General features: G+C 68.7%; 44 protein-coding genes, 2 tRNA genes and 1 pseudogene. 11 read left to right on the plus strand and 36 right to left on the minus strand.

Annotated features, from left to right (window positions below):
- Positions 1 to 416 precede the first annotated feature (416 nt).
- The 4 genes from H5U26_RS13810 to H5U26_RS13825 form a co-directional block, all read right to left on the minus strand.
- Positions 417 to 881, minus strand: coding sequence for a hypothetical protein (locus H5U26_RS13810; RefSeq protein WP_290620696.1), 465 nt, complete (start codon positions 879 to 881; stop codon positions 417 to 419).
- Positions 882 to 1,147: 266 nt separating this feature from the next.
- Positions 1,148 to 2,575, minus strand: coding sequence for a SpoVR family protein (locus tag H5U26_RS13815; protein ID WP_290620698.1), 1,428 nt, complete (start codon positions 2,573 to 2,575; stop codon positions 1,148 to 1,150).
- Positions 2,568 to 3,785 (minus strand): DUF444 family protein, encoded by a 1,218-nt coding sequence (locus tag H5U26_RS13820; RefSeq protein ID WP_290620700.1) that lies wholly within the window; start codon positions 3,783 to 3,785, stop codon positions 2,568 to 2,570. Before H5U26_RS13820 ends, H5U26_RS13815 begins: the two co-directional genes overlap by 8 nt.
- Positions 3,786 to 3,886: 101 nt before the next feature.
- Positions 3,887 to 5,821, minus strand: a complete 1,935-nt coding sequence (locus H5U26_RS13825; protein WP_290620702.1) for a hypothetical protein — start codon at positions 5,819 to 5,821, stop codon at positions 3,887 to 3,889.
- A 423-nt stretch (positions 5,822 to 6,244) separates the two neighbouring features.
- Here H5U26_RS13825 and H5U26_RS13830 point away from each other — a divergent pair, with 423 nt between their 5' ends.
- The 3 genes from H5U26_RS13830 to otsB all read left to right on the plus strand — a co-directional run bounded on the left by H5U26_RS13830 (position 6,245) and on the right by otsB (position 8,892).
- On the plus strand, positions 6,245 to 6,874 hold the full coding sequence (locus tag H5U26_RS13830; protein WP_290620704.1) for an NUDIX domain-containing protein: 630 nt from the start codon (positions 6,245 to 6,247) through the stop codon (positions 6,872 to 6,874).
- 6 nt (positions 6,875 to 6,880) lie between these two features.
- Positions 6,881 to 7,648, plus strand: a complete 768-nt coding sequence (locus H5U26_RS13835) for a phosphoglycolate phosphatase (protein WP_290620706.1) — start codon at positions 6,881 to 6,883, stop codon at positions 7,646 to 7,648.
- Between the two features lie 95 nt (positions 7,649 to 7,743).
- Positions 7,744 to 8,892: a trehalose-phosphatase gene (gene otsB, locus H5U26_RS13840; protein WP_290620708.1), complete on the plus strand. Its 1,149-nt coding sequence runs from the start codon at positions 7,744 to 7,746 to the stop codon at positions 8,890 to 8,892.
- Positions 8,893 to 8,895: 3 nt separating this feature from the next.
- Here the strand turns inward: otsB and H5U26_RS13845 are convergent, their stop codons facing one another.
- The 13 genes from H5U26_RS13845 to H5U26_RS13905 form a co-directional block, all read right to left on the minus strand.
- A complete protein-coding gene (locus H5U26_RS13845) occupies positions 8,896 to 9,327 on the minus strand; it encodes an FxsA family protein (RefSeq protein WP_290620710.1) in 432 nt (143 codons plus the stop codon).
- 229 nt (positions 9,328 to 9,556) lie between these two features.
- Positions 9,557 to 9,886 carry a glycine zipper domain-containing protein gene (locus H5U26_RS13850; protein WP_290620712.1) on the minus strand — a complete coding sequence of 110 codons (330 nt, stop codon included), beginning with the start codon at positions 9,884 to 9,886 and terminating at the stop codon, positions 9,557 to 9,559.
- A gap of 145 nt (positions 9,887 to 10,031) precedes the next feature.
- On the minus strand, positions 10,032 to 10,748 hold the full coding sequence (locus H5U26_RS13855) for a glutathione S-transferase family protein (protein WP_290620714.1): 717 nt from the start codon (positions 10,746 to 10,748) through the stop codon (positions 10,032 to 10,034).
- Positions 10,745 to 11,869 (minus strand): CaiB/BaiF CoA-transferase family protein, encoded by a 1,125-nt coding sequence (locus H5U26_RS13860; RefSeq protein WP_290620716.1) that lies wholly within the window; start codon positions 11,867 to 11,869, stop codon positions 10,745 to 10,747. The genes H5U26_RS13855 and H5U26_RS13860 overlap by 4 nt, the downstream gene beginning before the upstream one ends.
- Positions 11,870 to 11,885: 16 nt before the next feature.
- Entirely contained in the window at positions 11,886 to 13,052 is a 1,167-nt protein-coding gene (locus H5U26_RS13865; protein WP_290620718.1) for an acyl-CoA dehydrogenase family protein, read from the minus strand.
- Positions 13,053 to 13,076: 24 nt separating this feature from the next.
- Positions 13,077 to 13,730: a DUF4126 domain-containing protein gene (locus tag H5U26_RS13870; RefSeq protein ID WP_290620720.1), complete on the minus strand. Its 654-nt coding sequence runs from the start codon at positions 13,728 to 13,730 to the stop codon at positions 13,077 to 13,079.
- A gap of 116 nt (positions 13,731 to 13,846) precedes the next feature.
- Entirely contained in the window at positions 13,847 to 14,347 is a 501-nt protein-coding gene (locus tag H5U26_RS13875; protein WP_290620722.1) for a TPM domain-containing protein, read from the minus strand.
- Positions 14,348 to 14,349: 2 nt separating this feature from the next.
- Positions 14,350 to 15,192 carry a YgcG family protein gene (locus tag H5U26_RS13880; protein ID WP_366055973.1) on the minus strand — a complete coding sequence of 281 codons (843 nt, stop codon included), beginning with the start codon at positions 15,190 to 15,192 and terminating at the stop codon, positions 14,350 to 14,352.
- Between the two features lie 25 nt (positions 15,193 to 15,217).
- Positions 15,218 to 15,823 carry a LemA family protein gene (locus H5U26_RS13885; RefSeq protein ID WP_290620726.1) on the minus strand — a complete coding sequence of 202 codons (606 nt, stop codon included), beginning with the start codon at positions 15,821 to 15,823 and terminating at the stop codon, positions 15,218 to 15,220.
- A 38-nt stretch (positions 15,824 to 15,861) separates the two neighbouring features.
- Positions 15,862 to 16,449, minus strand: a complete 588-nt coding sequence (locus H5U26_RS13890) for a DUF3501 family protein (protein ID WP_290620728.1) — start codon at positions 16,447 to 16,449, stop codon at positions 15,862 to 15,864.
- A gap of 3 nt (positions 16,450 to 16,452) precedes the next feature.
- Positions 16,453 to 17,811 carry a heterodisulfide reductase-related iron-sulfur binding cluster gene (locus H5U26_RS13895; protein ID WP_290620730.1) on the minus strand — a complete coding sequence of 453 codons (1,359 nt, stop codon included), beginning with the start codon at positions 17,809 to 17,811 and terminating at the stop codon, positions 16,453 to 16,455.
- Between the two features lie 155 nt (positions 17,812 to 17,966).
- A complete protein-coding gene (locus H5U26_RS13900; RefSeq protein ID WP_290620732.1) occupies positions 17,967 to 18,389 on the minus strand; it encodes a rubrerythrin family protein in 423 nt (140 codons plus the stop codon).
- Between the two features lie 157 nt (positions 18,390 to 18,546).
- The gene (locus tag H5U26_RS13905) at positions 18,547 to 19,464 is read right to left on the minus strand and encodes a hydrogen peroxide-inducible genes activator (protein WP_290620734.1); all 918 of its coding nucleotides are present in this window, start codon (positions 19,462 to 19,464) and stop codon (positions 18,547 to 18,549) included.
- An 83-nt stretch (positions 19,465 to 19,547) separates the two neighbouring features.
- On the opposite strand from H5U26_RS13905, the gene H5U26_RS13910 reads away from it, so the two are divergent.
- On the plus strand, positions 19,548 to 20,348 hold the full coding sequence (locus tag H5U26_RS13910; protein ID WP_290620736.1) for an enoyl-CoA hydratase: 801 nt from the start codon (positions 19,548 to 19,550) through the stop codon (positions 20,346 to 20,348).
- A 100-nt stretch (positions 20,349 to 20,448) separates the two neighbouring features.
- Here H5U26_RS13910 and H5U26_RS13915 read toward each other — a convergent pair whose 3' ends face one another.
- The gene (locus H5U26_RS13915; RefSeq protein ID WP_290620738.1) at positions 20,449 to 20,904 is read right to left on the minus strand and encodes a transposase; all 456 of its coding nucleotides are present in this window, start codon (positions 20,902 to 20,904) and stop codon (positions 20,449 to 20,451) included.
- Positions 20,905 to 21,222: 318 nt separating this feature from the next.
- Here H5U26_RS13915 and H5U26_RS13920 point away from each other — a divergent pair, with 318 nt between their 5' ends.
- On the plus strand, positions 21,223 to 22,134 hold the full coding sequence (locus H5U26_RS13920) for a sulfotransferase domain-containing protein (RefSeq protein ID WP_290620740.1): 912 nt from the start codon (positions 21,223 to 21,225) through the stop codon (positions 22,132 to 22,134).
- 273 nt (positions 22,135 to 22,407) lie between these two features.
- Here H5U26_RS13920 and H5U26_RS13925 read toward each other — a convergent pair.
- From H5U26_RS13925 to H5U26_RS13950, 6 genes are all read right to left on the minus strand, one after another.
- Positions 22,408 to 22,481 (minus strand) — tRNA-Cys (locus H5U26_RS13925).
- A 48-nt stretch (positions 22,482 to 22,529) separates the two neighbouring features.
- A tRNA-Gly gene (locus H5U26_RS13930) sits at positions 22,530 to 22,605 on the minus strand.
- A gap of 42 nt (positions 22,606 to 22,647) precedes the next feature.
- Positions 22,648 to 23,214 carry a CDP-diacylglycerol--glycerol-3-phosphate 3-phosphatidyltransferase gene (gene pgsA / locus H5U26_RS13935; protein WP_366055972.1) on the minus strand — a complete coding sequence of 189 codons (567 nt, stop codon included), beginning with the start codon at positions 23,212 to 23,214 and terminating at the stop codon, positions 22,648 to 22,650.
- Positions 23,214 to 25,037 carry an excinuclease ABC subunit UvrC gene (gene uvrC / locus H5U26_RS13940; RefSeq protein ID WP_290620742.1) on the minus strand — a complete coding sequence of 608 codons (1,824 nt, stop codon included), beginning with the start codon at positions 25,035 to 25,037 and terminating at the stop codon, positions 23,214 to 23,216. The genes pgsA and uvrC overlap by 1 nt, the downstream gene beginning before the upstream one ends.
- The gene (locus H5U26_RS13945; protein ID WP_290620744.1) at positions 25,034 to 25,681 is read right to left on the minus strand and encodes a uracil-DNA glycosylase; all 648 of its coding nucleotides are present in this window, start codon (positions 25,679 to 25,681) and stop codon (positions 25,034 to 25,036) included. The genes uvrC and H5U26_RS13945 overlap by 4 nt, the downstream gene beginning before the upstream one ends.
- Positions 25,682 to 25,757: 76 nt before the next feature.
- Positions 25,758 to 26,627 carry a YicC/YloC family endoribonuclease gene (locus H5U26_RS13950; RefSeq protein WP_290620746.1) on the minus strand — a complete coding sequence of 290 codons (870 nt, stop codon included), beginning with the start codon at positions 26,625 to 26,627 and terminating at the stop codon, positions 25,758 to 25,760.
- 181 nt (positions 26,628 to 26,808) lie between these two features.
- On the opposite strand from H5U26_RS13950, the gene rph reads away from it, so the two are divergent.
- Positions 26,809 to 27,525, plus strand: a complete 717-nt coding sequence (gene rph / locus H5U26_RS13955) for a ribonuclease PH (protein WP_290620748.1) — start codon at positions 26,809 to 26,811, stop codon at positions 27,523 to 27,525.
- Positions 27,525 to 28,121 carry an RdgB/HAM1 family non-canonical purine NTP pyrophosphatase gene (gene rdgB / locus H5U26_RS13960; RefSeq protein WP_290620750.1) on the plus strand — a complete coding sequence of 199 codons (597 nt, stop codon included), beginning with the start codon at positions 27,525 to 27,527 and terminating at the stop codon, positions 28,119 to 28,121. Before rph ends, rdgB begins: the two co-directional genes overlap by 1 nt.
- A gap of 19 nt (positions 28,122 to 28,140) precedes the next feature.
- Here the strand turns inward: rdgB and ccsA are convergent, their stop codons facing one another.
- Together ccsA and H5U26_RS13970 are read right to left on the minus strand one after the other, a co-directional pair.
- Positions 28,141 to 28,941: a cytochrome c biogenesis protein CcsA gene (gene ccsA / locus H5U26_RS13965; protein WP_290620752.1), complete on the minus strand. Its 801-nt coding sequence runs from the start codon at positions 28,939 to 28,941 to the stop codon at positions 28,141 to 28,143.
- Between the two features lie 135 nt (positions 28,942 to 29,076).
- Entirely contained in the window at positions 29,077 to 29,796 is a 720-nt protein-coding gene (locus tag H5U26_RS13970) for a hypothetical protein (protein WP_290620754.1), read from the minus strand.
- Positions 29,797 to 29,888: 92 nt separating this feature from the next.
- On the opposite strand from H5U26_RS13970, the gene H5U26_RS13975 reads away from it, so the two are divergent.
- Positions 29,889 to 30,464 carry a Maf family protein gene (locus tag H5U26_RS13975; RefSeq protein WP_290620756.1) on the plus strand — a complete coding sequence of 192 codons (576 nt, stop codon included), beginning with the start codon at positions 29,889 to 29,891 and terminating at the stop codon, positions 30,462 to 30,464.
- Positions 30,465 to 30,506: 42 nt separating this feature from the next.
- On the opposite strand, the gene H5U26_RS13980 is transcribed toward H5U26_RS13975, so the two are convergent.
- The 4 genes from H5U26_RS13980 to H5U26_RS13995 all read right to left on the minus strand — a co-directional run bounded on the left by H5U26_RS13980 (position 30,507) and on the right by H5U26_RS13995 (position 33,162).
- Positions 30,507 to 31,169 (minus strand): OmpA family protein, encoded by a 663-nt coding sequence (locus H5U26_RS13980; protein WP_290620758.1) that lies wholly within the window; start codon positions 31,167 to 31,169, stop codon positions 30,507 to 30,509.
- Positions 31,170 to 31,262: 93 nt separating this feature from the next.
- The gene (locus H5U26_RS13985) at positions 31,263 to 31,757 is read right to left on the minus strand and encodes a hypothetical protein (RefSeq protein ID WP_290620760.1); all 495 of its coding nucleotides are present in this window, start codon (positions 31,755 to 31,757) and stop codon (positions 31,263 to 31,265) included.
- Positions 31,754 to 32,617: an FAD:protein FMN transferase gene (locus H5U26_RS13990; RefSeq protein ID WP_290620762.1), complete on the minus strand. Its 864-nt coding sequence runs from the start codon at positions 32,615 to 32,617 to the stop codon at positions 31,754 to 31,756. The genes H5U26_RS13985 and H5U26_RS13990 overlap by 4 nt, the downstream gene beginning before the upstream one ends.
- Positions 32,614 to 33,162 (minus strand): FMN-binding protein, encoded by a 549-nt coding sequence (locus tag H5U26_RS13995; protein WP_290620764.1) that lies wholly within the window; start codon positions 33,160 to 33,162, stop codon positions 32,614 to 32,616. The genes H5U26_RS13990 and H5U26_RS13995 overlap by 4 nt, the downstream gene beginning before the upstream one ends.
- Positions 33,163 to 33,340: 178 nt before the next feature.
- On the opposite strand from H5U26_RS13995, the gene H5U26_RS14000 reads away from it, so the two are divergent.
- Genes H5U26_RS14000 through ccmI form a run of 3 tightly spaced genes read left to right on the plus strand, consistent with a single transcriptional unit; the run spans position 33,341 to position 35,300 of the window.
- Positions 33,341 to 33,865 (plus strand): DsbE family thiol:disulfide interchange protein, encoded by a 525-nt coding sequence (locus H5U26_RS14000; RefSeq protein WP_290620766.1) that lies wholly within the window; start codon positions 33,341 to 33,343, stop codon positions 33,863 to 33,865.
- Complete coding sequence (locus H5U26_RS14005) at positions 33,865 to 34,251, plus strand: cytochrome c-type biogenesis protein (RefSeq protein ID WP_290620768.1); 387 nt, start codon at positions 33,865 to 33,867, stop codon at positions 34,249 to 34,251. Before H5U26_RS14000 ends, H5U26_RS14005 begins: the two co-directional genes overlap by 1 nt.
- Positions 34,248 to 35,300 (plus strand): c-type cytochrome biogenesis protein CcmI, encoded by a 1,053-nt coding sequence (gene ccmI, locus H5U26_RS14010; RefSeq protein ID WP_290620770.1) that lies wholly within the window; start codon positions 34,248 to 34,250, stop codon positions 35,298 to 35,300. The genes H5U26_RS14005 and ccmI overlap by 4 nt, the downstream gene beginning before the upstream one ends.
- A gap of 6 nt (positions 35,301 to 35,306) precedes the next feature.
- On the opposite strand, the gene H5U26_RS14015 is transcribed toward ccmI, so the two are convergent.
- The 6 genes and pseudogenes from H5U26_RS14015 to H5U26_RS14040 form a co-directional block, all read right to left on the minus strand.
- Complete coding sequence (locus tag H5U26_RS14015; RefSeq protein WP_290620772.1) at positions 35,307 to 36,719, minus strand: AcvB/VirJ family lysyl-phosphatidylglycerol hydrolase; 1,413 nt, start codon at positions 36,717 to 36,719, stop codon at positions 35,307 to 35,309.
- 9 nt (positions 36,720 to 36,728) lie between these two features.
- Complete coding sequence (gene mprF / locus H5U26_RS14020) at positions 36,729 to 39,386, minus strand: bifunctional lysylphosphatidylglycerol flippase/synthetase MprF (protein ID WP_290620774.1); 2,658 nt, start codon at positions 39,384 to 39,386, stop codon at positions 36,729 to 36,731.
- Positions 39,387 to 39,435: 49 nt separating this feature from the next.
- Positions 39,436 to 39,663, minus strand: a complete 228-nt coding sequence (locus tag H5U26_RS14025) for a hypothetical protein (RefSeq protein WP_290620776.1) — start codon at positions 39,661 to 39,663, stop codon at positions 39,436 to 39,438.
- Positions 39,664 to 39,665: 2 nt separating this feature from the next.
- Positions 39,666 to 40,490, minus strand: a complete 825-nt coding sequence (locus H5U26_RS14030) for a hypothetical protein (protein ID WP_290620778.1) — start codon at positions 40,488 to 40,490, stop codon at positions 39,666 to 39,668.
- A 125-nt stretch (positions 40,491 to 40,615) separates the two neighbouring features.
- On the minus strand, positions 40,616 to 42,592 hold the full coding sequence (locus tag H5U26_RS14035) for an LTA synthase family protein (protein ID WP_290620780.1): 1,977 nt from the start codon (positions 42,590 to 42,592) through the stop codon (positions 40,616 to 40,618).
- Positions 42,593 to 43,101: 509 nt separating this feature from the next.
- Positions 43,102 to 43,268: pseudogene (locus H5U26_RS14040) on the minus strand (IS110 family transposase); the annotation flags it as partial.
- Positions 43,269 to 43,547 lie beyond the last annotated feature (279 nt).

Below are 43,547 nucleotides of genomic sequence, written 5' to 3' on the forward strand. Positions count from 1 at the left end.
ACTGCGGCCTCGCCGCCGTTCGATCATGATCACTGCGCGCTCTTCGCTGCTCAAATGGCTGTACGTCGTTCCCATCGCAATACCTTACCTGCAGCAGGGTGTTGCACTTGGAACTTGAGTCTAAGGGGCCCCCGTATGCTGAATGAGCGTGACAGGATTTTCGGTAGGCGGAAACTTTGAAAAACACCTTGAGCGATGGGGCTCACTCGATGAAATGAGTTCATAGAAGAGCGCGTCTGTCATCAGTACGTTGTGGGACAGGCAAGGCTCGCGGATACGATTGGAGCTCGATCCCTGAAGGAAGCACTTGTCGATTACTATTGTCGGTCGCTGCATATGATGGTTAACGTGCTGGCTCAGGGGTGCGAAGCCGGACAGCCGGCGTAGCGTCCCTCTGGAGCGGCGGAAAAAAAATATCAGTAACCACAGTCATGTTTGGTCAACTCGAAGCGAACAATTTCAACTCCATCATTCCCTCTGTAGGAATAGACGTAGGTTCCTCCGTATTGAAGCGAAGGTTTCATTTCCGTGCTTCCACAAACGCTCTTTCTGACCGCTGGTTGCAGCTTTGCGAGAAGCCAGTCACGTTCGATGTCACGCGAAGAATATTGTTGAAATGAATAGAAGTATGTCAGTCGTGCGCCAGGTCCGGCGACGGATTTATCCCACCGCGTGTCTTGATCTACCATGACTGGCCCTCGTGCGTTTGCTTGTTCGGCGGCTTTGGTAAAACCTTCCGACAGCTTTGCTTCGATTTGCTGCTGTGTCGGCTTTGACGATGAAAAAGCAGCTTTGCCAACTCCTTTGCCAATCTGGCCCCCTATACTTGCCGCGATAAGCACAACAATGAAGCCAAAAACTGTCAGTACCTTCTTCCGCATACTTCCCCCCTAATGTTGGAAATGAGCGGCGACTGTAGGCGCGCGAAGCACGCCGGAAAGCGTCCACTCGGTTGACGGATTGGGCGTCACTGTGGTGCACCCGCAAGGGTTCATGCCACAAGCGCACAGGATGGGTGATGCGCAGCGAAACCCATCAATCCGCAAACAGGCACAGGCAGCCGGATTGCCCCGGGGCGGGTCGGTCGTATGCCCGGAGCCGGATGATGGGTTACGGATCGGCAGTTTCCACCTGTCCTGAGGCGCCCTCAGGCAGCCACTTTCGGCTCGAAACCGTCCTCGTCATAAATCAGCTGCGCCGGCTTGTCCTGCAGCGTGGTTTCGATGATTACGCCGCGGCCCCACAGGCGGTGCAGGTAGGCCAGCGTCTTCTCGGCCTGGCCCAGTTCCAGTTCCCGCCCGTCGTAGGCGTGTGTCAGGTGCAGCTTGCGGGCGCCGTCGTAGTCGGCATCGTCGATGCGGATGACCGGGAAGGCTGCCATGCCGACCGTGCCGATCAGCGTGTCGCGAATCTGCCGCCAGCTGTCCTCGTCGGCCACGCGCTGCACGACGTATTCGTCGTCCTCCGGACCGAACTCGTACATGTCCATCTCGCGCATCAGTCGGCCGCTCAGGAATTGGCGCAGGAACGAGGCGTCGCGGTCTGCCTCGCGGATGCGCATCAGCGTGGCCATGCCGTCGGTGGGCCCGCCGTAGCGCTCGCGCTCCTCGGGCGTCGGGTTCTCGCAGCGGCGCAGGATGTCGTGCCACAGCTTGAAGCCCAGGTAATACGGGTTGATGCTGCCCGGGTGCGGGCGCACCACCTGCGAGTGGTGGACCATGAATTCCATCTGCAGGTCGGCCGGCAGGTCCAGGCTGCTGACGATGCGGTGGTGCCAGAAGCTGGCCCAGCCCTCGTTCATGATCTTGGTCTCGATCTGCGGGATGAAGTACTGCGCTTCCTCGTGGACGATGGTCAGCAGGTCCCGCTCCCAGTTGGCGAGGTAGGGATTGTGGTCGCGGATGAACAGCAGGATGTCCTCTTCCGGCTCCAGCGGCACGCGTCGCAGGTCCGGCTCGGGCAGCTCCGGCGCGCGGTGGATGTCGGGGTGCGGGTCGTGCGGGCCGTGCGTGGCCTCGATGGCCCGCTCGCGCTGTTCGGCGTGACCCAGCTTGCGCACGCCAAGGTTGCGCCGGCAGTTGAAGGACAGCGCATGGGCGGCATCCAGCACCGCCTCCACCTTGTCGATGCCGATGGCCGGGTCTTCCGCATAGCGGCGCACGCGATCGGCGCGCGCCTTGAAACGCGATTGCGTCAGCTCCGGGTGCGTGCCCTGGAAGGTGAAGTTGTTCTTGAAGAAATCGTTGTGGCCATAGACGTGGGCGATGGTCAGGATCTGCAGGCACAGCGAGTTGTTGCGCATCAGGTACGCAATCGACTCGTTCGAGTTGATGACCATCTCGTAGGGCAGGCCGCTGACGCCGTGGTCGTAGGTGGTCTTGAGCTTCTCGAACGACTTGCCGTAGGACCAGTGCGGGTAGTGCGAGGGCATGCCGTGGTAGGCCATGTAGCCGAGCATCTGTTCCTCGTCGCAGATTTCGAACACCTGCGGGAAGCAGTCCAGGCCGAATTCGGCCACCTTTTCGCGGATGCGCTCGTCCCAGCCGATCAGGTCATCGACGTCCCAGCTACGCATGTTCACCTCCGGTGGCCTGTGCGGCCCGGTCCTTCTGCAGAAAGGCTTTCAGGCCGGGCCAGATGTCTTCCTTGCCGTGGATGGTCAGGGCGTGGAAGCAGTCGGACTTGATGCGCGAGAAGGTCTCCAGCATCGAGCTCTCGAAGATGCCGCGGCCGGGCGGCTTGATCTCGCCGTAGCCGAACAGGTTGGCCATCTCGCAGATGGCCTCGGCCGCCTGCACGGTCTTGTCGTTGTCGCCGGGGAAGTTGTCGCCGTCCGAGCAGTGGAAGGCGTAGATGTTCCACAGGCTCGGGTGGTAGCGCTCGCCCAGGATTTCGAGCCCCTTCTGGTAGGCGGACGAAATCACCGTGCCGCCGGACTCGCCCTTGTGGAAGAACTCCTCCTCGGTCACCTCGGCGGCGGTGGCGTGGTGGGCCACGAACACCAGCTCGACTTCCGCATAGCGGCTGCGCACGAACTGATACAGCAGGAAAAAGAACGACCGCGCCAGGTATTTCTTGGTGCTGTCCATCGACCCTGAGGTGTCCATCATGCACAGCACCACGGCGTTCGACTGCGGCCGGGTATCCGGCAGCAGGCGGCGGTAGATCATGTCCTCCTTGTGGAAGGGGAAGCGCTGCTCGACATCGCCGGCCACGGCTTCGCCGGTCGGCACGTCCGGCGCACCTGCACGCTGGGCGATCTGGCGCCGGATGCGCTGCATGGCGGTGCGTTTCTTGTCCAGGTGCACGCGGATGCCGGAATGCCGGAAGCCCTTGCGCTGAAAGGCGTGCTCGGACGGCAACTGGCGCAGCTTCTTGCGCTCCAGGTCCGGCAGGGACAGGTCCTCGAACATGATGTCGATCAGCTCTTCCAGGCTGATCTCGGTCTCGTAGTAGTCCTGACCGGCCTCGTTGCCGCCCTGGCCCTTGCCGGCGCCGGACTGGTCGCCCTGGCCGACGCTCTGGCCGACTTCGGTGCCGCCCTCGCCGGTGCCGACGCCGGGCTGGTTCTGGCCATACACGAAGCGGTACTCGCGGATGCCGCGGATCGGCACCTTGACCATGCGGTCGCCGCTGCGGCCGATGATGGCCTCTTCGGCCACGATGTCGCCGATGTTGTCGCGGATCGCCTGGCGCACCTTCTGGCGGTGCCGGGCGCGATCGCCGGCGCTGCGGTCCGAGCGCAGCGCGTCGGCCGGGAATGATCGGAACTGGGAGCGCGTCATAGCCCCTCCTGCTGTGCATCGCCGCGTGGCACGGTGCGGCGCCGTTGCGACGGGCTGGCGGCGGCCGGGGCCGCCAGCCCGTTCTCAAGCCTGCCTCGCGGTCAGTCCTTCCACAGGTTGTTGGCCGCGTACTTGAGCACCACCTCGGCCGAGTGCTCGTTGTAGCCCAACTCGATCATGCGCTGGATCAGGGTGTCGTACTTGTCCTTCTGCTCCTCGTCGCGGGTGCGCGACTTGGTGACGATGCGGCTCATGTCGCGCACCGAATGCAGCAGCTTCTTCTCCAGCGCGTCGCGCAGCGGCTCGTAGGCGCGGTAGCTGACCTTCTCGCCGCGCCGCGTGGCCGCCCACAGGTAGGACATGACTTCCTGCCGGAAGCCTTCGGCCGCCGAGCCGACGATGCCGATCTGCTCCTCGACCGACTTCAGGAAGCTCTCGTCCGGGCGCAGCTCCTCGCCGGTGTTGCGGTCCTTGACCTTGGACTTGTTCACGTAGGCCTCGGCGTGGTCCAGATAGTTCTGGAACAGGTCCTCGGCCTGCTGCTCGAACGAGAACACGAAGGCGCGTGTGACTTCCTTCTCCAGGATGTCCAGGTAGGCCTTGTGCAGGGTGTCCTGCAGGAATTCCAGGTACAGCTTCTTGGTGTCTTCGGCCAGGTCGGCGCGCTTGACCATGTCCACCAGCGCCTCGCGCACGCTGATCGGGTTGATGCCGACTTCGGGGTTGTCGGCGAGCGCATTGTCGAGCGCCTTCATGATGAAGCGGGTCGAGATGCCGAACAGGCCCTCGCGGTGGGTGTCTTCCTGCAGGGACTTGGCCGACAGCTTCAGCGTGGTGCCTTTCTTGACCACTTCCTCGCCGTCGTACAGGCGCAGCTTGGTCATCAGGTCACACTTGGAGGTGGGCTCCAGGCGCGACAGGATGGCGAACATGCTGGCGATTTCCAGCGTGTGCGGCGCGATGTGGGCGCGGAACTGCGACTCGCGCAGCATCTTTTCGTAGATCTTGATCTCTTCCGACAGGCGCAGGTTGTACGGCACCTTCACCACCACGATGCGGTCCATGATCGCCTCGTTGGTGTGGTCGGCCTTGAACTTCTGCCACTCGGCCTCGTTCGAGTGGGCGATGATGGCGCAGTCCACGTACACCGTGCCGTGGCGGCCGGGCGCCGGCACGAACTTCTCCTGCGTGGCGGTGATCATGGTGTGCAGGTATTCGGGCTCGTTTTTGAACACCTCGATGAACTCGACGATGCCGCGGTTGCCGACGTTGAAGGCGCCCGACAGGTCCAGCACCCGCGGGTCGGACTCCGAGTAACGGTCGAGCTTTGAGATGTCCACCGAGCCGATCAGGACCGATGTGTCCTGGTTGTTCGGGTCCACCGGCGGCACCACGCCGATGCCGCGCCGCCGGTGCCGGGAAAATGCCACCCGGGCCACAGGCACATCCTCGTAGCGGCCGCCGAATTCGGTTTCCAGGCGGTGCCGGCACAGCGGGCACAGCTCGCCCTCGATCGGCACGCCGAGCACGTCCGAGAAGCTGCGGCGCAGGTGTACCGGTATCAGGTGCAGGGGCTCCTCGGCGATCGGGCAGCCGTCGATGGCGTAGACCGGTTCGGTTTCCTCCAGCGCCCGTTGCAGCTTGGCGACCAGCGAGCTCTTGCCGGCGCCCACCGGGCCCATCAGGTACAGCACCTGCCGGCTTTCCTCGCCGCGCAGGGCCGCCGAGTGCAGGTAGCGGACGATCTGCGCGATCGACCGCTCGATACCAAAGAATTCCTTCTCGAAGTAGTGGTAGCGCTTGATGCGCTCGTCGCCGAACAGGTGGTTCAGGTGCGGATCGTCGGTCTCGCCAAGGTCCGCGGAGCCGGCCGCCGTGACCGCCTCGTACAGACGGGCATGGGCGAGTTTCGGGATGGTCGGGTCTTGGCGTACCAGTTCCAGGTAATCCAGGAAATTGCCCTGCCAGCTGTGCTCCTGGCGTGCCTTGCGGTCTTCGTCGATCAGGTCAGCGAAGGATCCAGTACTCGTACCCATGTAACGACCTCCGTCGTGTGTCAATCCTGTTGCGTGCGTGCGGTTCCCTGTTCTTTGATTGCTTGTGTTATCGACCATCCGATGCCTGTCGGGCATTCCCAGACCCCGCCCGCGCAGCGGTCCGATGCGGCCGCAGGGGCAGGAACGATGTCAGGGTGGATGGCGCCTCCCGAAGTGACTGTTATCAAGACCCGTGCCAAGTGCCCCGGCCAGTTTCGTCGCCCACGCCATGGGCGGGTTCCGCGCCGTGGATCACTGTGGTTCTTTGACCCGAAACGGCGCAACAAGTTGACGGCCGGTCGCACTGCGCTGGTGCATGGACTCTTGTAACCTCATTCGGCTGCGCCGGCAAACCCCTGCCCCGCTGCTACCATGACAGACTCACCCCTGCCCAGTGTCCGATGCAAAGCAGCGCGCGTCCCGATGAGCCCGATTGAATTCGACCGCCAGCGCGATGTGGAAGTGCTGCAGCGGGAAACGGTTTTTCAGGGTTACTTTCGCGTCGACCGTTATCGCTTGCGGCACCGCCTGTTCGGCGGCGGCTGGAGCCGGCCGTTCCAGCGCGAGCTGTTCGAGCGCGGCCACGCCGCCGCCGTGCTGCCCTACGACCCGCAGCGCGACAGCGTGTTGCTGATCGAACAGTTCCGCATCGGGCCCTACGCCCACGGTGGATCCCCGTGGCAGATCGAAATCGTCGCCGGCATCATCCACGAGGGCGAAACCCCGGCCGAGGTGGCGCGGCGCGAGGCAGTCGAGGAGGCCGGTTGCCAGCTCGGTCCCGACTTGCTGCCGATTGCCGCCTACTACATGAGCCCCGGTGCGGTCAGCGAGCATCTGACGCTGTACTGCGCGCTGACGGACCTGACAGGCGCCGGCGGTATCCACGGCGTGGTCGACGAGGACGAGGACATCCGCGTGCATGTGGTGTCGTTCGCGCAGGCCCTGGATTGGCTGGCGGCCGGCCGCATCCAGAACAGCCCGGCGATCATCGCCCTGCAGTGGCTGGCCCTGAATCGGGCCCGTCTGCAAGCCACTGCGCCGCAAGCGGGCTGAGCCGGCATGACGCGCGCCTGCGATGCCGCACGGGTGGTGGCGGCAAGGACGCCATCAGGCTGCGCCGTTGCACCATTTCAGGGCGCACTTTCGCTGGCGCCGCAGGCGATCCTGTTCGATCTGGACGGCACCCTGGTCGACAGCGTGCCCGATCTGGCGCGTTGCGTGAACGCCGCGCTGGCCAGTGTCGGACACGCCGCGGCCGACCAGGACCGCGTGCGCGGCTGGGTCGGCGAGGGCGCGGCGCGTCTGCTGCACCGCGCGCTGACCGGCTCCCCCGAGGGCATTGCGCCGGCGGCACTGCACGGCCAGGCAATGGCCGTTTTCAACGCTCACTATGCCGCCGAACCCTGCCGCGACAGTCGGCTCTATCCGGGTGTCGCCACCACCCTGGCGGCACTGGCTGGCGCCGGCATCCGGCTCGGCTGCGTCACCAACAAGCCACATCGGTTCGTGCAGCCGCTGCTGGCGGCGCTTGGGCTTGGCGAGCGTTTTGCCAGCATCATCGGCGGCGACAGCACGGCCCGCCTCAAGCCTGACCCCTTGCCGGTCCTGGCGGCACTGTCCGGGTTGGGCGTGGCGGCCGACCGCTGCCTGCTGGTCGGGGACTCGCGCATCGACATGGCGGCGGGCCGGGCGGCTGGCGTTGCCACGGTGGCCGTGACCTACGGGTACGACCGCAGCTGCGATTTTGCGGCGGCCGGCGCGGTGGCCGTTCTCGACCGCCTGACCGACCTGCCTACGGTGTGGGGGCAGCCGGCCATCACCGGCTGAGCCGCCGCGATGCCGATGCGCTTGCCGGCGGGCTGAGTTAGTCTGCCGGCGCCGGCGCGGCCCCTTGCCGCAGCGTTTTCCTCCGGACTGCCGCCATGCCCAAGCTCGCATCCGAAACGCCTTCCGATTCGCTTAAACCAAGCGCCGTTCTGGTCGTCAGCCAGCGCCCGCGGCCGGGCCTGGGGCGTATCCTGCCGTCCCTGGAAGCGCTGGGCCTGCCGGCGGTGGCGATGCTGGCCAGCCAGCTCGGCGATGCGCTGCCGCCGCCGTTTCAGGCCGCGCCGCAGCAGGTGGTCGTCCTCGCCGTCGATGCCGAATCGGTCCGCGCCGCCTGGCGTGCCGGGGCCGGTCTGGTGGCCGGGCTGGGCAGTGGCAAGCACGGTGCGTCGCAGCTTGCTGCGGGCGCGGAATTGCTGCTCGAGGCACCATCCGAGATCGGCAGCGGCAGCCTGCTGAGCGCGTACGCCGACAAATTCCGCGCGCTGCCGGATGCCACTGCGATGCTCGCCGCGTTGGCCGGCCGGCCGCTGGCGTTGCTGTTCGATTTCGACGGTACGCTGGCGCCGGTGCCCGACCATCCGGCCGATGGCTGCCTGCCGCCTGCCATGCGTGAGCTGCTTGCACGCCTCGTGGCGCGCCATCCATTGGCCGTGGTCAGCGGGCGGGCGCTCGCTGATCTGGCCCCGCGCGTGGCCCTGCCGTCGGCCTACCTGGCCGGCAATCACGGTCTCGAACTGCGCGGTGCCGACTACGACCCGCAGACGCTGCATCTGGCGGCCGACTGGCGGCCGCTTCTGGATGCCGTGCACGATCGCCTGTCGCCTCTGCTGGCGGGGTATCCGGGCGGCGTCATCGAGCACAAGGGCGTGACTATCTCGGTGCATTACCGAGCGATTGCGCCGGGTGCTGCGGTGGGGCTGCGCCGCGACGTGGTGAGCGCGGTTGCGGCCTTCGACGGGCTCGTTCTCGAAGGCGGCCGGCAGGTGCTGGAAATTCGCCCCGCCATCGATCGCGACAAGGGCACGGCCGTCGAGTGGCTGCACGGGCGCATGCAGCGCCTGGTCGGACACTGCATGCCGATTTTCTTCGGTGACGATCTGGCCGATGAAGCCGCCTTTCGCGCCGCGCGCCGCGCCGGCGGCTACGGGGTGCTGATCGCCCGCAGCGGACGGCCGACGGCAGCAAGCTGCCGCCTGGACTCGCCCGAGGCCCTGCTGGCCGCCCTGGCGCCGCTGCTGGCCTGAGCCTCAGTCCTCGTCGCGGCTGCGAAACTCGCCCTCGATGATGCGTACCTCGGTGCTGGAGGCGGCGCCGACCGGACCGGCCATGCGTGCCGCCAGCCTGCGCCGCAGCGGTGCGATCAGCAGGCACACACCGACCGCGTCGGTGATGAAGCCGGGCACTACCAGCAGCAGGCCGGCGAGCTGCGCCAGCACGCCTTCCAGCATCGGTCCGGCCGGTGATTGCCCGCCGGCCAGAGCCGACCGCAGCCGGGCCACGCTGGCGATGCCGTGGTAGCGCATGACCGCGCTGCCGGCGACGACGCCAAGGATCAGCAACAGCAGCGTCGTGAGCGCGCCCAATCGCGCCGCCGCCAGCAGCACCAGGTAAAGCTCGGCCAGGGGGAGGCCGACGAAGATTGCGAAAAATGCAAAACGGCGCATTGCAGGCATCAGCATGATTGAAAAAACCGGCGGCTATGATGCCCGCTGCCGGTGGGTTCATGCTGCGGAAACCCTGGTACGACGCGATTGACCTCCAGGGCGGCTACGTGCTGGCGCCGATGGCGGACGTCACGCAGGAACGGCGCGAGTGGCTGGCGGCAAGCTGCGGGAGCTGGGCATCGCCTGAAGACGAACGACCGACAACGGGTTTGCGCCCATTGTCGGTCGATTCCGTGCCGGCCGCTCAGCAGTTGCCCTTCTTGGCCTGGCCCGGCGGGCAGAAGTGGCCGCGGTGGTGGTGGCCGTCGTCGCGGTACGGGTACTCGACGTAATGGCGACGGCCGTCGTAGTCATGGTCGCGGTCATTGTCGGTGGTGATGGCGGTGCCGGCTGCCGCGCCCACGGCGCCGCCGATGATGGCGCCGCTGCGGCCACCCACTTCGTTACCGACTGCTGCGCCCGCGGCGCCGCCCAGGCCACCGCCGATGGCGGCATCCAGCGTGTCACCGGCATGGACCGGGGCCGCCAGGGCCAGGGCGAACAGGGCGATGTAAGGGAACGGTTTTTTATTCATGACGGTATGCTCCGGTTGGGTGTGGCAGTCGGACAAGCTTCTCGACCGCCGGTTCCCTTGGCTTCAGTACACGCCGTCCAGGGTGCGGCGCGGATGACAGTTTCGCCCTTGCAGCCTGAACCCAGGCTGAACGGCTCGTTGGCCTTCAGCGCGCCGCGGCCAGCGACGGATAGAAGCGCTGGTTCATGCGCTGGTAGTAGGCCATCAGGTTGGCGGTGCGCTGGATGCGCTCGCGCATCGGATTGTCGATGGGCGGCCCGACCAGGCTCATGATGAAGGCCTGCGCGGTGGCGTCCACGCTGGTCGGCGTGTCGCCCAGCAGGAAGGCCTTCTCGCCCAGCAGCACCGACAGGGCGTCCAGATCCGCAAAGCCGAAGCGGAAAATCTCGTCCCGGCTGTGCCGGCCAAGGCCCTGGCCGGTCAGGTTGCGGCGCAGGCTGCGGCGGACCAAAGGCGGGATCAGAACCCGCAGCGGCCACGGCAGGCCGCCGAACAGCGCCTGGCGCATGGCCTGATAGCCGTTGTCCTCCATCCAGCGGCAGTGCAGCAGCACCCAGTAGGTGCTGTCGTGCAGCATGCGGTTGATGGCGTGGGCGCGGGCGCGCTGTTCGGCCGTCAGGCTGGCGTCGACGCGGTCGCCGTACTTGTCCTTCAGGTACTCGATGATCAGTTCCGAGTCGCCGATGGTCTGGCCGTCGTCGCGGATGAACGGAATCTTGCCCTTGGGGCCCTTGCGGGCGTCGTTCTGGGTGATGGTCTCGAACGGCAGACCGGTCATTTTCAGATACAGCTCGAGCTTGATGCAGAACGGACTCGGGTTGGGCAGGCCCCAGGCGGGGGCGAACTCGTACAGCTCGATCATGAAGGCTCCGTCGTGGGCAGGATCAGCACGCCAGCCGCGGCCAGCGCCGCGACGGCGGCGGCATCGTAGCCGATAGCGGCCAGCACGGATGCGGTGTCGGCGCCGAGTGCCGGTGCCGGCTGCGCCGGTGCCGGCAACGCCGCGCCGTCGATGCGCACCGGAAAGGCGGGAGCCGGCGCGGTCGGGCCCTGCTCGGCCAGCGCCTCGGCCACGCTGCGCACGCGCAGCATCGGCAGCCGGTGCGCGTTGGCGAGCGCCTCCCATTGGTCGGCGTCGCGGCTGGCGAACAGCGTTTTCAGTTCCGCCTGCAGCGCGTCGCCGTGCCGCTGGCGGCTGGCGAGGTCGGCGTACTGCGGTGCGCGCAGCGCGGCCCCGGCCGCGCCCAGCGCCGCTACGAAGCCGTCGAAGAAATGATCCTCCAGCAGGCCGGCGGCAATGAGCGCGCCGTCGCGGCAGGTGAAAAGATCGTTCGCCGGGTGCAGATGGGTCCGCGACTGGGCCGGCGCCAGCCCGCGGCAGGCCGCCAGACTCAGCGCCGCATCCGTCAGCGAGGCGTCGAGGTACGCGCCTTCGCCGGTGGCCGCCCGGCGCAGCAGGGCAGACACCACCGCCAGTGCCGCAAACAAGCCCCCGGCGGTGTCGGCCACCGGCACGCCGGGCCGTTGCGGCGGTCCCTGCCAGTGCCCGGGCCGGGCCAGCGCGCCACCGGCGGCCAGATAGGTCAGGTCGTGGCCGGGCAGGGCGGCGCGCGGGCCGGTCTGGCCAAAGCCGGACAGGGAGCAGTAGATCAGGTCCGGCCGGGGCTGTTTCAGCGTGTCGTAATCGACGCCCAGCCGCGCCGCCACGCCGGGGCGAAAGCCCTCCAGCACCACGTCGAAGCCGGCCACCAGGCGCTGCACGAAGGCCCCTGCGCCGGGCGCCTTCAGGTCCACGCAGACGCTTTTCTTGCCACGGTTGTTCATGGCGAACAGCTCGTCCGGCAAATGGCGGCCCGGATCGCCGCCCGGCGGTTCGAGCTTGACCACCTCGGCGCCCAGCGCCAGCAACTGCGCGCCGGCGAACGGCCCCGGCAGGAAGGGCGCCAGTTCCAGCACCCGCACGCCGACCAGCGGCGCGAACATCAAATTGCCTCGGCCATCAGTAGGACTTGGGCAGGCCCAGCACCCGCTCGGCCAGATAGCACAGCACCAGCTGCGGGCTGACCGGCGCCAGGCGGGTGATCATCACCTCGCGCAGGTAGCGCTCGACGTGGTACTCCTTGGCATAGCCGAAGCCGCCGTGGGTCATCACCGCCTGCGTGCAGGTCTTGAAGCCGGCCTCGGCGGCCAGGTACTTGGCGGCGTTGGCATGCGCGCCGCAGTCGGCGCCGCGGTCGTACTGGCTGGCGGCGTTCAGCATCACCAGGTTGGCGGCTTCGAGCTCGGCCCAGCATTCGGCCAGCGGATGCTGGATGGCCTGGTTCTGGCCGATCGGGCGCCCGAACACGACCCGCTCCCTGGCGTACTCGGTGGCCTTGCGCAGCGCCACGCGGCCGATGCCGATGGCCTCGGCGGCGATCAGGATGCGCTCCGGATTCAGGCCGTGCAGCAGGTAACGAAAGCCCTGGCCTTCCTCGCCGATGCGGTCCTGCACGGGGATTTCCAGGCCGTCGATGAACACCTGGTTCGAGTCCACGCACTTGCGGCCCATTTTCTCGATCTCGCGCACCTCCACCCGGGCGCGGTCCAGGTCGCAGTAGAACAGCGTCAGGCCGTCGATCGGCCGGGCGGTTTCCTCCAGCGGCGTGGTGCGGGCGATCAGCAGCATCTTGTGCGCGTGCTGGGCGTTGCTGGTCCACACCTTCTGGCCGTGCACGACGTAGCAGTCGCCGTCGCGGCGGGCGAAGGTTTTAAGGTGCGTGGTGTCCAGGCCCGTGTTGGGCTCGGTCACGGCAAAGCAGGCGCGCTGCTCGCCGCGGATCAGCGGCGGCAAGAAGCGCTCGCGCTGCTCGGGCGTGCCGAATTTGACGATCACGTTCGGCCCGAACAGGTTCAGGTGAATGGCCGAGGCGCCCGACAGGCAGGCGCCCGACGCGGCGACGGTCTGCATCATCAGCGCCGCTTCGGTAATGCCAAGCCCCGCGCCGCCATAGGCCTCCGGCATGGCGATGCCCAGCCACCCGCCAGAGGCCATGGCGTTCACGAAATCCACCGGAAATTCGCCGTCGTGGTCCCGTTCGAACCAGTAGCGGTCATCGAAGGGCTCACACAGGCGCTCGATCTGCTCGCAGATGGCCTGCTGGTCGGCGGTCAGCTCGAAATCCACGTCACTCCTCCGGACTGAATTCTTTTATTGACGTTCGAGACTGGCCGGCGGGTCGGCAGCGGGCGCGCGCGGTCGCCGGCCGAACAGGCGCAGGATGCCGCCGCCGATCTTGCGCAAGGCCCGAAAAATCTTGGGCAACAACCAGGCGACCAGTACCAGGAAGGCCACCAGCAGGCTGATGAACAGCCAGGGTTGATTCAGCGCCGCCCACAGGCCGCCGAATACGGCGACATCCTCCGCCACCGACGCGGTCCAGTTCGAGAACGGCTCCGGTGAGGTATTGATCAGCAGGCGCGTACCGGCCTTGGTGACGTGACTCGTTGCGGCCATGCCACCGCCCAGGATGCCGGCGGCGATTTCGAGCGCCGGCGTGACCTCGCCCACGGCGCCGGCCGCCAGCAGCGCCCCGGCCGGGATGCGAATGAAGGTGTGCAGCGCGTCCCAGCCGCTGTCGACGCCCGGCGTCTTGTCGGCGAAGAATTCCACCCCGTACATCAGGCCGGCGGCGCCGATCACCAGCGGACTGGCCAGCACCTGCAGGTCGGGCGGCAGGGCCAGGTCGCCGGTGGCCCCGGCGATGCCCAGCACCAGCAGGGCGGCGTACAGGTTGATGCCGCTGGCCCAGCCGACGCCCAGCGTCAGCGCGATGGTGCGTACAAGTTCGTGATAGCTGTCCAAGGCGGCCTCACCGGCAGGCTGCGACGGGGCCGGCAGTATCGCATGGCGGCCCCTGGCCGCCTGGCGCCGGGAACGGGTCGTGACCGGAATGTCGCAGCCGGTCCGTGCCGATCAGCTCACAACATCAACGGGGTGTCGGGCAATTCGTTCTCGCCCGCGCGGCCGGTGGCAGGGAAGTGCCGCGTCAGATGCCTGCTGACCGCGTCGATGCCCTGGATCGCGCCTGCCGCGTAATCGCCCCGCCTGAAGGCGCTTTCCATCATGCGGCAGACGGCTTCCCACTGTTCGGTTCCCACCCGCGCGTGAATGCCGCGGTCGGCGATGATCTCCACATCCCGGTCGGCCAGCAGCAGGTAGATCAGGACGCCGTTGTTGTGCTGCGTGTCCCAGATGCGCAGGTGGGAGAACAGTTCGAGCGCACGTTCCCTGGCAGACTGGCCGCGAAACAGCGGTCCGGTGTCCAGGGCTGCCTCGACCACAAAGCGCAGCTGCCCTGCGTGCCGCTTTTCGCTGGCCTCGATCGCCTGTTCGATGGCCGCCAGCGCCGCTTTTGGAAAGGTCCGCGCAAGCTGCCGACGGGTCGTGAGCAGGTGCCTGACGATGCGTTTCAAGTCCATGCCTACCACCGCCCCGAGGCGCCGCCGCCACCGAAGCTGCCGCCGCCGCCGCCAAAGCCGCCACCTCCAAACCCGCCGCGACCGCCCAGCCCCCCCGGATACCCGCCAAAACCGCCGCGTCCGCCGCCGCCGAGCAAGGTAAACAAAAAGGCCACAACCCCGGCGATCAGGGCCACGATGAGGGTCCCGATCAGCAGCCATGCGACGACCGCGATGATGGCACCGCCGACCGCTGCGCCCGGGAGCCGTCCGAGCACCGCCCGAAGCACGCCGCCAACGGCGACGACCAGAAACAGGATGATTGGCAGCTGGCTAAACAACGCGTCGCTGGAGCCTGCCGGCCGCGCCGTCGGGGGTGGCAGGGCTTCGCCGTCGATGACGCGAATCATCCGGTCGACGCCGGCACGGATGCCGCCGTAAAAATCGCCTTGCCGGAAATAGGGCGTGATGACTTCGCTGACGATGCGTTTGCTGGTGGCGTCGTTCAAGGCGCCTTCCAGGCCGTAACCGACTTCGATGCGCAGCGTGCGGTCTTCCTTGGCCACAATCAGCAGGGCGCCGTCATCAACCTTCTGGCGTCCGAGCTTCCATTGTTCGACCACGCGCAGGGAATACTGCTCGATCGTTTCCGGCGCTGTGGTGGGCACCATCAGGACGGCGATCTGGCTGCCCTTGAGCGCCTCGAAGGCGCGTAATGTTTGTTCGAGCGCGGATTTCTGCTCGGGTGTCAGGGTCCCCGTCTGGTCGGTGACGCGCGCCGTCAGCGGCGGGACGGCCACCTCGGCGTGGCCCGCCCACGGGCTGCACAGCGCCCAGGCCAGGATCAGGATTCGGGATGCCGTCAGCACCGGGCGTCGCGGCGGCGGGCAGTCAGGGCCTGGCCGGTGCCGGGCTGAAGTCGACCTTCGGTGGCGCCGAAATCTCCTGCTCGTTCTGGACCGTGAAATTGGGCTTCACGCGGTAGCCGAACAGCATCGCCGTCAGGTTGGACGGGAACGAGCGCACCGTGACGTTGTAGTCCTGCACGGCCTTGATGTAGCGGTTGCGGGCCACGGTGATGCGGTTTTCGGTGCCTTCCAGCTGCGCCTGCAGATCGCGGAAATTGGCGTCGGATTTCAGCTGCGGGTAGTTCTCGGACACCACCAGCAGGCGCGACAGGGCACTGCTCAGTTGCCCCTGCGCGGCCTGGAATTTCGCGAAAGCTTCCGGGTCGTTGAGCAGTTCCGGCGTGGCCTGAATCGAGCCGACCGAGGCGCGGGCCTGCGTCACCTGCGTCAGGACCTCCTTCTCCTGCGCGGCGAAGCCTTTGACCGTGTTGACCAGATTGGGCACCAGATCGGCGCGGCGCTGGTACTGGTTCAGCACCTCCGACCAGGCCGCCTTGACCTGCTCGTCAGCGGTCTGGAACTTGTTGTAGCCGCAGCCGCTCAGGGCCAGAGCCAGCAGTGTGGCCAGCAGCAGTCTTGCCTGTCGCATCTACGGTGTCCTTGCGATGGGTGCGTGTGGTTGGCCGCTCAGCCGACCAGATCCGCCGCCAGCGCCGCGCGCGTGGCGGCCGGTAACGGGTCGATGCTGACCGTCATGTTCGGGTGATCGATGCCGGCGGCCAGGTCCGCGCCCGCATGCAGCGCCCCGATCATGGCCGGCGTGAACTCGAAGCGCACGAAGTGCACGGCGGAGGTCTTGTCGTCGTTCTCGCGCTCCATGTCCTCGTCGGCGATGGCGTACACCGGTTCGTGGCCGGCCACGCGCAGCCAGACGCGGTCCTCGACGCCGATCAGGCGGGCCAGGGCGACGCGCCGCTCGGCCTCGTCGTCGTACTCGATCATGAAGGTGGCCTTCAGGTTGTGGCCGTCCGGGATCAGCGGGTTGTAGGCGTCCAGCTCGTCCTGGATGCCGCGCGCCTCGAACACGCGCTCGATGCGCAGCATTTCCTGGATCTGGTACTGGACGGTCAGGCGATCCTCGAAGGCCAGCGTGGCGTGCGGGCCGAGCTGGATCTGGCGGTTTTTCTTGTGCTCCAGCACGCGGGCACGCATCGCCGGGCGTTGCTCGGCGTACTGCTCCAGCGACAGCAGGTCGGCGCGGGTGAGTTTTTGCATGGCTCAGACTCCGTAGGCCAGGCGCAGCAACTGCAGCGGGTGCTCGGACGGCTTGCCGTTGCCGACGCCGTGCTCGATGTGCTTGCAGGCGATCGGGCAGTCGCTGGCGTAGTGGATGGGGTCGATCTCGCGCACGCGGTCGAACACCGGCGTGCCGATCTTCATCGACAGCGGATGGGTTTCCACCTTCACGCCGTAGGTGCCGTCGTGCCCGGCGCAGCGCTCGATGGCCACCACCTCGGTGTCCGGGATCAGCTGGAACACCTCGCGTGTTTTCAGACCGATGTTCTGCACCCGCAGGTGGCAGGGTGGGTGGTAGGCGATCTTGCCCAGCGACTGCTTGAAGTCGGTCTTGAGCAGGCCGTCCTTGTGGCGGGCGATCAGGTACTCGAACGGATCGAAAATGCGCGCCGCGACCTTCTGCACGTCGGCATCGTCCGGGAACATCAGGCGCAGCTCCTGCTTGAACATCAGCACGCAGGACGGCACCGGCGCCACGATGTCGTAGCCCTGGTCCACGTAGGCGGCCAGCGCCGGCAGGTTGTGTTTTTTCAGCTCGTTGACCGAGTCCATGTCGCCCAGTTCCAGCTTGGGCATGCCGCAGCAGCGGCTGTTGTCGGCCAGTGTCACCGGCAGGCCGTTGTGGCGGTAGATGGCCGCCAGATCGTCGCCCAGCTCCGGCATCTGGTTATGGCCGTAGCAGGTGCCGAACAGCAGCACCTTGCCGGTGGTGTTGGCGCCGGCCTGCGGCGTCAGCGGCGCGTTGACCGCCGCCTGATCCTTGAAGTGACGCTTCAGCGGCTTGCTCGCGAACGGCGGCAGCACGGCATCGGCGTGGATGCCCATGACCTTTTCCATCACCTGGCGGGCCGGCTTGTTGCGGTTCACGGCATTGACGGTTTCGGTGACCACCGGAATGCCGGCCAGCTTGCCGGTCAGGTCGGTGGAGGTCAGGAAGCGGTCGCGAAACGACGCGCCCTTGGTTTTGAACTTCACCGCCTTGGCGCGCAGCATCAGGTGCGGGAAGTCCACGTTCCACTCGTGCGGCGGCACGTACGGGCACTTGGTCATGTAGCACAGGTCGCACAGGTAACACTGGTCGACCACCTTGATGTAGTCATCCTTGGCCACGCCGTCCACTTCCATGGTGGAGGACTCGTCCACCAGATCGAACAGGGTCGGGAAGGCCTGGCACAGGCTCACGCAGCGGCGGCAGCCGTGGCAGATGTCGAACACACGCTCCAGCTCCTTCTCCAGCGCCTGTGCGTCGTAGTACTCGGCGGTCTGCCATTCAATGGCGTGCCGGGTCGGGGCTTCCAGGCTGCCTTCGCGGGGCGGCGTACGGGACGGGGAATCAGCCATGATCGGGGCTCCTGCGTGAACGGACCGGCGTTGAGACACTGATTACGGCGATGGCTCGGCACCTGGGCCGGCCAGCAACGGGGCCTTGCGCCCCGCGACAAACGTTCCGAAAAGCGAGGCGGGGACCGTCGCCGGCCCCCGCCACCGCCGGGGCATCAGCTGCCCAGGGTGTCCAGGGCCTTCTGGAAGCGGTTGGCGTGCGAACGCTCCGCCTTGGCCAGGGTCTCGAACCAGTCGGCGATCTCGGAGAAGCCTTCCTCGCGCGCTGCCTTGGCCATGCCCGGGTACATGTCGCTGTACTCGTGGGTCTCGCCGGCGATGGCCGCCTTCAGGTTCTCGGCGGTAGCGCCGATCGGCAGGCCGGTGGCCGGGTCGCCGACGGCTTCCAGGTACTCCAGGTGGCCGTGGGCGTGACCGGTCTCACCTTCGGCGGTGGAGCGGAACACTGCCGAGACGTCGTTGTAGCCTTCCACGTCGGCCTTGTTGGCGAAATACAGATAACGCCGGTTGGCCTGCGATTCGCCGGCAAATGCGGCCTTGAGGTTGCCCTCGGTCTTGCTGCCTTTCAAAGTAGCCATGTCATGACCTCCTGCAGTTGATTGACACCGTTCGGTTGCCGCCGGAGTGGCGGAACTTCACGGCTACGCATGGTAGTCGGGCAAGGTGGGGGATGGAAGTTGATTTTTCCAATGCCGCCGATAGCCAATGTCTATCGGTGCCCGGCCCGCAGCGATTCTAGCCGAAAGCCGATGACGAACCGGTGGCGGACGGGGCGCAGTCGCTGATGGCCTGCGCCAGGATCTCGATTGCCCGTGGGCGAAAGAAGCCGGTCCGCGAGGCCAGCGCCACCTGCCGGTACGGCGCCGTGCCGCGAAACGGCCGCACCGCCAGCAGCGCCCGTTCGCGCGGCGACTCGCCGAGCGCCCCCACCGGCAGCACGCTGATGCCGGCGCCGCTGGCCACCATGTAGCGGATGGTTTCCAGCGAGCTGCCCTCCAGGCGCTGGCCACCCTTGTGCATCAGCGCCGGGCACAGGGCCAGCACCTGGTCGCGAAAGCAGTGCCGCGGTCCGAGCAGCAGCACGTTCTCGTCCCCCAGCTGGGCCGGCCCGATGCTGGCCTGGCTGGTCCAAGGGTGGCCGGGCGGCATCGCCACCACGAACTCCTCGCGGTAGCAGGGCAGCACCTCGATGTCAGGCGCCCGGTACGGCAGCGACAGCACCACGGCGTCCAGCTCGCCGCGCTGCAGGCGGGTGCCCAGATCGTCCGTGTAGTTCTCCTCGATCACCAGCGGCATGCGCGGCGCCAGGCGCCCGAGCAGCGGAATCAGCCGCGGCAGCAGATACGGACCGATCGAGAAGATCACCCCCAGCCGGAACGGCCCGGCCAGCGGATCCGTGGCAGTGGCGGCCAGGGCGCGAATGGTCTCGACATCGGCCAGCACGCGCCGCGCCTGGTCGGCAATCTGCTGGCCGATGGGCGTCGGCTGGATGTGTCCGGGCAGGCGCTCGAACAGCGGCACGCCGAGTTCTTCTTCCAGCTTCCTGATGGCGATGGACAGGCTCGGCTGGCTCACGAAACAGTGTGCCGCGGCGCGGCCGAAATGCCGCTCGCGGGCCACCGCCACCAGATAGCGCAGTTCGTTCAGGGTCATGGCCGACTCGGCTTGGGTGGGCAGGTGCGGATGCGGTATTGTGCCGGCCCGCGCCGTTTGCCGATCCAGCGAGGTCCGCCGCCATGAACCACCCCGATCCGGCCACCGGCCCGGTGCTGCTCGCCGATCGCGATCCCGGCGGCGTGGTGCGCCTGACCCTGAACCGCCCGGCGCAGCGCAACGCCCTGTCCGCGGACCTGCTGCGGGCACTCAAGTCCGCGCTGACGGAACTGGCAGCCGACCCCGCCGTGCGCGTACTGCTGCTGACCGGCGCCGGTCCGGCCTTCTGCGCCGGGCACGATCTGAAGGAACTGCGCGCCCTGCCCGACGAGGCGGCGGCCGGCGCCCTGTTTGGCCTGTGTGGCGAGGTGATGCTGGCGCTGCGGCGCTTTCCGCATCCGGTGATCGCACAGGTGCATGGCGTGGCCACGGCTGCCGGCTGCCAGCTGGTGGCCAGCTGCGACCTGGCCATTGCCTCGGACCACGCCCGCTTTGCCACGCCGGGCGTCAACATCGGTCTTTTCTGCAGCACCCCGGCCGTGGCGCTGACCCGCACCGTGGCCTACAAGCACGCCATGGAGATGCTGTTCACCGGCGACCTGATCGATGCCGCCACCGCCCAGCGCATCGGGCTGGTCAACCGGGTGGTGCCGACCGGCGAGCTGGACGCCGCAACCGGCGCCCTGGCGGCGCAGATCGCCAGCCGCCCGCCGGCCGTGCTGAGCCTGGGCAAGGCCGCCGTGCAGGCGCAAATCGGCCTCAACGAGGCGGCGGCCTACGCCGACATGAGCGCCACCATGGCCAAAAACCTGCTGATGGCAGAAGCCGCCGAAGGTATCGACGCATTCCTCGCCAAGCGGCCACCGAACTGGCCTGCCGCCTGATCGCACGCCGCGGCGCTGGCCACGCCGGCCGATCCCCGTTGTAGGAGCCCGGCTCTGCCGGGCGATCGCGCAGCGCAGCTGCTCACCCACAGAACGATCATCACCTACAACCACACGGCATCCCAATGAAGATATTCCCCGATATCCCGCACCAGCCCCGCGCGCAGCGGATTGGCCACGATATAGCGGGCGACCGCACGCACGTCATCCTGCCGGCGCAAGGCCCGATCATGAAAGCGCGCTGCCACGCGCCGCCGCCCAGCGCCACCGACACGGTCACCTTGTACAGGCGAACTGCTTCCGAAACCGTGCCGCCGTGATTCAGCTGCGCCTGCCAGTGCACGTGATCAGGCATGACCACGAAGGCCAGGGTCGTCACATGGGCAGCGACCTGCGGCGAGTGGAAGGCGCGGACCGCCTGACGGGCGACCGTCCATTCGGCAAACCGGGGCGCCCTGTACACCGTAACCACCGTGAGGAGGTACACCTGTCCCGATAACGACCAGCGGCCTTTGCGCAGATCCCGGCCGTGTGGAGACGTGCTGATGCGGTCCATGCCTGATCTGGGCGCCAGCGCAGCGAGCGATGCAGAAAAGCCGCGCGGCATTTTTATCTGCGGTGGGCGATCATCGCCGCATTCTTAGCTGCCGGAAACGAATTGTCGCGCGCGGCGGATGGCGAGACGACAAGCAATATCATCCCCCTGTAGAGCCAGGCTCCGCCGGGCGATCAATCGCCATGTAGGAACCCGGCTCCGCCGGGCGATCGCGCAGCGAAGCTGCGCTCCTACACAACAATCGCCGCGCCGAAGGAGGCCGACCACCCCGCTTCCTGCTGGCCCCCGATTCCGCGCCCGACCCAAGGACTTCACCGAATGAGCACCACCCCACCCCTGACGCGCCCGCGTTCGGTCCCGCAAATGCTCGAGCGCGTGCAGCACATGATCACGCCGCAGAGCATGAGCCGCGCACTGGCCTTCCAGCCGCGGCCCAGCGACGTGTTCATCGCCACCTTTCCCAAGAGCGGCACCACCTGGCTGCAGCAGATCGTGCACGGCCTGCGCACCGGCGGCGACATGGACTTCGACGAGATCACGCAGGTCGTGCCGTGGCTGGAGACCGCGCTCGATCTGGGCCTCGACATCGACGGCCCGCAGCGCGCCCAGCCGCGGGCCTACAAGAGCCACCTGCCGTGGCCGATGATTCCCAAGGGTGGCCGGTACCTGGTCGCCGTGCGCGATCCGGGCGACGTGCTGGTGTCGCAGTTCCACTTCTGGAACGGCTGGTTCTTCGAGGCCGGCAGCGTCACCGTCGAGGACATCGCCCGCGACCTGTTCCTGAACCAGACCCTGCCGTTCAACTACTACCGCCACCTGCAATCCTGGTGGCCGCAACGGCGGGAACCGCACACCCTGATGCTGTGCTACGAGTCCATGCTGGCCGATCCGCAGGCCGCCGTGCGGCGCATCGCGGACTTCATCGGCGTGCCGCTGGACGCGGCGCTGCTGCAGCGGGTGCTGGACCAGTCGAGCGTCGAGTTCATGCGCGCCCACGCCCGCCAGTTCGACGACCACCTGCTGCGCGAGGCCCGCGACGCGGCCTGCGGCCTGCCGCCGGGAGACACCGGCGGCAGCAAGGTTCGCGCCGGTCGCGCCGGCGCCAACGTGACTGAACTGGGCGACGCCGTGCGGGCCGCACTGGACGCCGCCTGGCAGCAGCACATTGCCGGCCCGCTGGGCATTGCCGATTACGCCGCGCTGCGACGGACCCTGGAGGCGGGCGCCTGAATCGCCGATGCGCTCCTGATCGGGGCGCGCCCCGCCGATGGGCGCCTATTTCCAGCAGCAAGCGTAGCCTGGATGCAGCACAGCGAAATCCGGGATTCTTGGTCTCGTAGCCCGCCGTAGGAGGGGTTAGCCCATCGTGGGAGCGGCGCCCCCGCCGCGAAGCCTGCGCTGCCGCGTTCGGCCCGGGGGCGGGCCTCCTACAAGCAGGATTCGCTGGACGGGTGAGGCCCATGGGAGCGGCGCCTTCACCGAGAAGCCGGCGGACAAGGCGATTGGAGGCTAGGGCCGGAATCGAACCGACGTACGCGGCTTTGCAGGCCGCTGCATGACCACTCTGCCACCTAGCCGGGGCCAGAAACGACTGGCCGCGCACGGGGCGCGGCCAGGAAAAGACTTGGAGCGGGAAACGAGACTCGAACTCGCGACCTCAACCTTGGCAAGGTTGCGCTCTACCAACTGAGCTATTCCCGCCCGAATGGGAACGCGGATTGTCGGCGCCCGGGCGGCGCGCTGTCAAGCCTTTCGGAGGCTGGGCCAGGCGGCTTTCAGGTACATGACCATGGACCACAGCGTCAGCGCTGCCGCGACATAGAAGCACACCACGCCCAGCTCGTAGACGGGCAGTCCGTATAGTTTGTGTTCGTACAGCAGCAGGCTGATGGCGATCATCTGCAGGGTGGTCTTGGTCTTGCCGATGCTGGACACGGCGACCTGGGCCCGCTCGCCGATCTCGGCCATCCATTCGCGCAGCGCCGAGACGGTAATCTCGCGTCCGACGATGACGATGGCCGGCACGGCCATGTAGCTGTGCGGGTGGCCCTGCACCAGCAGCACCAGCGCCGCGGCGACGATCAGCTTGTCGGCCACCGGGTCCAGGAACCGCCCGAACGGCGAGGTCTGGCCCAGACGCCGGGCGAGGTAGCCGTCCAGCCAGTCGGTCAGCGAGCTGACCAGGAACAGCCCTGCGGCGGCCGGCCGGCCCCAGGCAGTCGGCAGGTTGTAGCAGACCACCACCAGCGGGATGGCTCCGATGCGCGCCAGGGTGAGCACATTGGGCAGGTTCAGCAGGCGCCGGCTCATCAGGCGAGTTCTCCGTGCAGGGCGTCGTAGACGGTTTGCGCCAGGCTGTGGCTGATGCCGGGCACCTGCGCCAGGTCGTCCACGCCGGCGCGGCGCAGTTCCTGCAGGCCGCCGAAGCGCGTCAGCAGCAGGCGCCGGCGCTTGGGGCCGAGCTGCGGGATGTCCTCCAGCGGCGAGTGATTGCGCGCCCGCTGGCGGCGCCCGCGGTGGCCGGCGATGGCGAAGCGGTGCGCCTCGTCGCGGATGTGCTGGATCAGGTGCAGGGCCGGCGAGTCCGGCGGCAGGAAGATCGGCTGCTCGCGCCCCAGCAGCAGCAGCGTCTCGGCGCCTGGCCGGCGGGTCTCGCCCTTGGCCACGCCCAGCACCGCCAGGCCGCTGACCTGCAGCTCGTCCAGCACCGCCTTGACGCGCTGCAGCTGCCCGGCGCCGCCGTCGATCAGCAGCAGGTCCGGGAACTTGCCCTCGCCCTTTTGCAGGCGCGTGTAGCGTCGCTCGATGGCCTGCGCCATGGCGCCGTAGTCGTCGCCGCCGGTCACGCCCTCGATGTTGAAGCGCCGGTACTCGGACTTGGCCGGGCCGTCGGCGTCGAACACCACGCAGGAGGCCACCGGCGCCTCGCCCATGGTGTGGCTGATGTCGAAACATTCCAGGCGCTGCGGCAGGCTGTCCAGGCCCAGCGCCTCCTGCAGGGCCTCGTAGCGCTCGCGCAGGCTGGCGCTGCTGGCCAGGCGCCGGCCCAGCACCAGCGCGGCGTTGGTGCGCGCCAGGCGCAGCCATTTGGCGCGATCGCCGCGTACCGCGGCGGCCAGGCGCACCTTGTGGCCGCTGACCTGGGCGAGCGCGGTTTCGAGCAGTTCCTGATCCGGCACTGCGTGACTGATCACGATTTCGGCCGGCACCTCGCCGTCCAGGTAGTGCTGCGGCAGGAAGGCCGCCAGCACGCTGTCCGGCTCGGCGTCGTCCACCAGGCGCGGAAAGAACGAGCGGGTGCCCACGCTGCGCCCGCCGCGGATGAACAGCACCTCCACGCAGGCCACGCCCTGCCGGCTGGCGCAGGCGATGACGTCGACGTCCGCGTCCACGCCCTCGATGCCCTGCTGTTCCTGCACCCGCCGCAGGGCGCCGATCTGGTCGCGCAGGCGCGCCGCCTGCTCGAAGTCCAGCAGCGCGGCAGCCTGCGACATCCGCGCCGCCAGCTCGCCGATCACCAGTTCGTTCTTGCCTTCCAGGAACAGCTCGGCGTGGCGCACGTCCACCGCGTAGTCGTCCGGTCCGATCAGCCCCACGCAGGGCCCGGTGCAGCGCTTGATCTGGTACTGCAGGCACGGCCGCGTGCGGGCGCGAAACACCGTGTCCTCGCACTGGCGCAGGGGAAAGATGCGCTGCATCAGGGCCAGGCTGTCGCGCACCGCGCCGGCGCTGGGGTAGGGGCCGAAATAGCGCCCGGGTGCCTTGCGCGCGCCGCGGTGAAAGGCCAGGCGCGGGAAGGCCTCGCCCTTCGACAGGTAGATGTACGGGTAGCTCTTGTCGTCCCGCAACATGATGTTGTAGCGGGGCCGCAGGGACTTGATGAGGCTGTTTTCGAGGATCAGCGCCTCGCTCTCGGAGGCGGTGACGGTGACCTCGATGTCGGCGACCTGCGCCACCATGCGCGCCACCTTGGGCGAGTCGTGACGCTTGCTGAAGTAGCTGCCAACGCGCCGGCGCAGGCTGCTGGCCTTGCCGACGTAGATCACCTGACCGCTGGCATCGAGCATGCGGTACACGCCCGGCCGGTTCGGCAGGCGGGCGGCGATGGCTTTCGGTTCCGGGCGCTCGGTCATGTTGTTGGGTCGATCAGGTCGCGGGCGCTGGCCAGCGCGGCGGTGAACATCGCCTCGTCGATGCGGCCGGTCTGCACGTTGTAGCGGCTGGTGTGGTAGCTGTCGACCAGCCAGCGGCCGTCCGGCAGCGGATGGCGGGTGTTGTGGGCAAACCTGAACCGGCTGGGCTTTTCACCGAGTGCCCGCAGCACCGCCTGGTGGGCGATATGGCCCAGCGCCAGCACCACGCCGCCCGGCGGCACCCGCGCCAGCTCGGCGCGCAAGAAGGCGTTGCAGGTGCTGATTTCTTCCGGCAGCGGCTTGTTGGCCGGCGGCAGGCATTTGACGGCATTGGCGATGCGGCAGTCGAACAGCTGCAGGCCGTCGCCCGCGGCCAGCGATTCCGGCGCGCTGGCGAAGCCGAGTGCATGCAGGCCGCGGTACAGCAGCAGGCCGGCGTAATCGCCGGTGAACGGCCGCCCGGTGCGGTTGGCGCCGTGCATGCCAGGGGCCAGGCCGACGATCAGCAGCCGCCCGCCGGGCGGACCGAAACCCGGCACCGGCGCGGCGAAGTAGTCGGCCCGCTCGGTGCGCACGCCGTCCAGGAATTCGGCCAGACGCGGACAGCGCCGACAGGCGGGATCGTGCAGCGCGGTGGCGGTCATTGGGTTCGACGGGCTGGCCGGTGTGCGGACAGTTTGCCAGACGCCACGGATGGGCGGATTTGCGCCCGTGCCGGCCTTATTCGATGTTCTGAATCTGCTCGCGCATCTGCTCGATCAGCACTTTCAGGCCGACAGCCGCCTGGGTGATCTCCATGTCGATGGCCTTGGAGCCGACGGTATTGGCCTCGCGGCCGAGTTCCTGCATCAGAAAGTCCAGCCGCCGGCCGACGGCGCCGCCTTTTTGCAGGCAGCTGCGGATTTCCTTGACGTGAATACCGATGCGGTCCAGTTCCTCGGCGATGTCGCCTTTCTGGGCCGCCAGCACCAGTTCCTGTTCCAGGCGGGACGGTTCAACGGGTACGCCCAGTGCGGCGATGCGCTCGCGCAGCTTGTCGCGCCAGGCCTCGCGGATGGCGGGGATGCGCTCGCCGATTTTCGTGGCCAGTTCCAGCACGCCGGCGGCGCGTTCCTCGATCAGCTCGGCCAGGCGCTCGCCTTCGCGGCGGCGGGTGGCCTTCAGTTCGCCAAAGGCGGCTTGCAGGGCGTGCATGGCTTCGTTTTCCAGCGTTTCCTGGTCGGCGCCGTCGGCGGACTTGACCACTCCCGGCCAGCGCAGCAGGTCGAGCGGGTTCAGCGATTCAGTGTGCGCACCCAGGTGATCGCGCACCCGCATGGCGGCGCTGATCACGGCCTGCAGCGCCGGTTCGTTCAGCTCCAGGCTGGCGGCCTCGACGGGCGGCACGTAGCGCAGGCCGATGTCCACCTTGCCGCGGTTCAGTTCCCGATTGGCCAGGTCACGCACGCGCGCTTCCAGGCCGCGCAGGCTGTCCGGCAGGCGCAGCGACAGCTCCAGGTAACGGTGGTTAACGCTGCGCAGTTCCCAGGTGAATTCGCCCAGCGGCCCGCTGCGGCTGCTGCGGGCAAAGGCGGTCATGCTGGAAATCATGGGCGGTTCCGGGTTCGGGCGGGGCGGCCAAGTGTAGCGGACGGGCCGCATGGCTCTGCGGCTGGCCCGCGGGCTGCCGGGCTACAATGGCCGCCCTTTTGGCCGTCCATGCCGCAAGCCGCGGCGCTCGCCGGCGGTCAGTCGATCTTGTGCCTTTCCATCTCTTTTTCAAGGACACGCCATGCGCCCGAGCGGCCGTCGGCCGGACCAGTTGCGTCCGGTCACCATCACCCGTCAGTTCAGCAAGTACGCCGAAGGTTCGGTGCTGGTCAGTTTCGGCGACACGCGGGTGATCTGCACCGCCAGCGTCGACGAGCGCGTGCCGGGCTTCAAGCGCGGCAGCGGCAGCGGCTGGGTGACGGCCGAGTACGGCATGCTGCCGCGCGCCACCCATTCGCGTAATCAGCGCGAGGCCGCCAATGGTCGCCAGGGCGGCCGCACGCTGGAGATCCAGCGCCTGATCGGCCGCGCCCTGCGTGCGGTGGTGGACCTGTCGGCGCTGGGTGAGCGCACCATCACGCTGGATTGCGACGTGATCCAGGCCGACGGCGGCACGCGCACGGCGGCCATCACCGGCGCCTACGTGGCGCTGGTGGATGCGGTGGCCAGCCTGCGCAAGCGCCGGGCCATCACGCGCGATCCGATTCACGGCGCGGTGGCGGCGGTGTCGGTGGGCATCTTCGCCGGGCAGACGGTTCTGGACCTGGACTACGCCGAGGATTCCACCGCCGAGACCGACATGAACCTGGTCATCAACGACGCCGGCGCCTTCGTGGAAATCCAGGGCACGGCCGAGGGCCACGCCTTCCGCGCCGACGAGCTGGCGCAGCTGATCGCGCTCGGTCAGCAGGGCGTGGCCGAGCTGATCGCCCTGCAGCGGGCGGCCTTGGCCGGCTGATGCGCCTGGTGCTGGCCAGCGGCAACCGCGGCAAGCTCGCCGAGCTGCGCGGGTTGCTCGGCGACCTGCCGCTCGACCTGCAGGCACTGGGCGATTTCACCGCCGATGCGGCCGAGGAAACGGCGCCCAGCTTCGTCGAGAACGCCATCCTGAAGGCCCGCCTTGCCGCCGCCGCGTGCGGCCTGCCGGCGCTGGCCGACGATTCCGGGCTGGAGGTGGACGCGCTGGCCGGCGCACCGGGCGTGCACTCGGCCCGCTACGCCGGGCCGGCGGCGGACGATGCGGCCAATCGGGCCAGGCTGTTGCAGCAGCTCGCCGATGTACCGGCGGATCGGCGCACGGCGCGTTTTCGCTGCGTGCTGGTCTACCTGCGCCACGCGCAGGACCCATGGCCGCAGATTTTCAGCGGCACCTGGGAAGGCCGGATCGCGCTGACCGAGGCCGGCCAGCACGGTTTCGGTTACGACCCGCTGTTCTGGCTGCCCGAGCACGGCTGCACGGCGGCGCAGCTGGACCCGGCCGACAAGGCGCGCCTGAGCCACCGCGCCCAGGCGGCGCAGGCGCTGCGGGCGTTCCTGCAGGCGCAGCTGGCCTGAGGTCGGTCGGCGCTGCGCTTCAGCCGCGCTGCACGAATTCCAGTGCGAACTTGCTGCCCAGGTACGCCAGCGCCAGCAGGGCAAAGCCGGCCAGGGTCCAGCGCACGGCGGTGCGGCCGCGCCAGCCGGCGCGGCGCCGGCCGATCAGCAGGGTGCCGATCACCAGCCAGGCGCCGATCGAAAGCGCCGTTTTTTCAAGCAGATGCGGCGCAAAGATGTCGCCCAGGAACAGCACCCCGGACAGCAGCGCCAGCGTCAGCGCGGCAAATCCGAGTCCCAACAACTGGAACAGCAGCCGTTCCATGTCGCCCAGCGGCGGCAGTGCGCGCAGCACGCCGCCGGGCGCGTGCTGGCGCAGACGCGAATCCTGGTACGCCATGACCAGCGCCTGCAGGGCCGCCAGCGCCAACAGGGCATAGGCGCTCAGCGACAGCGTGACGTGCAGCGCCAGCGGCAGCATGTCGACCGCCGGCAGCGGCGTCGAATGGTCCGGCAGCAGCATCAGCAGCACCGACAGTCCCGCCAGCGGCGCCAGCACGACGCCCAGGTTGTCCACCGAACGCAGGATGGAGATGCCCACGAACAGCAGCATCACCGCCGCCGCCAGCAAGGACACCGCATTGCCGAAACCCAGCGCCAGCGCTGGCCCGTCGGCGATCGTCGTGCGCAGCAGCCCCAAGTGCAGCAGGCCCAGCAGCGCTGCCGCGGCCCGCAACGCGAGGCGCGTGCCACTGGCCGGCCGGCGCAGCTGCAGGACGTAGCCGGCGCCAAGGCCCAGGTAGGCCGCGGCGAGCAGGATGGACAGGGCGTTGAATGACATGCGACGCGGCTGGCAACGGTGGGCGAGCCATTCTACTGGAGGCCCGGCCGGGCCTCGTGGCGATGATCGCCCGGCATAACCGGGCCTCTACAGCCAGCGATTCTGGCAGCGCGTCCCGGCCCTCCGGTTGCCGCCTCAGGCGGCGTGGGTCAACCGATGTTCCCGGCGCGGCGTGCCGGACAGGTGCAGCAGGTCGGCGCTGTGCAGCAGCAGCCTGTCGTCGCCGAGGTCGGCGGCGGCCAGACTGGCCAGCACCGCCGGGTTGCTGTCGATCATGGCGATGACGCGTTCGCCACGCTGCTCGGCCTGCGCGATCGCCGACAGCTTGCTCGCGCCGACATCGTCCCGCCAGCCGTGCGGCGTGAACCAGGCCAGTTCGTCGACGAACCGCAGGCGGCTGTCCGATGCCAGGTCGTTCAGGCAGCGCAGCGTGTCCTGGCGCAGAAACTCCGGACGCGCGGAGTTGATGCCGACCACCGTGCGCGGCTGCTCGTTCAGCCAGGCGGCCAGGCCCAGCAGGCCGCGGTAGGGCGCATGGGCGAGGCGGGCAATCTCGCCGCAGCGGCGCTTGTGCTGGAACCAGGCGAGCACTTGCGGCTGTTCGTCGGCCGGCACCTGGCAGTGTTCCAGGATGGCTTCGATGCCGCGTCCGAACGGATCGAGCGTGCCCGGATCAAGAGCACTGAAGTGGGAGCTGGCATGGTTGGCGTCGTAGGCACGCAGCAGGCCGGCGAGCGCCAGGCGCATGTCCAGGAACGTGTCGTCGACGTCGAACAGCACCAGCAGGCGTTGGTTTGGAAAGCGCTGCAGGCTGCGCTCGTGGTGGCTCAGCAGCGCGCGGGTCCAGTCGCGCATGGTCGGTATCCTCGTTCGGCTTGGGGTGTGGGCGCATGCTGGAGGGCGCCGGTTAAACTTTGATGACCCCAACCGATTTGGCAGCAACCTTCATGCCGCAGCTGGTACTTGCCTCGACCTCACCCCGCCGCCGTGAACTGCTGGCCCAGCTTGGCGTGAATTTCGAGGTGCTGGCCGTGGCGGTCGACGAGCAGCCCTTGCCAGGAGAACTGGCAACCGACCATGTGTGCCGACTGGCGCTGGCCAAGGCGCGCGCGGCTGCAGCGCAGCTTGGCCCGCAGGTCTGCGTGCTGGGCGCCGACACGGTGGTGGTGCTGGACGGGGAGATTTTCGGCAAGCCGGTGGATCGGGGCGATGCGGCCGCCATGCTGCGCCGCCTGTCCGGGCGCACGCATACGGTGCTCAGCGCCGTGGCGCGCGTGCAGGGCGGTGCCCACGTCGTGCGCCTGAGCGAGAGCGAAGTGACGTTTCGCACCCTGTCGCCGGCCGAGATTGCGGCTTACTGCGACACCGGCGAGCCGCTCGACAAGGCTGGCGCCTACGCCATCCAGGGCCGGGCGGCGGCGTTCATCCGGCATCTTGAGGGCAGCTATTCGGGCGTCATGGGGCTGCCGCTGTTCGAGACCGCCGATCTGCTGGCCGGCGCCGGGGTGCTGGTCGGGGACTGAGGGCGCCGTGCGTCGATGCCATGCCGGATCACCCGGCTGCCATCAGCCGCCGGTGGGGCTCAGGATGATCTCCACGCGGCGGTTCTGCTGGCGACCGTCGGCGGTTTCATTGGACGCGATGGGTTGGGTTTCGCCATAACCAAGGGTGGTCATGCGGCTGCTGGCCACGCCGCGGCTGGCCAGATAGCTGGCGACGGCCTGGGCACGGCGCTCGGAAAGCTGCTGGTTGTAGCTGTCCGAGCCGGTGCTGTCGGTATGGCCGTTGATCTGCACCCGGGTGTCCTGGTATTCGGCGATGGTGGCGGCCACCTGATCCAGGGTGCTGTGGAAGGCGGGCGTGATCTGGGCGCTGTCGGTGGCGAAGGTGACGTGCCCCGGCATGTTCAGGATCACGTTATCGCCCTGGCGTGACACCTCCACGCCCGTGCCGGCCGTTTGCTGGCGCAGTTTTTCTTCCTGGTTCTGCATGTACTTGCCGACCCCGGCGCCGATGGCGGCACCCGCTGCCGCGCCGATACCGGCACGCTGGCCGCGGTCACCGCCGCTCACGCCGCCGAGCACCGCACCCGCGGCCGCGCCGATGGCGGCGCCCTTGCCGGTCTTGGTCATCTCGCGCTGGCCGGTTTCGGGGTTGGTGGCGCAGCCGGCGACCAGCAGGGCGACCAGCCCCGCGGCGGCCGGACCATGAAAGCGTGTCCTGAACATGAATATCTCCGCGGTAGCGAGTCACCATTGACCGAGCAGTTGGACCGCGGCCGATCGCGCTTGTTGTTGTGTGCCGGCCGTGTGGCCGCGAGTTCACGGGCCGGGCCGATGCTGACCCGCGCGTTCCTCGACAAGCCGCCCGCGGCGTGCACCGATGATGTGGGCCAGCACCAGCACTGGCAGCGCCAGTCCAAGAACCCAGTGGCTGACCGACACCCACGGGCGCGCCGTTTCGTCGGCCACGTAGTACAGCGCCCAGCCGCCAAGAGCCAGCACTGCGCAGGCGGCGAGCAGCACGAGCCCGCTGGGCCGCCGACGGCGAGGTCGCCAGGCAGGCCACACGTGCATCGGCAGCAGGGCGCCAAGACCCAACAGCGCCGGCAGGGCCAGCAGGCCGTGCAGGCGCATCAGCCAGGCTTCCAGCGGATGGTGTTCGGGGCCGAACGGACCCTCCACGCGCAGCCAGGTGTGCAGCACCAGCCAGGCGGCGCCGGTGAGCAGCAGCAGCAGGCAAAGGCCGTACACCGCGCGCCGGCCGAGCGGCCCGAGGCGCGGACCCAGCAGCGTGTAGCGTGGGCCGGGTTTCATGCGGCGGGCAGCAGCAGGGCCTGCGCCTGCAGGCGGCGCAGGACGGGTTCGCAGGCGGCCGGATCGATGGCCACCGGCTTGGTCAGCGCGTCGGCGCGCAGGCAGGAACGGGCCAGCACGGTCACGCTGCCGGTCGCCGCCCAGGCGCGCCCGCGGCGCGGGTCGACCAGCGGCGAGCGCCAGGCCTGTCCGTGCCGGCGGCGGGTGTCCGCCACGCAGCTGGTCGCCACGGCGCCCTGCAACAGCGGCGGCAGCAGCCGCAGCCGGGCCGGATCGGCCGGATCGCGCACGCCGATCCGGCGCGGCTCGTGGCCATAAAAACGCAGGTCACCGCCAGCGTTGACACAGGCCTGCGGCACGCCGGCCCGGCGCAGGCTGGCGATGGCCTGATCCACCGCATAGCCCTTGGCGATGCCGCCCAGATCGATCAGCAGCGGGCGGGCGAAGCGCACCGTGCCGTCGGTGCCAAGGCGGATGTCGCGCCAGTCGCCGGTCGTTTCCGGGCTGTTCGACAATCCGGGCAGATACCCCCAGCGCACCAGTGTCGGCGCGATGGTCACGTCGAAGCGGCCATTCGTGAGCGCGCTCAGCCGGCAGGCTGCGCGCAGCACACGCCGCAGGTGCCCGCTCACCGGCACCGGGCCGGCATGCGCCGCGCGGTTCAGGCGCGACAGCTCGCTGTCCGGTTCGTGAAAGCTCATCCGGCTGTGTACCCGCGCCACGGCCCGAAAGGCGCGGTCGATGGCCCGCGCAAGCTGCGCCGGCGGCAGGCCGGTCGCCTCGATGCCGACCAGCGTGCCCAGCCACGGCTGCGCCCGGCGCATCGTGCCGGTCAGCGGCCGGGCGAGCGGAGCATTCACGGCGCAGCCCCGAGCAGCGCGCGGTGGGTGGCCAGCAGGCGCCGCACGCCGTCGGTCAGGTGGCGGCAGGACAGCGTGGCGCCGCTGATGTTCTGGATGTCGCGCCCGAGCTTGACCGCATCGCTCGCGTCCTTGCCCAGGAACTGCGCCCGCCAGCGCGGCTGGCGCACCTGGTCGCCGTGCGTCTCGCGGTAATCGAGGATTTCCACGCCCGCCACCTGGCCGTCGGCCGTGACCGCCAGCGCGTAGGTGATGAACTCGTGCTTGCCGTAGACCTGATCCACGAACAGGTGCCCAAGCAGCCTGTCCGCTGCAATGGCGCGCCACACCTTGGGCTTTCGGTTGACGACGCGGGTTCCGCTGGCCTGTTCGATGGCGCGCACCTGTTCGGCGGTGAGTTCGACCGCTTCCGGGGCGTAGTCGGTCGCGGTCGGGAACAGCAGCCGCTGTGCCTGTTCGATGCTCAGGTATTGCGTGGCCTGCGCCGCCAGTGGCGTGACCAGCAGCGGGACGGCGAGCCACGGGGAGGGCAGCGGGCGGGACATGGCGGCTATGCTGCCCTTGATGCGAATGATTCGCAATGTTTGAGGCTTGATACGCGTCAAGCCCGGCCCGAAAGCACCGCTGCGGCGACCTGTGTTCGCGGCAAACCCGGACCGGCCGGCATAATTGCGCCCCGGCCGGCTCATGTCCCGCTCCTGTCGACAGATCAACCATCGCTTCATGAAACTCTGGCGTCTGCTTCTCCTGCCCGCGCTGGCACTGCTGCTGGGCGCGCTGGCGCTCGGCCTGCGGCACGATCCGAAGCAGATTCCCTCGCCGCTGGTCGGCAAGCCGCTGCCGGCCATCGCGGGCGAGACACTGGACGGGCAGCCGGTCGATCTGGCCAAGGCCGGGCAGGGCAGGCCGCTGCTGATCAACGTGTGGGCCTCGTGGTGCGAGTCCTGCGCCGTGGAGCATCCGGTGGTGGTGGCGGCGGCACGGCAGTTCGGTGACCGGGTCGCCTTCATCGGCCTCAATTACCGGGACAAGCGCGAGCTGGGTGAGGCCTGGCTGGCGCAGCGCGGCAACGCCTACCGCTGGTCGTTCTTCGATCCCGAGGGCCGCGCCGGCATCGAACTTGGCGTGTACGGCGTCCCGGAGACCTTTTTCGTGGCGGCCGACGGCACGCTGCTGGCCAAGCACGTCGGGCCGCTCGACGCGGACAGCCTGCGCGGCTACCTCAAGACGCTGTTCGGGGTGAGCTGATGCGCGGACTTCTGATGGCGCTGCTGCTGCTGGCGCCGCTGGCGCGGGCCGAGGTGGTCAGCGAAGACCCGCAGCAGCGGCAGGTGCTCGAGATCGCCCAGCAACTGCGCTGCGCAGTGTGCCAGAACCAGTCGGTGGCGGAGTCGAATGCCGAGCTGGCGCAGGACATGCGCCGGCTCATCGCCGAGCAGCTTGCCGCCGGGCGCAGCGAGGCCGAGGTCATCGATTACTTCCGCGCCCGCTACGGCGATTTCGTCCTCATGCGCCCGCCGCGGCAGGGTTCGGGCGCTCCGCTGTGGTGGGCGCCGTGGGCGATCCTGGCGGCGGCCGGCGGCGGGGCCTTCATCTACCTGCGCAAGCGCCTGCGCGCTCAGGAGCGTTCGTGACAGCACTCGTTCTGACCGGCTTGGCGGTGCTGGCCGCGGTGGCCTGGCTGGTGCTGCGCCTGCCGTCGCCGGCAAGTGCCCCTGACACCCTGGCGACACGGCGCGCGCAGTTGCAGGCGAGCCTGGACGAGCTGGCCCGCGCCCGCTCCGACGGCGTGCTGGATGAGGCGAGCTTTGCCGACGAACAGCGTCGCCTGCAGGCGGACATGGCAGCCCTGGCGCAGCCGGCGCCGGCGCCGTCCGCATCACGGCCCGACCGCACGCTGTGGCCGTTCGCGCTGGCGGTATTCATCCTGCTGCCGGCCGCGGCCGTGGGGTTGTATGGCTATTTGCAGGGTCCGTTCTGGCAGCAGATGGATGCCATGCGCGACGCGCCGAATGCCGCCGCGCCGGTCGATCCGGCGGCCATGGTGGCGCGGCTCGAGGCGCGTCTGGCCAAGGACGGCAGTGATCCCGAAGGCTGGCGGCGCCTGGGCCGCTCCTACGTCGTGCTCGGCCGCCCGGCCGACGCGCGGCGTGCCTACGACCGCGCGGCGCAGCTGGCGCCGGACGACCTGACGCTGCTGGAGGGCTACGCGGACGCCGCCGAGCCCGGTGTGGCCCCGCCGCCCGGCATCGCGGCCATGATCGCCAGCGTCGAGCAGGGCATCCTGGCCACGCCGGACGATCCGCGTGCCTGGGTGCGCGCCGGCTTTGCGCGCAGCATGCAGGGCGACCGCACCGGCGCCCGCGACGCCTACGCCCGTGCCCACGAACTGGACCCGCAGCGCCCGGAAGTGTTGGCCGCGTATGCTGCCAGCGAGTACGCCCTGAACCCGCAGCAACCCAGCGCGCGGGCGGTGGAACTGTACGAGCGCCTGCTGAAGATCAATCCCGACAACGGCTCCGCGCTGTGGGTGCTCGGCCAGGCCGCGCAGCGTGCCGGCCAGCCGGCGCAGGCGCGCGACTATTGGCAGCGCCTGCTGGGGCTGCTGCCGGCCGATTCGCCGATGCGGGCGCAGGTGCAGCGGGCGATCGATACGGTAGCGGGAGGCGCTGGGGCGCCGTAGCGCTGCCTAGGGCTTGCCGGCGGCCAGGTGTGCCCGGATGGCGTCGGCGATGAGGTCGTAGCGACGATCGAAATGGTGATCACCGGGGCGCTCGAGGCGCGTAATGGCGCCGGCACCGGGCGCTGTGCAGAGGCTTTCGGTCTTCTCCTTGGCGCCGTAGACGCACAGCACCTTGGCTGGCGGGATGCGCTGCAGTTCCGGCAGGGTGGGCGCGGCCCCGGCATTGGCGCGGCCAAGCCAACCGGAGATCGACACCTCGAAATCGGCGCTGCGCCCGGGTGCCAGCAACGCCAGCGTGCCGACGCGCTGCTGCCAATCGGCCGGCAGGCGGTTGTAGGCGAACGGCAGGATGTCGGCGCCGAAGGAGTAGCCGATCAGCACCACGCGGCGGCTGCCCCAGGCGCTGCGGTAGTGATCCAGGATGCGGATCAGGTCGTCGGCGGTCCGTTGCGGATCCCGGTGACGCCAGAAATAGCGCACCGAGTCGACGCCGACCACGGCCATGCCCTGGCGCGCCAGCAAATCGCCGAGGGTCTTGTCGATGTCGCGCCAGCCGCCGTCGCCGGAATAAATGACGGCCAGGGAGTCGGTTGCTTGCTTGGCCGGCAGTTCCACCAGCGGCAGGTCGCCGACCGACGCGGTTTGCCGATCGGTGGCGGTTTCGAGGGCGTCCAGGGTGTCGGTGACGACGCGCGCGAGCGGCCGGTCGGGCAGTCTTTGCACCTGAGCCGGGGCTTTTGACGCCACCGCGGCCAGCAGGGCGGAGTCCGCCGTGCCGCCCACCACACGCCAGGGGACGGCGACCGGCAGCGCCAGCAGGCCGACCGTGCCGGCACGGTCCGGCCGGCCGGACACCCTGCACAGCGGCTTGCGTAGCGCCAGGCGCGGCGGCGGCATGTCAGTGACGGCGCCGGCGAAGGTCAGCGGCGGCGCCAGCGCGGCCAGTGCGTACACCCAGCCCGCGCCGGCGCCGTGGCCGACCAGCAGCGGTGGGTCCAGATCCGCCAGGTCGAAACGCCGGCCGAGGTAATCGGCATGCCAGTTGACGATGCCGGCCAGGTCCAGGCAGCGCTCGTGTCGATCGAGCACGTTGGCCGCGAAGCGGTCGACGTCGATGCGCGCCACCAGCGCGCCGTGCGCTGCCAGGGCCGGCACGGCGGCGTCGAGCTGCGCATCGCCGGCGCGGCCGAACACGAAGGCCAGGCGTGCCACCGGCCCTGCGGGCTGCTGAATCCGGTAGGTGCCCCAGTCGTCGCTGCTCAGCTCGACCGGCGCCGGCAGCTTGGCGCAGCAGGCGGCCTGGCTCAGCAGCACGGCGATCAGGGCCGGGCAGCGCAACAGCGCCTTCAGGCGCCACGGTTGCCGGGGCCGCGGCGCGGCGTGCGCGCAGCGTGGTGGGTGCGCGTCAGACAAGGGCATGGCTGCGTCTCAGGCGCTGGTGAACACGCGCCGGTAGCCGCCGGCGATCAGTGCCGCGATGTCCAGCAGCAGGAAGTGCGGCGACATTTGGTACGGGTAGGCCAGGTAGGCGCCGCGCCAGACCGGCTGGAATTTTTCCTTGTAGCTGCGCAGGCCCTTGTAGTTGTAGAAGCGGTTGCCGTACTCGTAGGCGAGGCGCGCCAGGCGCTCGCTGGGACGGGCGTATTTGGTCTCGCCGACGCCGGCCAGCGGCGCCATGCCGAGGTTGAACCAGGCGTAGCCGGCGTCGCGGGCGTATTCCAGCAGGCGCACGAACAGAAAATCCATGCAGCCGGGCGGTGCACCGACGCCGTGGCGCATCAGGTCGATGCTCAGCTCCTGGTTTTGGCGGTAATCCGGCATCAGGCTGGCGAAGGCGACGATGTGCTCGCCGCGGCGTACCACGGCGATCGGCGCCTGGCTCAGGTACTGGCGGTCGAAGCGGCCGAGCGAGAAGCCCTTTTCGGCGGTTTTCGTGCCCAGCCACTGGTCCGAGACGGCGCGCAATTCGGCCCAGGTGGCCTCCGGCAGCGGGTGGTCCAGCATGGCAAAGTCCAGCCCTTCGCGCTGGGCGCGGTTGACGGCCCCGCGCAGGTCGTCACGCTTCTTGCCGCGCAGGGAGAAATCGGCGACCGGTACCAGCGCCTGCTCACCGAGCTTGAACAGCCCGAAGCCGTGGTCGTGGTACAGGTGCAGGTTCGCTTCGCTGACCTCGTAGAACACCGGTACGCAGCCGTAGCGGTCGGCAAACTGCCGAAACGCCAGGATGGCGCCCTCCAGGGCAGCCGGCGCGCCGGCCGGGTCGCCGAGCGCCACCAGGCGGTTGCGGATGCTGCCGAAGGCAATCAGGGCGTCGCGGGCCGGGGTGTGGAACAGATATTTGTCGCCGAGCAGGGTCAGATGGGCAAATTCGTGTCCGCCGTGGGTGCTGTAGAAGGTTTTTGCTTCGGCCAGGGCGGCGGCGTCGGGCAGCACCAGGCGCGGCCGCGGCATGGCAAAGGCCAGCCAGCCGAGCATGCCGGCGCCGGTCACCAGGACCGCCAGCAAGCTGCGCGCGAAGCGCGGTGTGTGCTCGCCGGGTGAGAACTTCAGCAGGCTGGCAGCCCACGCCTCGCTGCCATAGAGCGCCGCCCCCAACCAGGCGTATCCGACCAGGGCCGCCAGCAAGGCCAGCAGCCACAGCAGGTTGCGCCGGCTCAGCAGCGGGTAGGCGAGCCGCTCGAAGTGTTCGCGGCGCGTATACAACACGGCGGCGAGCACCAGCAGGTAGCTGGCCTCCTCGTAGTCGAGGCCCTTGGCCAGGCTCAGCAGCGCGCCGGCCAGCAGCATGAACAGCGTCAGCTGATAGGCGCGGCGCACCTGCCCGGCGATGCCCCGCGACAGACCCAGCAGCACCACCCCCGCCACTACCGACAGCAGATGCGAGCCCTCCATAACGGTCGACGGCAGGTAGCTGTGCAACACGGCGCTGCGCTCGGCCAGCGTGGGATACGCCGCCGACACCAACAGCACCAGTCCAGCCAGGAAGGTGAGATAGCCGAGCAGGCGCACACCGACAGCGCCGACCAGCTCCACCGGCAGGCGCAGCACGCCGAGCAACGGATACGCCTCGGCCCGGCGCAGCATGCGCACGAACAGGTTCTCGTCGGGCACGAACAGGCGCGCGCCAAGCACCAGGCCCAGCAGCGCCGGCACCAGGTAATAGCTCAGGCGAAACAGCAGGATGCCGGCCAGCACGCCTTCCGGTGGATAGTCCAGGCCGCGCAGGATCACCAGCAGCGTGCCGTCGAGCACGCCAAGGCCGCCCGGCACCTGGCTGGCGATGCCGGCGGTGGCGGCCAGCGCGAAGGCCAGCAGCAGTTGTTCGGGTTCCGGCTGCACTCCGGCCAGGGCCAGCGCCACGCCCAGCACCGCCAGCGCCAGCGCCCATTCGCCGAACGAGGCCAGCGTCAGCTGCAGGCGCAGGCCGACGGTCAGCGGCGGCAGCTCGTGAAAAAAGCGCCGGTGCAGGGCGCCGCTGCCGGTGAGCAGGAAAAACGCCGGCACGTAGGCGGCAAAGCCGGCCAGCAGCAGCTGCGGCACGCCGCGCGGCAGCGGCAAGGCAATCGCAAGCTGCGGCGACACCACCAGCGCCGCCGCGCACAGCAGGCCAAGGCCCAGCGGTACCGCCAGCAGCTGCAGGCCGGCATAGACCGCGATGGTGCGCCCGGCCACCCCCTCGCGCGACAGGGCCAGGTAGCGGATGCCGCTGCCGGTCATGCCCGACAGGCCGACCAGGTTGGCCAGCGTGCAGGCCGGCCAGGCATAGCTGAGCACCCGCCGAATCGGCAGCCGGATGTTCAGCCAGCGGTTCAGCAACAGGTCGTAGCCGCACATGGCGAGCACCGGCACCAGCGCCAGCAGTTGCAGACCGAGCAGGTCAAGATTGCTCAGCTTGCGCGTAATGGCATGCAGGGCGTGCAGGTCGAGCCCGCGCAGGTCGCGCCAGCCCAGGTACCCGACCAGCGCCAGCACCAGCGGTGGCCAGATCCCGCGCAGCATGCGCAGCGAGCGCCGCAGGGTGGTGGGTGCCGGCTCGACGGTCGAGGCCGCTGGCGCGTCGTGGCTACACGGCTTGGGCGAGTTCACGCGGGCGTCTGGCCGTGGTTGGCAGTGGAAAGGGATTCGGCGTCATGGGTCACGCCCAGGCGTTCCGGGTGTACGGACGCGGTGGGTTCTCCGGCGACGTGGCCGGGATCAGGATTTCCACCCGGTGCGCGGCGACCACGCCGAAGATGACCACCAGCCCCGCGCGTCGGTGTTGCCGTACGCCGACCGCAGCGGCACCGATGAAGCGCAATGCCTCGTAGTGAAACAGTACGCAACCGACGATCAGCAACAGCGACGTGGTGCAGGCGTACAGCATGGCTACGGCTTGGACAGGTGCAGCACCCGGTTGGCGCGCGATTCGGCCAGATACAGGCTGCCGTCGGGCAGCAGGACGATGCCCTGTGGCTGGCGCAGGCGCCGCGCAATGGTGCGCTGCTTGCCGTCCGCGATGCGCACCAGCTTGCCGCTACGGATGCGGCTGATAACCGCCCACAGGCTGCCGTCGGCGCCGCAGGCGAGCTGGTCGATGCCGCGCAGGTTCTCTGCCAGCACTTCAAGACCGGCCGGTCCGTGGGCCAGGATGCGGCCGGTACCGCTCTCGGCAATGCCGATGCGCCCGTCCGGCAGGTTGCACAGGCCTTTGGGGCTGCTCAGGCCGTCCACCAACACCGCCGGTTCGGCGCCCTCGCGCAGCACCCACAGCCGGCCGGCCGATACGCTTTGCGCCACCACCACACTGCCGTCGGGGCGCCGCAGCAAAGCTTCCGGCTTGTCCATGCGCGCCAGCACGCGCAGCCGCGCCGTGGTCGTGTTGTAGGCCATCACGCGGCCATCCGGATCGGTTTCGCTGACCAGCACGCTGTCGTCCAGAGCCAGCAGGCCGTCCGGTTCGCCGAAGTCGCCGAACACGGTTTTCGGGCCGTCCGGGGTCAGTTCCACCAGCAGGCCGGGGATGGTTTCGAGCGCCACGTAGCGCAATCGTCCGTCGGACCCCAGGGCCAGGCTGTCGGGTCGGGACAGGCGGATTTTGTCGGTGATTTTCCAGCCGTCACGCAGCTGCAGCGGCCAGCGGGCGCCGTAATACACGCCGCCCACCAGGGCCAGGATCAGCGCAGCGGTAGCCAGCCGGCCGACGCGTCGCATGCGGTTGCGGCGTTGTCGGTCCGCAGCCGAACGTCGATTGACACCTTTCGAAATCATGGGGTGGTATGCCTTGCGGTCTGGAACGGACGCGGGATGGTAGGGGCACAGCTCACCGCTGGCACCCTTTACGGGTGGACTGCAAGCCGCGGCGCCGGATTGCCGGGCGCTCCGGGCCACAGGCCAAGGTGCTGGCGATATATCCGCGCGGCGCCCTGGTAGAGCGCCAGGGCCGGGTCGAGCAGCCGGCTGTCGGCCGCCAGCGGACGGGCCGTGCGGGCGTCGGCCGGTTCCAGCACGCTGGCCTTGTTGCCCGGCGACAGCACCACCAGTCGCTGGTGGTCCAGCAGGCCCAGGTGCTGGTAGTTGCTCAGCAGGGCCCGTTCGTCGGCGTCGGTCATGCGCAGGATGTCCTTGCCGAAAAAGCGGCTGTCGTAGTTCCAGTGCAGCAGGCCGAGCAGGGTCGGGGCGACGTCGATCTGCCCGACCAGGCGTTCGATGCGCTGCGGCTGCACATGCGCCGGCGAGTACACGAACAGCGGGATGCGGTAGCGATCCAGGGGCAGGGCGGTGCGCCCGTCGCTGCCGGCGCAGTGATCGGCGACGATCACGAACAGCGTGTCGTTGAACCAGGGCTTCTGACGGGCTTTTTCCAGCAGGTCGCCGATGGCCCAGTCGGTGTATTTGACGGCTCCGGCACGGCCGGTTTTGGACGGGATGTCGATGCGGCCGTCCGGGTAGCTGTACGGCCGGTGGTTAGAGGTGGTCATCACCAGCTGGAAGAACGGCTGGCCACGGGCGAAGTCGCCGTCCGCCTCGCGCATGGCCCGGTCGTACAGGCTCTCGTCGGCCACGCCCCAAATATTGGCGAAGGCGATTTCCGGGGACGTCATGGCGGCCCGGTCGACGATGCGAAAGCCGTTCTTGCCGAAAAAGTCGTTCATGTTGTCGAAATAGCCAAAGCCACCGTACAGGAAGGTGCTGTCGTAGCCGTGGGCGGCAAACAGCTGCCCCAGCGAGAACAGGCCCCCGTTGTCCGGGCGTTTGACGATCGACTCCCCCGGCGTGGGCGGCACCGACAGGGTGAGCGATTCCAGGCCGCGTACGGTGCGCGTGCCGGTGGCGTACAGATTGCTCAGCCACAGGCTCTGTGCGGCCAGGCGGTCCAGGTTGGGTGTCAGGCCGGTGGTGTCGGCGTCGGTTGTGCCGTATGCGCCCAGATACTTGGCCGACAGGCTCTCGACCACGATCAGCATCACGTTCAGGTTCCGTTCGGGGCCGCGGTCGGTGTTGTCGACGTGGCGGGCCAGGTCATAGCCGGCCGGCGTCAGGAAGGTCTGGTTCGGTTGCTGCACCTGACGTCGCAACTGCGCGGCAACGGCCGCGTCGTCGTGCTGGATGTAGAACTGCGCGTAGCTCAGTTCGGCATCGCGAAAGGCGTGAAAGAACTGGTACGGGCCGTTTTCGGAAAGCTCGTTCAGGTATTGATTGTCGAAAGCCTGTCCCGGGCGCTGATCGAGCGCCAGGAAAGCCACTGCCGGCAGCAGCAACAGCCCGCCGCCGACGAGCAGGCGCGCCTTGAGCGGGCTGTCGGCATCCAGCGTGCGCCTGATCGGCCGGCGCAGCGCCCACAGCAGGGCCAGCGCCAGCAGCCCGAGGCCGCCCAGCAGCCAGCCGACCGGATACGACTCGCGGATGTTGCCCAGCACCTCGTCGCTGTAGACCAGATAGTCGACGGCGATGAAGTTGAAGCGGGCCCCGAACTCACCCCAGAACACCCACTCGGCGGCCAGCACGAACAGCAGGCCGTACAGCAGCGCGTAACAAAGCCCGTACGCCAGCGGCCGATGCCAGCGGCTGCGAAACAGCCGCTGCGGTGCCAGCATCAGATACAGCACCAGTGGCACCGCCGCATAGGCCAGGAAGGCCAGGTCGTACAGCGCGCCGGTGCCATACAGGCGCAGCAGCGTGCCGGGGCCAAGCTCGACATCACTCCAGGCGGTCAGCAGCAGGGCGGTGCGCAGCAGCGCAAAGCAGGCCAGCGCGGCCAGGCCCAGCGGCAGCAACAGGCGGAAGCGGCCGCTGGATCGGTCAGTCGAGGGCATCGCGATTTTCCGTGTGGACAGGCGCCGGGGTGGCGTGGGGTCGCGGCAAAACGACCGGCAAAACCGGCAGAGCCCGCGCCCCAGGCGCCGCTACTGCGACAGCGGGCTGCGTGTCGAGTTCGGCCGGACAAAAAGTGGCCGCTGTGGTGACGATGCCGATTGTCATGTCGGTCCCGCCAGGGCGCCGAGCCCCGGCCAGGTGCGCCGCTGCAGACGGTGCGGTGACGGGACCAGCAGTCCACAGACCGGCCGGGTACGGCATTCGGCGCGGTTGATGGAGGGCTGCTTGCAGCGCCGCTTTACAGGACGGCAGGGAGTCTGCGGTGATGCCCGTGAAGGCTGCGTGAGCGGCACGTGAGTTTTGCGTCAAGACGGCGCCGGGGCCGCGCAACACGGCCTCAGGTCGGGCAGGTGCCCCCGGGCCGCCTGTGGCGTGCCCGCAGCGCAGGGACGCGGCGCAGGCGCTGAGAAATCCTGGAGGGATTTATTCAGATACTGTCTTCCTCCGATCATGGCAAGCCGATGGCTGGGTCGAAGGGACGCCCGGATTTGAGAACGCCCAATTCAGGTGTACGAGCTTGCGCATGGCGGCGACCATGACTTGCTTGGGACGTTTGCCCCTGGCGGCAAGACGCTCACAAAAGGCGCGTAGCACCGGGTTGTGCCGCTTGGCGGCCTTGTGGCGTTGGTCCGGGTCGTGGTCGATATGATCCCGGATCGCATCACGCAGGCGCGCGATCTCGTCCTCCAGGGCCTTGAGGACGTTGGCCAACGAGCGCAAGGCCTCGTCTTGCACCTGCTGCGCGCGCGCCAGGGGCTTGTCGTAGGGCCCGGTGGCCTCCAGACACACCCCGGTCTGCATCCAATCCACCCCCTGCGCCCGACCCCAGGCAAGCAGCGCCGCGAAGCCTTCGGCATCGTTCGGGAACACCTTGCTCTTGCCCCGCCCGTCGGG

The sequence above is a fragment of the Immundisolibacter sp. genome, assembly GCF_014359565.1.
Taxonomy (GTDB): Bacteria; Pseudomonadota; Gammaproteobacteria; order Immundisolibacterales; family Immundisolibacteraceae; genus Immundisolibacter.

Excerpts from the sequence above, each read along its gene's own strand:
- H5U26_RS13810 (WP_290620696.1), bottom strand. The coding sequence starts at position 881 with ATGCGGAAGAAGGTACTGACAGTTTTTGGCTTCATTGTTGTGCTTATC.
- H5U26_RS13815 (WP_290620698.1), bottom strand. The coding sequence starts at position 2,575 with ATGCGTAGCTGGGACGTCGATGACCTGATCGGCTGGGACGAGCGCATC.
- H5U26_RS13820 (WP_290620700.1), bottom strand. The coding sequence starts at position 3,785 with ATGACGCGCTCCCAGTTCCGATCATTCCCGGCCGACGCGCTGCGCTCG.
- H5U26_RS13825 (WP_290620702.1), bottom strand. The coding sequence starts at position 5,821 with ATGGGTACGAGTACTGGATCCTTCGCTGACCTGATCGACGAAGACCGC.
- H5U26_RS13830 (WP_290620704.1), top strand. The coding sequence starts at position 6,245 with ATGAGCCCGATTGAATTCGACCGCCAGCGCGATGTGGAAGTGCTGCAG.
- H5U26_RS13835 (WP_290620706.1), top strand. The coding sequence starts at position 6,881 with ATGACGCGCGCCTGCGATGCCGCACGGGTGGTGGCGGCAAGGACGCCA.
- otsB (WP_290620708.1), top strand. The coding sequence starts at position 7,744 with ATGCCCAAGCTCGCATCCGAAACGCCTTCCGATTCGCTTAAACCAAGC.
- H5U26_RS13845 (WP_290620710.1), bottom strand. The coding sequence starts at position 9,327 with ATGCTGATGCCTGCAATGCGCCGTTTTGCATTTTTCGCAATCTTCGTC.
- H5U26_RS13850 (WP_290620712.1), bottom strand. The coding sequence starts at position 9,886 with ATGAATAAAAAACCGTTCCCTTACATCGCCCTGTTCGCCCTGGCCCTG.
- H5U26_RS13855 (WP_290620714.1), bottom strand. The coding sequence starts at position 10,748 with ATGATCGAGCTGTACGAGTTCGCCCCCGCCTGGGGCCTGCCCAACCCG.
- H5U26_RS13860 (WP_290620716.1), bottom strand. The coding sequence starts at position 11,869 with ATGTTCGCGCCGCTGGTCGGCGTGCGGGTGCTGGAACTGGCGCCCTTC.
- H5U26_RS13875 (WP_290620722.1), bottom strand. The coding sequence starts at position 14,347 with ATGGACTTGAAACGCATCGTCAGGCACCTGCTCACGACCCGTCGGCAG.
- H5U26_RS13885 (WP_290620726.1), bottom strand. The coding sequence starts at position 15,823 with ATGCGACAGGCAAGACTGCTGCTGGCCACACTGCTGGCTCTGGCCCTG.
- H5U26_RS13890 (WP_290620728.1), bottom strand. The coding sequence starts at position 16,449 with ATGCAAAAACTCACCCGCGCCGACCTGCTGTCGCTGGAGCAGTACGCC.
- H5U26_RS13895 (WP_290620730.1), bottom strand. The coding sequence starts at position 17,811 with ATGGCTGATTCCCCGTCCCGTACGCCGCCCCGCGAAGGCAGCCTGGAA.
- H5U26_RS13900 (WP_290620732.1), bottom strand. The coding sequence starts at position 18,389 with ATGGCTACTTTGAAAGGCAGCAAGACCGAGGGCAACCTCAAGGCCGCA.
- H5U26_RS13905 (WP_290620734.1), bottom strand. The coding sequence starts at position 19,464 with ATGACCCTGAACGAACTGCGCTATCTGGTGGCGGTGGCCCGCGAGCGG.
- H5U26_RS13910 (WP_290620736.1), top strand. The coding sequence starts at position 19,548 with ATGAACCACCCCGATCCGGCCACCGGCCCGGTGCTGCTCGCCGATCGC.
- H5U26_RS13915 (WP_290620738.1), bottom strand. The coding sequence starts at position 20,904 with ATGGACCGCATCAGCACGTCTCCACACGGCCGGGATCTGCGCAAAGGC.
- H5U26_RS13920 (WP_290620740.1), top strand. The coding sequence starts at position 21,223 with ATGAGCACCACCCCACCCCTGACGCGCCCGCGTTCGGTCCCGCAAATG.
- pgsA (WP_366055972.1), bottom strand. The coding sequence starts at position 23,214 with ATGAGCCGGCGCCTGCTGAACCTGCCCAATGTGCTCACCCTGGCGCGC.
- uvrC (WP_290620742.1), bottom strand. The coding sequence starts at position 25,037 with ATGACCGAGCGCCCGGAACCGAAAGCCATCGCCGCCCGCCTGCCGAAC.
- H5U26_RS13945 (WP_290620744.1), bottom strand. The coding sequence starts at position 25,681 with ATGACCGCCACCGCGCTGCACGATCCCGCCTGTCGGCGCTGTCCGCGT.
- H5U26_RS13950 (WP_290620746.1), bottom strand. The coding sequence starts at position 26,627 with ATGATTTCCAGCATGACCGCCTTTGCCCGCAGCAGCCGCAGCGGGCCG.
- rph (WP_290620748.1), top strand. The coding sequence starts at position 26,809 with ATGCGCCCGAGCGGCCGTCGGCCGGACCAGTTGCGTCCGGTCACCATC.
- rdgB (WP_290620750.1), top strand. The coding sequence starts at position 27,525 with ATGCGCCTGGTGCTGGCCAGCGGCAACCGCGGCAAGCTCGCCGAGCTG.
- ccsA (WP_290620752.1), bottom strand. The coding sequence starts at position 28,941 with ATGTCATTCAACGCCCTGTCCATCCTGCTCGCCGCGGCCTACCTGGGC.
- H5U26_RS13970 (WP_290620754.1), bottom strand. The coding sequence starts at position 29,796 with ATGCGCGACTGGACCCGCGCGCTGCTGAGCCACCACGAGCGCAGCCTG.
- H5U26_RS13975 (WP_290620756.1), top strand. The coding sequence starts at position 29,889 with ATGCCGCAGCTGGTACTTGCCTCGACCTCACCCCGCCGCCGTGAACTG.
- H5U26_RS13980 (WP_290620758.1), bottom strand. The coding sequence starts at position 31,169 with ATGTTCAGGACACGCTTTCATGGTCCGGCCGCCGCGGGGCTGGTCGCC.
- H5U26_RS13985 (WP_290620760.1), bottom strand. The coding sequence starts at position 31,757 with ATGAAACCCGGCCCACGCTACACGCTGCTGGGTCCGCGCCTCGGGCCG.
- H5U26_RS13995 (WP_290620764.1), bottom strand. The coding sequence starts at position 33,162 with ATGTCCCGCCCGCTGCCCTCCCCGTGGCTCGCCGTCCCGCTGCTGGTC.
- H5U26_RS14000 (WP_290620766.1), top strand. The coding sequence starts at position 33,341 with ATGAAACTCTGGCGTCTGCTTCTCCTGCCCGCGCTGGCACTGCTGCTG.
- H5U26_RS14005 (WP_290620768.1), top strand. The coding sequence starts at position 33,865 with ATGCGCGGACTTCTGATGGCGCTGCTGCTGCTGGCGCCGCTGGCGCGG.
- H5U26_RS14015 (WP_290620772.1), bottom strand. The coding sequence starts at position 36,719 with ATGCCCTTGTCTGACGCGCACCCACCACGCTGCGCGCACGCCGCGCCG.
- H5U26_RS14025 (WP_290620776.1), bottom strand. The coding sequence starts at position 39,663 with ATGCTGTACGCCTGCACCACGTCGCTGTTGCTGATCGTCGGTTGCGTA.
- H5U26_RS14030 (WP_290620778.1), bottom strand. The coding sequence starts at position 40,490 with ATGCGACGCGTCGGCCGGCTGGCTACCGCTGCGCTGATCCTGGCCCTG.
- H5U26_RS14035 (WP_290620780.1), bottom strand. The coding sequence starts at position 42,592 with ATGCCCTCGACTGACCGATCCAGCGGCCGCTTCCGCCTGTTGCTGCCG.